We start from the raw sequence: 57,671 nt of genomic DNA on the forward strand, positions 1-57,671 counted from the left end.
CGAACCCGGAAGCTAAGCCCTCCAGCGCCGATGGTACTGCACCCGACAGGGTGTGGGAGAGTAGGACACCGCCGAACACACATTCCAGAACACCCTCGAACCACACGGTTCGGGGGTGTTCTGCATTCCACGCCATCCCAGACTCCCGCCGCAACCACACCACACCCCGGAACCCGCGTGAATGGCCCGTCCACACCATCAGATCGTATGAAAGGACCATTCACGCGATCCAGGTACGACGTCACCCGGACCGGGCCGACGTCGTGACCGCGTGAAAGTGCCGTCCACGCTGACAGACCGTATGAAAGGAGCATTCACGCGATCCAGGTACGACGGCACCCGGACCGGGCCGACGTCGTGACCGCTTGAAAGTGCCCTCCACGCTGACAGATCGTATGAAAGGACCATTCACGCGATCCCGGTCGGCAACCGATCCGCATCCGCACCGTCGGCGACTCCGGCACGATCGGCGACACCGGCACCCACCGTGACCGCGTGAAAGTGCCGTCCACGCTGACAGATCGTATGAAAGAACCATTCACGCGATCCAGGTACGACGGCACGACCGCTTGGATGGCCCGTCCACGCTGTCAGATCGTATGAAAGAACCATTCACGCGATCGGGGCCCCGCGGCGCGACCGCGTGAAAGTGCCGTCCACACCATCAGATCGTATGAAAGGACCATTCAAGCGATCAGGGGGCGTCGTGACGGAGGCGAAGAATTCGTACCCGATGCCCGCGATATCGACGCAACGACGGCGTTATCCGTCGGAGCGTCACCCAGGTTTCGGCGTTTTCAAACTGTGATCTATGACATCTTGCCTACCTGAACTCTGGATTTCCTCTGAGGAAAATTCGTCGAAATTGGAGCCGCAGATTTGTCGCTCGACCCTGGTCGCGGAGTCGGTCCGCGGGGATCGAGGGCGTTCGCGTGTCGGCAACGCCGCTGTCTACCGTCGTCGAATAGCGCTGTGCTGCATATCATCTGACACGCGACCAGGGAATTCAGGATCTCTACGGTGGGAATCCCGGTGCGCTGAGTCGATCTTGGTGTCCCCTCGCCGCTGATGGCGTCGGCGGGGTTTGCCCGGCCGTTACTGGACAGCGCATCACTGGAAGTAAGTCAATGTGTTCTCGGTCACTATTCCTTGAAACTTCTCGACCTGCACCGTTACCTGGTTGTGACCCATTTGCGACGCGTTGGTGACCATAGCGGGAACATGAGCTTCCCCGACCGCACCCGCTTCTCAGTTACAGAAGGCCGATGACCTCGGCTGCAATTTTGGAGCAAGACCTTGCACGTTTCAACATATGCACGTCGGATCGGTTTCGCCGCTGCGACGACCAGCGTCCTCGCCACGAGCGTCGTCGGCGTTACCCACGCCGACCACGCCGTCACCGTCCCCGTTGTCTCGGCGTCGGCAATCACCGAAACTGCCGCGAAGGGGTTCCCTGCCGGCTCAGTGCGGCAGGAAGTGCCTGCGGCGGCGAACGCCAGCGACCCGGTGCAGCAGCCTGAGGAGGCCCAGCCGTCGCAAACTGAGGACGTCACGGCTCAGACGGTATCGACCGACGACGGTGCTGCCGAGGTGCAGGCAGCAGCCGCGGTCCCGCCGCCGCCCCCGACCTTCATCACGGCTGCGCAACTTGCAGCGATCGTGCCGCAGGTTCCGGCGGACAAGCTCGCCACCTACGTCGCCCCGCTGAACGCTGCCATGGTCAGCGGTGGAATCGACAACCCGATCCGGAAGGCCGCCTTCATCGCGCAGTTGCTGGTCGAGTCCGACGGATTCCGCACGTTCGAGGAGTATGCGTCGGGCCGCGCCTACGAAGGACGTTCCGACCTGGGCAACACCCAGCCTGGCGACGGGCAGCGCTACAAGGGGCGCGGGGCCATCCAGGTGACCGGCCGACACAACTACGAGAGCATGAGCCAAGCCACTGGCGTCGACTTCGTCTCGAACCCTGAGCTGGTCTCATCGCCGGAGTACGCCTTCACCACCGCGGTCTGGTACTGGACGTCGCGCCACCTCAACCAGGCGGCTGACATCTCCGGAATCATCAAAGTATCCGAGCTCGTCAACGGCGGACACCACGGACTCGCGGAGCGTCTTGCTGCCTTCCAGCGCGGTCTCGACGCCTTCACCCGGTTGTGACGCTGCAGCTGTGACCGCGCAGAGCCGTCAGGACGTCGGGCTGGCCAGTACGGTTTCGGCCGATCGGCCGCGCAGCGCGACGGTGTCGCCGAACTTCCATCGCTCTGCCTCCGCTGCAGATGCGCCGTCGACCGTTGTCTTCGACGCGAGTATCGCGCCGGGGGAGTTCTTGGCGAGCTCGGACAAGCGTGCCGCTTCGTTGACCGGATCGCCGATGACCGTGTACTCGAACCGGGACTTGGCTCCGACATTGCCCGCGACTGCACGTCCCGACGCGACACCCACTGCTGCGCTGCACTCCGGCACTTCGTCGACGAGTCGGGTGCTGATCCGGCGGGCCGCTGCCAGTGCCGAGCCGCAGTGGTCGTCGATGTCGCCGGGAGCACCGAAGATCGCGAGAGCCGCGTCGCCCTCGAATTTGTTGATGAAGCCGCCGTGCTCGTCTACCTCGTCCACCACGACGTCGAAGAATCGGTTGAGCAGTTCGACGACCTCGGTGGGAGGTCGTGACGCAGCGAGCTCGGTGGACCCGACCAGGTCGATGAAGAAGACTGCGATGTCGCGCTCCTCGCCGCCCAGTTCGGGGTTCTTGGTGAGGGCCGCCTCGGCGACTTCCTGACCTACATGGCGACCGAACAGGTCGCGGATCTTCTCGCGATCACGGACGCCTTCGGCCATCCTGTTGAAACCGCTCTGAAGTTCGCCGAGCTCCGTGCCGTCGTACACGGCGAGTTGGACGTCGAGGTTTCCTCGCTCGACCTCGGCCATGCCGGATCGAACGTTGTTGATGGGGGCCGTCGTCGCGAAGCCGCCGAGCAGAGTCAGCAGCAGCCCGAAAATAAGCGTGATGCCACCGAGGGCCAGGATTGCAACGGCCATCTGCGTCGCGTCGGACGCATAGGGTCTGATGAAGCTGAAGATGGCGATGATCATGAGTCCGGATACCGGGACGCCGGTACCGAGGATCCACGACAGAATGGACCGTCCCATCACGCCGGCGATGCGGATGCGTCGGGGATCGCCCGCCTCGAGTGCGCGAGCTGCAGCAGGTCTCAAGGCGAACTCGCTCAGTAGATAACTGAAAGCACAGACAACCGTGCCGCCCGCGCCGATCGTGAATGCGACCTTCGGAATGGACTGCGGGTCGATGATGCCGTCGATCGTCGTGATGAGCGCCAGACCGCACGTCCACAGCACGATCTGAACTTGGGTCAGCTGCCACGGCATGGACAGCGTCGTGACCTGTTCCTGACGTGTGGGTGTGCGATCCTCGATGGCCCAGCGGAGTGCTCGCAGTGCACGCGTCGTACCCCACAGGACACCGACGGCGAAGGCGCACGCCACGTACACCGGAATCACGATGAAGTTGACCCACCAATACCGGTCCAGCCGAAGGACATCCGGTCCTGGCACGACGACGGACACGAGCACCCCGACGATCACCGCTCCGATGAGATTTGCGCCGAGCAGAAACGTCGTCAGAAGCAATTGGACTCGGACGCGGCGACGGCGAGGGGACTCGGATGTGTCGCCGAGGAGGCGCGATCCTAGTGGCGCGACGGATCTACTCGGTTGCGGCATGGTTGTCCTAGAGTAGCGGGCACTCTGGCTTAGGGTGGGCGAGTGCGTCTCGTAATTGCTCGTTGCCAAGTGGACTACGTCGGCCGCCTCACGGCTCATCTTCCCCCTGCTCGTAGACTTCTTCTGGTCAAGTCCGACGGCTCCGTCAGTGTTCACGCCGACGATCGTGCGTACAAGCCGCTGAACTGGATGAGTCCACCGTGCTGGATGTCGGAGACGGCCGAGGACGGGACCATGACGTGGGTCGTCACGAACAAGGCGGGCGAGGAACTACGCATCACGATCGATGACGTCGAACTGGATTCCAGCCACGAACTCGGGATCGATCCCGGCCTCGTCAAAGATGGCGTCGAGGCGCACCTGCAGGAACTGTTGGCGGAGCACGTCGAGACCCTCGGCGAGGGCTACACACTCGTGCGGCGTGAGTACATGACCGCCATCGGCCCGGTCGATCTGCTGTGCCGCAATGCCGACGGGGCCACCGTCGCCGTGGAGATCAAGAGGCGGGGCGAGATCGACGGCGTCGAACAACTCACTCGGTACCTGGAATTGCTCAATCGCGACCCAGTGCTCGCGCCGGTCAGTGGAGTGTTTGCTGCTCAGGTGATCAAGCCGCAAGCGAAGACTCTCGCAACCGACCGCGGGATCAGGTGCCTGACGCTCGACTACGACGTTCTGCGCGGCACCGACAGCACCGAGTTTCGGCTGTTCTGAACTTCTCTCCTACACTCGATACGTGCCTCGCCGGAACCATGATCGCAAGTCGAACCGGAAAAATGCCGGTTCGCGAGACTCGGCGCCCGATTCGATGATGGGTGGCGCTCGCGTCGAGAGTGGCCCTGCAGGATGGTCGGACGAGGAATTCACGACGCGCACGGTACCGGGCAACCGCGCCACCAAAACGTATCGGTGCCCAGGTTGTGACCATGAAGTTCGCCCCGGGGTGTCTCACATCGTCGCCTGGCCCACCGCAGACCTCGGTGGCCCGGAGAACCGTCGCCACTGGCACACGGGGTGCTGGTCGGGGCGCGGCACTCGCGGACTCACCAGGCGCTGGTCCTAGACCAGCGCCCAGCAGGGGTCACGACGAGGCGTCGGCCTTCTCCTTGTCGAGAACGACAGTGTCTTCCGTCGACGAATCTTCTTTGCCCGCAGCAGAGTTGGACTCGGGTGCGTCGAGCAGTTCACTTTCGCGGTTGACCGACGCGAGCATCGCAGGCACCGAATCGAGCTGGCCTCGGATACCCAGAAGCTGAGCGAGGACGCGGCTACGCAGCACGCGCAGCTCCTCGGCCAGTTCCTTCGAATGTGCGATCCGGCGCTCGGCCTGGTCGGTCGCAGCTTGCAGACGACGCGTGGACTCGGTCGTCGCCTCCTCGATGCGGTGGGCCGCGTCGGCTTTGCTCGACGCTTCGAGATCCTCGAGCGCCGCAAGGATCTTGGTCCGACGCTCGGCCATCGTGATCTCGAAATCCTCCTGGACCTTCGAGCGCTTGGCCTCGGACTCGGCAGCGAGTTGATCGCGCTCGGCCTGTGCGGCCTCGACGATCCGGGCAGCCTCGGTACGGGCCTGAGCCATGGTCTGCTCGTGTTCGGTCTCCAGCGCGGACCGACGATCTTCCAGTTCGACGACCAGCGACTCGTGACGACCGCGCAGCCGAGCGCTCTCCTGCTCCGCGACCGACACCATCTCCTCGGCCTCGGCGTGTGCCTTGGCGCGAACCTCGGATGCCTCGTCCGATGCCAGACGCAGCATGCGCGAGATGCGGTCGCTCATTCCCTCCGCGGTGGTCGGCGGCACCGAGAGTCGGTCGATGTCCTTACGGAGCTCGTCGATCTCGTCCCGTGCATCGTCGAGTTGCTTCGCGAGGTCGCGAGCTTGCGAAGCCGCCGCGTCACGATCCGCGGTGGTCAGCCTGAGCTCGGCATCGAACCGCTCGAAGTAGTTCGTGACCTCGTCACGGTCGAATCCTTTTCGGACGACGGAAAAGGGAAGTTGCACCCCAGTGCGCTCTTGCTCGTTGGCCATGGCGGTCAATTTACCGGTGCGTAGGTTCGAGAGCCATATGACTAATCAGTGAATCGGATTCTTGGCCGGTTCGACGAGTTCGACGAGCACCCCACCTGCATCTTTCGGATGAACGAAGTTGATGCGCGAGTCGGCGGTGCCGCGTCGGGGCGCGTCGTACAGCAGTCGTACGCCGCGGGAGCGCAGTTCGTCGGAGATTTCCTCGATGTCACTCACGCGGTAGGCGAGCTGTTGCAGACCCGGTCCGTTGCGGTCGATGAACTTGGCGATCGTCGAATCTCCGTTCAACGGAGCGAGCAACTGCAGCGCTGCAGAATCGGAGGAAGCGCCGGGGAACGACAGCATGGCCTCGCGCACACCCTGTTCTTCGTTGACCTCTTCGTGCGTCGACACCATACCGAGATGCTCGGAATACCAGGCGATGGCCACGTCCAGGTCGGGTACCGCGATTCCGACGTGATCGATGGCGGTGACGAGGTCGGACCGCAACGAGGGTCCAGCAGTAGCAGGCGTGGTAGAGGTCATACAGTCGACGTTAGCGTCACCTGTATCTCACCGCGCGTCGGGGCCGCCAGGCGAGGTGAGACCAGAGCCACTACAACGCGTCGTAGATCTCGGGCACAATGGTCACTCATGTTGAACTTCTTCGACCTGAGCACGACGGCCAAGCGTTTCCGATTTGTCGCAGTTCTCGAGGCGCTCACCTGGTTGGGACTGCTGATCGGGATGGCCTTCAAGTACATTCCCGCAGACGGCAACGAGATCGGTGTCAAGATCTTCGGACCGATCCACGGCGCGGTATTCGTTCTGTATCTGTTGATCGCGATCGTCACCGCAGTCAAGCTGAAGTGGAACGTCGTCACGACGCTGCTCGCGCTGGTCGCCAGCATCCCGCCGTTCGGCACCGTCGTGTTCGAGGTGTGGGCGGCTCGAGGCGGCAAGCTTGCGGAACTGAGCACGTCGCAGCCGTCGCTCGCGAAGGGCCCCGGAGTCGCGTAGGCGACCTGTCGGTAGTGAGAGAACCGGGTTAGTGACAAACTATAAGGCGTGACTCGACCCGGTTCCCGCTCGTCAGCCCGTCCGCCTGCAGCCGTTCCGGCCTCCATTGCAGGCGCAGTCGATCTCTCCGGACTGAAAGATCGTCCCGCCCCGCCGCCCGCGCCGGACAACGGCGACAGCGGAAGTGGCCTCGCACCGATCGTCGATGTCACGGCCGCGACATTCGAGGCAGAAGTGCTGCAGCGCTCGTCTCAGGTACCCGTCATCGTCGATCTCGGGTCCTCGCGCTCGCCGCAATCGGTGGCCCTGACGCGTCAGCTCGGGCAGTTGGCCGTCGAAGCCGGCGGCACCTGGGTGCATGCCCGTGTCGACGTCGACAGCAACCCGCAGATCGCGCAGGCGTTCGGCGTCCAGGCAATCCCGACGGTCGTCGCAGTGGCAGGAGGGCAGCCACTCGCCGATTTCCAGGGTTCACAGCCCGAGGACCAGCTCCGTAAGTGGCTCGAAGCGATAGAGCAGGCAACTGCAGGCAAGCTCAGCGGGCCTCCCGGGGCGGACCTGCCGGAGGAGGAGCCGGAGGTCGAGGATCCCCGTTTCGTCGCCGCCGAAGAAGCGCTCGACGACGGCGATTTCGACAAGGCCGTCGCCGCCTACCAAGCCATCATCGACGCCGAACCGACCAACACCGAGGCCCAAGCAGCGTTGCGTCAGGTGAAGTTCCTGGCACGCGTCCAGAACGTCGACGCCGATGCAGTCGAGCGGGCCGATGCCAATCCGTCGGATGTCGACGCGCAGATCGCGGCCGCAGACGTCGAATTGTCGGAGCAGAAGCCCGAAGCCGCGTTCGATCGCCTCATCGCTGGAGTCAAGCGCACAGCAGGTGACGACCGAACCCAGTTGCGGACACGCCTCCTCGAACTCTTCGAGCTGTTCGACGCCGGTGACCCCGTCGTCGTGTCGTCGCGTCGTAAGCTGGCCGCCGCGCTGTACTGACGCTCAGCGGTAGCGAACGTTGCACGCGTCGCGTCCGCCGAGGACTCCCGAGCGAAATGCGTCGACTCGGGAGAAACCGCTGGGAAGCGTCACCCCGTTGATGTCGCTGGCGGTCAGACCGTCGCTGAGCAGGCCAGATACGGCTTCGTCGAGGTCGCCGGGCGACAGCCACACTTCGAGGTTCGATGACGCGTCGAGATTCTCCGCGCTCAGGCCTGCGGTGATGACGCCGGACAGGCACGCCGACCTCAGCGCTGTCTGCGGATTGTCCAAGGGCTGACCGGCTTCCTTCTGCACCGCAAGGGTGTAGCGGGATGCGAACAACACGTAGGCGCTGTAGTCGCCGGAGACATTGAGCGGAATGACGTCGCCGCGTCGCGGCCGTTCCGCTGTACCGAGCTCGGCAAGTGCGTCGACGTCGACACCGATCGTGTTGGTCGACGCGCAGTACGACACCGGTTCGGTCGACGTGCCTTCAGGGCAGCCGGTGTCGGTGCCGTCGTAGGTGACCGTCGGTGGATTCTGCAGGGCGAGAAGGCTTTCGAACGATCGGACGAAGGCTTCGAGAGCCTCGACGGTGACGGGCAACTCGCCGTCGTCGTCGGTACTGCTGAACTTCTGAGGTAGATCGGCTCGCCGTGCGTCGATCTCCGCTTCATCGATCGCGGTACAGGCTGCGGCCCCGTCGGTGAATCCGATCTGGACTGCGGTGACGCGTTCGAACGCCGACCCGTGTACCGAATCCGGATCGTTCGGGTCGACGTCACGCACGGCGACTGTTGCAGCAAGGACTCCGTTGAGGCCGTCGGACGTGTTGATCGTGAAGTGCGGCGCATCGCCTTCGGCGACGTGCCGGATGAACGCGCCGGCGAAGCAGTCGGCCTGCTGTTCCGCGACGATGGTCGGGGTGTCGTCGCCGACCAATGCCGACTGATACTGAATTGCGTGGCCGTACTCGTGCGCGATGACCATGACGACCGACATGGGGCCGAACGCATCGATCAGCGCAGGCAGCAGTATGGTCCGATCCCAGCCGATGGTGCGATCACGTGAGCAGTACGCGGCGTTGGGGACTCCACCGGTGCGAGTGCCGCAGAACCGGGGTCCCTCACCCTCGTCCTCGCTCGCATCCCACGAGATCAGCTCCGACACCGGCTGAAATTTCTGGCCTTGGAACAGTTCGGGGTAGGTGTCGGTCCAGTACCGCTGAATGTCGTCGATCGCGTTGGTCGCGATGATGTCCGAGTCGGTGCCCTCCGAGCCCCGAACGTCGAGTGACGAGTTGGGCACTCCCGGACGAGGCCCGCTCGGTCCGTCGGTGACCGGTAGCCCGGCGACGGTGAACGGGTTCTCGTAGATGGACACCGCACGGCCGTCGACCGATTGACTGCACCCGGTCAGCAGTGCGAGTGCCATCAGGGCGGTCGCCCACAGTGTGTGTCGGGTACGACCGCCACTCATCTAACGCTCCAGTTTGATCCAGATCGCTCCGTTGGCGGGAAGCGCGACCTGTGCAGACGACGGTCGGCCGTGCCATGAGTGCGATGTAGCCGTTACCTCTCCGAGATTGCCCACACCCGAACCGCCGTACGAGGATGCATCGGTGTTCAAGATCTCGATCCAACGACCGGGCTCGGGTAATCCGACACGATAGTCGCCGCGTGTGACACCCGAGAAGTTGAAGATACACGCGACGACGGACCCGTCCGATCCGTACCTCAGGAAGCTGAGAACGTTGTTCTCGGTGTCGTTCGCGTCTATCCACGAGTAACCGCTGGGAGATGTGTCGAGAGTCCACAGCGCTGGATGCTCGCGGTAGACGGCGTTGAGGTCGCTGACCAAGGACAGGACGCCCCGGTGCAGGTCGCCCTCGTCCAGTTGATGCCAGTCGAGGCCGCGTTCCTCCGACCACTCGCGTGTCTGGCCGAACTCCTGGCCCATGAACAGCAACTGCTTGCCGGGGTGGGCCCACATGTACGCGAGCAACCCGCGCATACCGGCGGCCTTGGCGTAGTCGTCGCCGGGCATTCGGGTCCACAGTGTGCCCTTGCCGTGGACGACTTCGTCGTGGCTGATCGGCAGGACGTAGTTCTCGCTCCACGCGTACACCAAGGAGAACGTGATCTCGTGGTGGTGGAAGCTTCGGTGGATGGGGTCGCGGCCCAGGAAGCCCAGGGTGTCGTGCATCCACCCCATGTTCCATTTCATGTTGAAGCCGAGTCCGCCGACGCTCGTGGGACGCGTGACGCCGGGCCATGCCGTCGACTCCTCCGCGACGGTCACTACGCCCTGGAACTTCTTGTGCACCGTCGCGTTCATCTCCTGCAGGAACGAGACTGCCTCGAGGTTCTCTCGGCCACCGTAGATGTTCGGAGTCCACCCGCCTTCGGGGCGGGAGTAGTCCAGGTAGAGCATCGAGGCCACTGCGTCGACGCGGAGTCCGTCGATGTGGAACTCGTCGAGCCAGAACAGTGCATTGGCGACGAGGAAGTTGCGGACCTCGCGACGACCGAAGTCGAACACGAGTGTGCCCCAGTCGAGTTGCTCACCGCGTTTGGGATCGCCGTGCTCGTAGAGGGGACCGCCGTCGAACCGGGCGAGGGCCCATTCGTCCTTGGGGAAGTGTGCAGGCACCCAGTCGACGATGACGCCGATGCCCTTGGCGTGCAGGTGGTCGACGAAGAACCGGAAGTCGTCCGGGCTGCCGAACCGCGACGTCGGCGCGTAGTACGACGTGACCTGGTAACCCCACGATCCGCCGAACGGGTGCTCTGCGACGGGCAGCAGCTCGACGTGCGTGAAGCCGGTCTCGAGCACGTAATCGGCCAATTGCTCGGCCAGTTCCCGATATCCGAGGCCGGTGCGCCACGACGCGAGGTGCACCTCGTACACGGACATCGGGGCCTGCGTCGGCTCGATCGCCGCCCGCGCCTCCAGCCAGTCGTCGTCGGCCCACTCGTACGACGTCTCCGTCACGACAGATGCTGTCGCAGGCGGGATTTCGGTGGCGAACGCCATCGGGTCGGCCTTGTCCCGGACAACACCGTCGGACCCGTGGACCCGGTACTTGTAGACAGTGCCCGGCCCGATGTCCGGAACGAACAGCTCCCATACTCCGGTGGACCCGAGCGCGCGCATCGGGAAACTCTGGCCGCTCCACCCGTCGAAATCTCCGACGACGGTCACGCCGGACGCGGCGGGTGCCCACACCGCGAACGACGTGCCACTGACGTCGCCGTCGGGAGTGGTGTAGTTCTGCTGGTGCGCGCCCAGAATGTCCCAGAGTCGTTCGTGGCGACCTTCGCCGAACAGGTGAAGGTCCAACTCGCCCAGCGTCGGAAGGAAGCGGTACCCGTCAGCGGACTCCGATTCGTGACCGCCGGGCCATGTGACGACGAGTCGGTAGTCCATCAGGTCCTCGTACGGAACGAGGACGCTGAAGACACCGTGTGCGACGTGCGTGAGCGGATGGTCCTTGCCCCCGATGCGGGCGACGACGGACTCGGCATTCGGCTTGAGCGCGCGGATCGCAGTGCCGCCCGGCACCGGGTGGGCGCCGAGCACCGAGTGTGGATCGTAGTGTCGCCCTTGGGCTATCAGGTCCAGGTCACCCGTACTCGGGGGTGCGATGTCGACGCCTGTCGGATGTTCCGTCATGTCGGTTCCCACTCACTTCCGGTTGCCGCGGTATGCCAGTTCGAGCCGTGCCGGGTAGGGGACAGGGGGAAGCGACAAGATGTGCGCCACTGCCTTCCACGGCTCCAATCTGACGAAATTGGTTTGCCCCCAGTTGAACTGCTGGCCAGTGACCTCGTCGGTGACCGTCATCGTGTCGTGCCAGTCGTGACCGAGTTGCGGCATGTCCAACCAGATCGTTCCTTCTTCGGGGCCGAACGGGTTCAGATTGACGACTACGAGAACCGAATCACCCGTGGATGGATCGAGTTTCGAGTAGGCGATGAGCGCATCGTTGTCCACCGAGTGAAAGTGTATGTTGCGCAACTGTTGTAGCGCGGGATGCGATCGGCGAATCCGGTTCAGTGCGGCGAGCCACGGCTCCAACGATTCACCGCGTGCCAGTGCGCCCTCGAAGTCACGCGGACGCAGCTGGTACTTCTCCGAATCGAGGTATTCCTCGCTGCCGGGTCGCACGGCTTGGTGCTCGTACAGTTCGTAACCCGAGTACACGCCCCACGTGGGAGACAGCGTCGCCGCCAAGGCCGCTCGCAACGCGAACATGCCGGGACCACCGTGCTGGAGACTCTCGTGCAGAATGTCCGGGGTGTTGACGAAGAGGTTGGGCCTGGCGTCGTCGGCGCGGCGTGCGTGCTCCTCGGCGAACTCCGTCAGTTCCCACTTCGCGACACGCCAGGTGAAGTACGTGTAGGACTGCGTGAATCCGCGCATGGCCAAGCCGTACATGCGAGCCGGCCGCGTGAAGGCCTCCGCGAGGAAGAGGACGTCGGGATCGCTCTTCTTGATCTCGGCGATCAGCCATTCCCAGAAGTCCGGTGGCTTGGTGTGCGGGTTGTCGACGCGAAAGACCTTCACACCCAACGAGATCCAGTGGCGGACGACGCGCAGCACCTCGTTGTAGATGCCGCGCCGATCGTTGTCGAAATTGACCGGATAGATGTCCTGGTACTTCTTCGGTGGATTCTCGGCGTAGGCGATGGTGCCGTCCGGGAGAACCGTGAACCACTCGGGATGCTTGGCGGCCCAAGGATGATCGGGTGCAGCTTGCAATGCGAGGTCGAGCGCCACCTCGAGATCCAGCGCGCGTGCCGCGTCGACGAATGCACGAAAGTCGGACTCGGAGCCCAGCTCCGGATGGATCGCGTCGTGCCCGCCGTCCTTCGAGCCGATTGCCCACGGCGAGCCGACGTCGTCGGGTCCCGGAGTCAGAGTGTTGTTCGGCCCCTTGCGATTAACGCTGCCGATCGGGTGAATCGGTGGAAGATAGACGATGTCGAAGCCCATACGAGCGATGCGGGGGAGCTGCTCGATGGACGTCGCGAACGTGCCGTGACGGGGCGAGCCGTCGTCGTTCCACCCGCCCGTCGAACGCGGGAAGAACTCGTACCAGGCGCCGTTCAGCGCCAGGGAGCGGTCGACCCACACGTTGATCGCGTTCGAACGAGTGATCAACTCGCGCAGAGGATGTTCGCGGAGCAACTCGGCGACACCCGGCGCGAATGCTGGTGCGACGCGCGCGGGCAGTTGACGGTCGGTGTCGCGCAACGCCGCGGCGACCTCGTGCAACACGGACCTGTCCCCGCGCGGAACGCCTTTCGCTGCGCGTTCGAAGATCTGCGCGCCGGTCTCCAGATCGTTTGCGAGGTCGGATGCGCTCTGTCCGACTCCGAGCTTCGCCTCGACGGCGTGCCGCCACGTGGCCACCGGATCGCTCCAGGCCTCGATGCGGCAGATCCAGTACCCAGGCGCGGTGGGCGTGAAGAGGGCGTCGAACGTATCCGGCTCACGTCCGGGTGTCATCGTTATTCGTAAGGGAGTGCGGATACCTGGCCCGCGCACGGCGAGAGTCGCCGCTACTGCGTCGTGACCTTCCCTCCACACGTCCGCCGATACCGGAAATGCCTCGCCTACCACCGCTTTCGCGGGGTACTTTCCGGTAGTCGTGTCTGGAAGGACATTGTCGATACCGAGTCGACCTGTCACTTCACGCTCCGTTCTTGGCTAGAGACTTCAGTCGCATCCGATGCGGCTGAAGGAGTAACTGTGGGTCGGCGTGCTCTCCATGACAACCGTAGTGCAGTGACCTCGCCTCCGCTGTTGTCGGAGAAGATCGATGCACTGTGTGCTTCGGGTGGGTAGGGTTCGTCCCGTGAAAGCTTTGCGTCGGTTCACTGTCCGAGCCCACCTGCCCGAGCGCCTGAATGCCCTGGCCGAGTTGTCGACAAACCTTCGCTGGTCATGGCACCCGCCGACGCAGCGGTTGTTCGAGGACATCGATCCGGTGCTCTGGTCCGAACTCGACCGGGATCCGGTCGGTCTGCTCGGTGCGGTTGCTCCGTCCCGGCTCGAAGAACTCGCATCCGACGCGGAGTTCGTCGAGCGGTTGGGCGCCCTGGCAGCTGATCTGCAGGATTACCTGACGCGGCCTCTCTGGTACCAGAAGCTGCAGGACTCGGACGCGTCCGTGCCGTCGGGAATCGGTTATTTCTCGATGGAGTTCGGCGTCAGTGAGGTGCTGCCGAACTATTCGGGCGGACTCGGAATTCTTGCCGGTGACCACCTGAAGGCGGCCTCCGACCTCGGGCTTCCGCTCGTCGGCGTCGGTCTGCTGTATCGATCGGGCTACTTTCGCCAGTCGTTGACCGCCGACGGGTGGCAGGCCGAACGCTATCCGTCCCTCGACCCACAGGGGTTGCCGCTGCGGCTACTCACCGACTTCTCGGACGCGCCGGTGCTGATCCACGTCTCGATGCCCGGTGGTCGTGTGCTGCGCGCGCGAGTCTGGATAGCGCAGGTGGGGCGTGTTCCTCTCCTGCTGCTCGACTCCGACATCGCGGACAACGACCCAGAACTGCGGGGCGTGACCGACCGTCTCTACGGCGGCGATCAGGACCATCGCATCAAGCAGGAGATCCTCGCGGGCATCGGCGGCGTTCGAGCGATTCGTGCCTACACGCATGCGCACGGACTGCCAGACCCCGAGGTGTTCCACATGAACGAGGGCCACGCTGGCTTCCTCGGCGCCGAGCGTATCCGTGAACTCGTCACCGGGCAGGGGCTCGACTTCGACGCGGCACTCGCGTCGGTCCGAGCAGGCACCGTCTTCACGACGCACACGCCGGTCCCCGCCGGAATCGACCGGTTTCCTGCCGACCTCGTCCGTCACTACTTCGGTAGCGACGACGGCAGTGCCGAGTCGGCTCTGCTGCCCGGGCTACCGATGGATCGCATCCTCGCGCTCGGCGCAGAGCCGGACCGCTCGGTCTTCAACATGGCGCACATGGGGCTTCGGCTCGGCCAGCGCGCCAACGGTGTGTCGAAGCTGCACGGCATCGTCAGCCGCGAGATGTTCAACGACCTGTGGCGCGGATTCGACGTCGCGGAAGTGCCGATCGGATCGGTGACCAATGGCGTGCACGCACCGACGTGGGCGGCACGGGAGTGGTTGGAGCTCGCACAGCAGACGGTCGGAGAACAGGCGCTGCAGGAAGCGCGCGGCTGGGAGCGGTTGGAGGACGTGTCGTCGGCGACGTTGTGGCAGACGCGCAACGAGCTGCGTGCGCAGTTGGTCGACGAGGTCCGTCGTCGGGTTCGCCGATCCTCGCTCGAACGCGGCTCGACCGAAGCCGAAATCAGTTGGACGGCAGGGGTGTTCGACCCGAACGTCCTGACCGTCGGGTTCGCTCGGCGTGTGCCCACCTACAAACGTCTGACGCTGATGCTGCGCGAACCCGAGCGTTTGCGTCGCCTGCTGCTCGACCCCGACCGACCGGTGCAGTTGGTCGTCGCAGGAAAATCGCACCCCGCCGACGACGGGGGCAAGGCTCTCATTCAGCAGATCGTCCGCTTCGCCGATCAGGCCGACGTGCGTCACCGCATCGTGTTCCTCCCGGACTACGACATGTCCATGGCGAAGTTCCTGTACTGGGGCTGCGACGTCTGGCTCAACAATCCACTGCGCCCACTCGAGGCGTGCGGCACGTCGGGCATGAAATCCGCGCTCAACGGTGGCCTCAACCTGTCCATCCGCGACGGGTGGTGGGACGAGATGTACGACGGCGAAAACGGTTGGGCCATACCGACGGCCGACGGCGTCACCGACGAGAACCGACGCGACGACCTCGAAGCCTCCGCGCTGTACGAGTTGCTCGAGCAGTCGGTACTGCCGAAGTTCTACGATCGCACCGACGGTATCCCCACTCGCTGGATCGAGATGGTGCGTCACACCCTCGAACACCTCGGGCCACAAGTGTTGGCGTCGCGCATGGTTCGGGACTACACGCTCGGTTACTACGGTCCCGCTGCACGTGCGGCACGCACGGTCGACGCCGACGGTCACGCGGGAGCGAAGGATGTCGCGGCCTACCGCCGTCGTGTCGAGGCCGAGTGGAATGCGGTCGAGGTCGTGCAGGTGGACAGCGAGGGGCTGCCGGACACACCGGTGATCGGCGCGAAACTCAGTCTGCGAGCGTATGTTCGGCTCGGCGAGCTGGCCCCGACGGACGTCGTGGTTCAGGCAGCCATCGGACGGGTCACCGACGACGACGACCTCACCGACGTCCGCTATGTTCCCATGGCTCACGCCGGGTCCGATTCGTCCGGTGAGATCTTCGAGACCGACACCGCACTCCCGGTGAGCGGCGCAGTCGGATACACGGTCCGAGTGCTGCCGCATCACGAATTGTTGTCCGGCGACTCGGAACTCGGCCTGGTGGAGTCGGCGCGGCCCTAGTTCCCCGCCAGCCGAGCCAACGCTTTGCGCACCACCTCGGGGTCCGACGTCTCCCAGAACGGCGGGAGCGATGCCCTGAGGTAGCCGCCGTAGCGCGCGGTGACGATTCGGGAGTCCAGCATCGCGACCACGCCACGGTCGTCGACGCTACGTAGCAGCCGACCGACTCCCTGTGCGAGCAACAGGGCCGCGTGGTTGGCGGCGACCGCCAGAAAGCCGTTGCCGCCGCGGGATTGGACCGCCTGCTGCCTCGCGACGAGAAGAGGGTCGTCGGGCCGGGGGAACGGAATACGGTCGAGGATGACAAGGCTCAGCGATGGCCCCGGCACGTCGACGCCCTGCCACAGCGACAACGTCCCGAACAGTGACGTGGCTTCGTCGTCCGCGAATTTCTTGACGAGTGCGCCGGTGGAGTCGTCGCCCTGGCACAGCACCGGCGTGTCCAGGCGCTCACGCATCTCCTCTGCGGCAGCCTTCGCGGCGCGCATCGACGAGAACAATCCAAGGGTGCGTCCACCGGCCGCGGTGACGAGTTGCTCGATCTCGTCGAGGTACTGAGGCGACAGTCCGTCGCGTCCGGGCGGTGAAAGGTGCTTGGCCACATAGAGAATGCCGGCCTTGGCGTGATCGAAGGGCGATCCGACGTCGAGCGAATTCCAGTGGATCGACGCCGTGTCCGACGGTGCCTCGCTGCCGGTTGCCGTCGTCGTGTCACTGCGACCGGCATTCTCGGCGGGCAGGCCCCAGTTGACGGCGAGACCGTCGAACGATCCGCCGACGGTGAGAGTCGCGGAGGTGAGGACGACGGTCGACTCGGCGAACAGTCGACTGCGCAACAACCCACCGACCGACAACGGCGCCATCCGCACGGTGCGTTTGACCGACCCTCGGAAATCGTCGACCGCGTGCCAGACGACGTCCTTGCGCTTGGCCGGGTCGGGCTCGTCGAATGCGGTCAGGACCCGCACCGCGCTGTCGTGGACCTCGTCGACGGCGACGAGCGCAGCGTTGCGAGCAGCGGCGGCTTCCGGGTCCATGTTCGCCTGACCGCCTCGCGCAGGTCCGATCGCCGTCCGTACGGCCCACGCCGAGTCGCGGACCGATGCAAGAGCAGCACCGACGCCGTCGGGAAGCGCAGCCCAGCGTCCCGGAGGCATGTCGTCGAGAACAGCGGCCCAGTTCTCGGCCGCGCCCTCGAGCGCATCGACGGTCTCCTCTTCGATGAGCTTGGTGCTGCGTCGGGCCGCGGCCGTGATGGTCGACGCGGACAGCTCGGACGTGGCAACTCCGGTGACACGGTCGACGAGTTCATGCGCCTCGTCGATGACGACGACGTCGTGCTCCGGCAGGATCTGAATGCCGGTGATCGCGTCGATGGCCAGCAGTGCGTGGTTGGTCACGACGACGTCGACCTGCGACGCCTCGGTCTTGGCGCGCTCGGCGAAGCAGTCCTCGCCGACCGGGCACCGCGATTTGCCGAGGCACTCGCGCGCGCTGACACTGACCTGCCGCCATGCCTGATCGCTGACACCGGGGGTCAGGTCGTCGCGATCTCCGGTCTCGGTGTCGGACGACCACTCGGTCAGTCGGACGACCTCGCGCCCGAGCCGGGACACGGCGAACGCGTCGAACAATTCTGCCTCCGGTGCCTCCTCCGAGGCGCCGGTGTGGATCTTGTTCATGCAGAGATAGTTGTTGCGGCCCTTGAGGATCGCGAACCGCGGTCGACGGCCTATCGCGTCCTTCAGTGCATCCGCGAGACGCGGTAGGTCGCGGTCGACGAGCTGACGTTGCAGTGCGATCGTGGCCGTCGACACCACGACGGTGCGACCCGACTCGACGGCGTGCCTGATACTCGGCACCAGGTACGCAAGCGACTTACCGGTGCCGGTGCCCGCCTGCACCGCGAGGTGCTGCCCTGTGTCGATCGAGTGTGCGACCGCCGACGCCATCGTCAGCTGATTGGTCCGCTCCTTGCCCCCGAGCGCGTGCACGGCAGTCTTCAGCAACGCGGGCACGGTGGGGAGTTCGGTCGAAGACGGCACCGGAGCAGACTACTGCCAGCGAAGCCGCCTCACAGAAACCGCGTGGGCAGCGCCGGTTCGCCCTGCGACAACTTCAATCCTTCCCACGGGAGGCTAACGAGTCGCCCGGCGAGGAGTTCGCGGGATTCCTTCAATGTCGGTCGGTCGGGGACCGGCTCACCGCCACGGACGAGCGGGACACTGAGCTCGATCGCGGTCAGTCCGGGGTCGACGGTCGGCGCACTGCCGAGGGGATGCACGATCTCCTCGACGGCTGTACCGGTGTCACGCGTCGTCCGGATCGCGGCCTTCCTGCCGCCGCGGGACTCCTTGTGGCTGCTGCGCTTGGCGACCGGTCGGTCGTCGACGGCGACCAGCTTGTAGACCATGCCCGCGGTCGGCGCACCCGAGCCCGTGACGAGAGACGTCCCGACGCCGTAGGTGTCCACCGGCTCGGCCCGGAGTGCGGCGATCGCGTATTCGTCGAGATCTCCGGACACGACGATCTTGGTCCGGGTGGCACCGAGGTCGTCGAGCTGCTGGCGGACCTGACGGGTGAGAACACCGAGATCACCGGAGTCGATGCGGACGCCGCCGAGTTCGGGCCCGGCGACCTCGATCGCGTTGATGACGCCCTGGGTGATGTCGTAGGTGTCGACCAACAGGGTCGTTCCGACGCCGAGCGTGCGAATCTGAGCTGCGAACGCGGCCTTCTCGTCGGGGCCGTCGGGACCGGTGTGCAACAACGTGAACGCGTGCGCCGACGTGCCCGCGCCCGGAACGCCATGTCGCCGTACGGCTTCGAGATTGGACGTCGCCGCGAAACCGGCGAGATACGCTGCCCTCGACGACGCGACTGCCGCCTCCTCGTGGGTGCGACGTGACCCCATTTCGATGAGCGGCCTACCGGCGGCCGAGCTGACCATCCGGGCGGCTGCGGACACGATCGCACTGTCGTGGTTGAGGATCGACAGTGCGAGAGTTTCGAGGACGACGCACTCGGCAAACGTTCCGCGCACCGACAGCACAGGGGAGCCTGGGAAGTACAGATCGCCTTCGCGGTAGCCGTCGATGTCGCCGGTGAATCGGTAGTTCGACAGCCAGTCGAGGGTGGTGCGGTCGAGGAACGACGAGACCGTCTCCAGTTCCTCTTCGCCGAATCGGAACCGGGCCAGTGCGTCGAGGAAGCGTCCCGTACCGCCCACGACGCCGTAGCGGCGACCGCCGGGCAGCCGCCTCGCGAAGACTTCGAAACTGCACGGTGTATCCGCCGAACCGTCGGCGAGTGCCGCGGACAGCATCGTCAGTTCGTACTGGTCGGTGAACAGGGCGGTACTACGCACCGTGCCCGTTATGTCGGAATCGCTCGTCGAGGGGTGAGACACATCCACAACACTACGAGGCGCGGGGGTGAGGGTGTGGAGTTCGACCGTTGCGTCGTACCCTGTTCTCATGGCTTCATCGACGGCACACGTGACCGTGGACAGGGTGGGCACCTCGCCGACGCTGGCCGCTTCACCCCAGGCGGTCCCCGCCGAGACCGAAGCCGTGGCGCGAGACGAAGCACAGGACGTGCCCTGGGTGACCATCGTCTGGGACGATCCGGTCAACTTGATGCACTACGTCACCTTCATATTCCAGAAGCTGTTCGGCTACAGCAAAGCCAAGGCAACCGAGCTCATGATGCAGGTGCATTCGGAGGGCAAGGCCGTCGTCTCGAGCGGCGAACGGGACAAGATGGAGAACGACGTCCGCAGGCTTCACGCGGCCGGCCTCTGGGCGACGATGCAGCAGGACAAGTAAGGACGAATCCTTCTCGGATTCCTTCGACGTACGAGAGACGGGGTCGTTACAGCTGTGCGCACGTGGAGTAGAAAGAGCTCACTCGGCGGACTCAAGATTCGTTCGGAGATGGACGCGCGTGAGGTGACGGTGTTGCGTTCGCTCGTCGAGTCCGTCCTCGGATTGCTGAGCGAACGGGCGAAGGCCGCACCGACAGACGAGCTCGCTCAGCTCACCGGTCTCCGTACCGGCCACAACACCCCGCCCGACGACGCCGCGCTGGCGCGATTGCTCCCCGACTTCCATCGCGGTGAGGACGGCTCCACCGACACTGCGGACCTCAACGGTGCACTGCGAGGCCTGCACGAGCCGGAGATCATCGACGAGAAGCTCGCCGCGGGAACCGTCATTCTGCGGACGCTGCCCTCCGACGGCGGCAAGATCACGCTGACACCCGAGCAAGCAGATGCCTGGCTGATGGGGTTGAACGACGTACGATTGGCCCTCGGAACGACTCTGGGCATCGACGCCGACACCCCGGAAGTTCTCGACGAGGACGATCCACGAGCTCCACACCTCGACGTGTACCACTGGCTGACCTGGATGCAGGATTCTCTGGTGCAGGTCCTCACTCCGTAGGAGCACCTCTTGGGGGCAGGCCCGAAGGATTCACTCACCGACGTCGCTGGTCTTCTCGTCGGCCATCACCACCAGATCGATCCCGACGCACGGCTCGGTTCCGGCGCGGCAACCGGATGTACCGTCGTGCGGGCTCTGGGCGGTGCAGTGGCAGCTGTCGACGTCCGAGGCGGTGGGCCGGGCACACGGGAAACCGATCTGCTCGACCCGAGTCATTCTGTGCAGCAGGTCAATTCGATACTGTTGACGGGAGGCAGCGCGTACGGTCTCGCCGCGGCCGACGGCGTCATGCGATGGCTCGAAGAGCACGGTCACGGAATCGCGATGGGCAGTCCCGATCAGGTCGTGCCCATCGTTCCCGCCGCCGTCATCTTCGATCTTCCGGTGGGCGACTGGACCGTTCGCCCGACGGCGGAGTTCGGCTATCGGGCTGCGGCCGCTGCGGCAGCCGATTTCGCGACCGGCTCGGTGGGCGCAGGCGTCGGCGCGCGGGCAGGCGTGCTCAAAGGTGGTGTCGGAACGGCCAGTACGGTCATCGACGGCGGGCCGGCAGACGGCGTCACGGTCGGCGCGCTGATCGTGACCAACCCCGTCGGGTCGGTGTTCGATCCGCGTACAGGACTCCCGTGGGGCGTCGGATCTCAGGGGTCGCAGGCATTCGGCATGCGCACACCCGACGTACACGAACTGTGGAATGCGAACGCACTCGCGCCGAAAGGAACCGCACTCAACACGACGATCGGCGTCGTCGCGACCGATGTGGATCTGTCGGCGTCGGCGTGCAAACGGGTTGCGGTCGCGGCGCACGACGGGCTTGCTCGCGCGATCAGGCCCGCCCACTCGCCGCTCGACGGTGACACGATCTTCGCGCTGTCCACCGGGACGAGGTCCGTCGTCACCGAGACCTCGATGCCGAAGGCGTTCATGCAGGACCTGCCGGTTCTCGACGCGGTCACGGCCGTCGCTGCCGACGTCGTCGAACGTGCCATCGTGCGGGCGCTGCTCGATGCGACGACCGTCGCCGGAATCCCGACGTATCGTCAGATCTTCCCGTCGGCGTTCGAGGCCTGACCGGCCGCCGCGCACATCGGTAGTCTGGATTCGGACACCTCGAGGAAGGCTCGTCGATGACCGCGAACCCGTATCTCCCCACCCCGACGCCGAAACGCCCGGTGTGGCAGCAGGCCGCGATGTTCATGGGTGGCTTCGTCGTGCTGCTGTGGGTGATCGAGCTGATCGACGTCGCGTCGGGAAGTCGCGTCGAGGATGCGGGCATCACACCGCGGAGCGTCGACGGGCTCTGGGGGATTCTGTTCGCGCCGGTGTTGCACGACGACTGGGCGCATCTGATCGCGAACACGATTCCCGTCCTGATCCTCGGCTTTCTGGTGTTGCTGTCCGGAATCGGCCGAGGGCTCACGGCCACCGGGATCATCTGGATCCTCGGTGGCATCGGGACGTGGTTGACGGCGGGCGCGGGCACCAACCACATCGGTGCGTCGATCCTCATCTTCGGCTGGATCACCTATCTGCTCACGCGCGGCATTTTCGCCCGTAACGTGGGTCAACTCGCCATCGGTGTAGTGGTTTTCGTCATCTACGGCGGAGCTCTGTGGGGTGTGCTACCGACTGATGCCTTCATCTCCTGGCAAGGACATCTGTTCGGCGCGATCGGCGGAGTGGTCGCGGCCTGGACGTTGTCCGCCGACGCACGTGAGGTACGCAGGCAAAAGGTGCGCTGACGCGCCCGTGTTCGCATCGTCGGCCGCCGCATCGACCACGCACACACGGTCGGCGCAGCAACGAGCAAAACTCGCCGATCGTTTCGACGGCGAGCAAAGTCGTGGCAGCATGACAACCATGCGAATTACCGTCCTGGGATGTTCCGGGAGTGTGTCCGGACCAGACTCTCCGGCGTCGGGCTATCTGCTCGACGAGCCGGGAACGTCACCGGTGGTTCTGGACTTCGGCCCCGGCGTCCTCGGAGCATTGCAGCGGTACGCAGATCCAGGTGACGTCAGCGTTTTCCTGTCGCATCTGCACGCAGATCATTGCCTCGACGTGCCGGGCCTGTTGGTGTGGCGTCGCTATCATCCCAACCCACCCGAGGGCCGCGCCGTGGTCTACGGACCGAAGGACACCGCGTTCCGTCTCGGGGTCGCATCCGCCGAATGCGGCGGTCAGATCGACGACATGTCGGACACTCTGGAACTCCGTCGATGGGCCGACGGTCGCACCATTCAGCACGGGCAGCTCACTGTCCACACGCGGCAGGTGTACCACCCGCCGGAGTCGTACGGCATGCGCATCACGACCGGCGAGGGCAAGATCCTCGCCTACACCGGTGACACCGGGATGTGCCAGGCGGTACGCGATCTCGCGCACGGTGCCGACGTGTTGTTGTCGGAGGCGTCGTGGACGCACGCCGCGGATCGTCCGGTCGGAGTGCATCTCTCGGGCACCGAGGCCGGGCAACTGGCCCGCGAGGCAGGCGTCGGCGAACTGCTGTTGACGCACATTCCGCCGTGGACGTCGCGCGAGGATGTCATCGCGGAGGCGAAGGCCGAGTTCAGCGGGCCGGTCCACGCAGTCCTGCCGGGGGATGTCTTCACGGTCTGATACCGAGATAGGCCGGGAGTGGAGCCTGCGGAATGACCTCGATTAGGGTGGCGGTCGTGTCGAGACGAGAAGACGGAAGAGCGGACGACGAACTCCGCACCATCAAGATCACACGCGGATTCACGAGCAATCCTGCCGGCTCGGTATTGGTCGAGTTCGGCAACACCCGCGTGATGTGCACAGCCAGCGTCGAGGAAGGTGTTCCTCGCTGGCGTAAGGGATCCGGGCTGGGCTGGCTCACCGCCGAGTATGCGATGTTGCCCGCCGCCACGCATACGCGCAGTGGGCGTGAGTCGGTCAAGGGCAAGGTCGGTGGCCGCACCCAGGAGATCTCACGCCTGGTCGGTCGTTCGCTCCGTGCGTGCATCGACCTCGCCGCAATCGGCGAGAACACGATCGCGCTGGACTGCGACGTACTGCAGGCCGACGGCGGAACACGCACCGCGGCGATCACCGGCGCGTTCGTCGCGCTGTCCGATGCTGTGACGTATCTGCGTGCTGCCGGGCGTCTCGCGGACCCGCAGCCCATCTCGTGCGGCATCGCCGCGGTCAGCGTCGGCGTCGTCGACGGCCGTGTGCGTCTCGATCTTCCGTACGAGGAGGACGCGCGTGCCGAGGTCGACATGAACGTCGTCGCAACGGACACGGGAACGCTCGTGGAAATTCAGGGCACCGGAGAGGGCGCGACGTTCCCGCGCACGACATTGGACAAGCTCCTCGATTCCGCACTCGCCGGTATCGAGCAACTCTTCGAGGTCCAGAAGGCCGCGCTGGCCGAGCCGTACCCCGGCGTCCTGCCCGAGATCGTCACCGAGACATCGAAGAAGAAATTCGGTGGCTGATGTGAAGTTGCTCGTCGCAAGTCGAAATGCCAAGAAACTGAACGAGTTACGACGCGTTCTCGACGGCGCGGGAATCTCCGGAATCGAACTCGTCGGGCTGAACGAGGTCCCCGAATTCCCGGAGGCGCCCGAGACCGAGGCCACATTCGAAGGAAATGCTCTCGCCAAAGCGCGCGACGGAGCTGCGGCAACCGGATTAGCCTGTGTAGCAGACGATTCCGGTATCGAGGTAGACGCGTTGAACGGAATGCCGGGTGTGCTCTCTGCACGGTGGTCCGGGACGCACGGCAACGACGATGCGAATACGGCTCTGTTGTTGGCGCAGTTGCAGGACGTTCCCGACGAGCGTAGGGGTGCGGGCTTCGTGTCCGCATGTGCACTGGTCGTCCCGGGCGGCACCGAAAGCGTCGTGCGTGGGGAGTGGCGCGGCGTGATCGCGCGTACTCCCTTGGGAGAGAACGGTTTCGGCTACGACCCCGTATTCGTGCCCGAGGGAGACGGCCGCTCGGCGGCCGAGCTCGCTGCGGAAGAGAAGGATGCAGCGTCGCACCGCGGACGCGCGCTGCGACTGCTGATTCCCGCGCTGCAGGCTCTGGTCTGAGTGGAGCTTTCGTCGCCGACGGCTCCGTGCTGTCGGCGACGAGAAGTCAGACTCCGAAGTCGCGCTTGACCTGGGTGGTTCGCCAGTGCTCGACGAAGAACGACAGGAACGGGATGGTGCCTGCGAGCAGCGTGCCGATGGTGCGCGGTGCCGGCCAGCGGACCTTGATCGCGAGGTCGATCGTCAGGATGAGATAGACCAGATAGACCCAGCCGTGCACGACGGCGATCCAACTCGGCACGTTCTCGACCTTGAAGATGTACTTGGCGACCATTTCACCGGTGAGCACCAGCAGCCAGATGCCGGTGACGTACGCGAGGACGCGGTAGCGCAGCAGAGCCGACGCGATCTTCTTGGTCTTGTCGGTCTGAACCGACCTCTCCGGTGCCGAGCTCACGTGGTACTCCTGTCGGGATGTTCGGAGCGGTCGAGCTCCGCGAGATAGCTGTTGTACTCGAGCAGTTGCCGAGCTTCGGGGTCGTCGAGACTGTCGTCGGCGGCAGCCGTCGGTCGCTGGGGAAGCAGGTCGGCCGGTATTTCGCGGACGACGTCCTCTGCGGGTGCATCCTCGTTCGTGTCGCCGTCGGACTGGTCCTCGAGCCGCACGAACTGGCGGTAGGCGTAGACGACGAATGCCGCGAAGAGCGGCCACTGGAATGCGTAACCGAGGTTCTGGCCGTCACCGCCGACCGATTCGAAGCGCTCCCACTGCCACCATCCGAGCGCGAGGCATCCCAGCGCGGACACGACGACCAGCGCGATCAGCGCGGGCCGGTGATGAGAGCGGGATTTTGCCACACCCCGAAGGTACCCGAGGGGCTACTACATCTGGTAGTTCGGTGTCGAGGACAACATGAGTGCGCGAGGGGGGACTTGAACCCCCACGTCCTGAGACACTGGAACCTAAATCCAGCGCGTCTGCCAATTCCGCCACTCGCGCGAGTGCTCGGCAAGTCTACAACGCCGCATCCACGCAAACGCACATGCGTTTGCGTGGGAGGCGCGGGGGTGAGGGCGTGGGGGACTGCAGCGTACGGCGTACTGTGCAGACGTGGTGAGCAAGAAGGAACCCGCGTTCGATCCGGTGCGTTCGCTCGAACTGTTGTGGCGAGTCGGCGAGAAGCCAAGTCGCGCCGGGTTGACCGTCGATTCGATCGTCGCCGCTGCACTCACGATCGCGGACGCCGACGGTATCGATGCCGTGTCGATGCGCAGGGTCGCCGACGCGCTCGGTGTCGGGACGATGTCGCTGTACACCCATATTCCGGGGCGCGCGGAGCTCGCAGATCTGATGGTGGACAGCGCACTCGGGTCGTTGTACTCCAGTGTCGACGAGCCGAAGAGCGCCACCAGTGGGTGGCGTGACGGTCTTCGATTCGTCGCCGAACGGAATTGGCTTCTCTACCAACGTCATCCGTGGCTACTCGATGCGCAGGGGCCTCGATTGGTGTTGGGGCCCAACACCAACGACAAGTACGAGGCAGAGCTGGGAGTGATCGACGGTGTCGGTCTGTCCGACGTCGAGATGGATTCGGTTCTGACACTCGTGCTCACCCACGTGGCGGGTACTGCTCGGGCGCTCGTTCGATTCGATCGCGTGCGTGAGGAGTCGGGTATGACCGACGCTCAGTGGTGGGACGCCACAGCGCCGGTCCTCGCCCGCGTCATGCAACGCGATCGATACCCGTTGTCGTCGCGGGTCGGGACCGCGTCGTCGACGTCGTACGACGCCGCGAGCGATCCCGTCCACGAGTACGAGTTCGGTGTCGAGAGAATTCTCGACGGTGTGGCGGCCCTGATCGACCGCGGCTAGGCGCTCTTCTTCTTCCGCGGAGGCGGTCTACGAAGCACTCGCCAGAGAGCGTGTTCGACTGTCGCGAGGTCACTGCCCAATTCCCTTGCAGCTGCGTGCATGAGCTCGTGCGTCCCGCATTCGTCGACCTCTTCGCCGATTGCCCCCGACACGAAGGCGACGAGAGGGGACATGTCCTGGTCCCGAATGCCGACCACGAACATCATGCAGCGCCAGGTCTTGGCCCCGATGCCTGCTATCGACGTGAAGGCATCGGCCTGATCCATGAACTGCCGACTACTTGCGTCGGCGAGGTCTGCGGAACGGTCGACGCCGACTTCCATCAACGCAGCGGCTGCCTTTGCTGCGGCCTCTGCCTTTGTCGTCGAGTTGCCTGCGACGCGCTGGCGATTGCCGAGAATGTCTGCCAGGTTGTCCGGATCGTCGACGAACTGTGCGAGAAACGAAAGGTCGTCGAGCAGGTCGGTTGCCCGGTGCTCACGCCACCGGGTGATGACGCGTCGCACTCCGTTGCGTTCGGTGCCGTAGGTCGCGCGCGCCGAGAACACCGAGTCGAGCAATGCCGCCTCGATCTCGCCTTGCCACCCCGGAAACCAGAACGGAGTCGTGTTGCGTTCGACTGTCGCCTCGATGTGTGCGGCGAGAGCGGAAACTTCGTCACGAAACTCGGCGGCGGCCTCTTCTCGTGCGCGCTGCTGTTCACTCGTCTCGTCCACGGCTGCGTGCGAATCGATATGTGTTACTGGTGAATACATGAACCCCCCTGTCGGTTGTGTGGCGGGGAAGCTACAAGGCGGCACCGACAGATTTCGCGCCACGCGTCTCGACCGGTCCGACTGTGGCGAGGTTCACATAACGGAATGATAACGAAAAATGCGAGGGTTTCCTCATGTTTGATCGGCCCGAATCCGCGCCGTGCCTGCGCGGATGGTCGTTACCGACGAGTCGGTTCAACACGGGGTAAAGGCGTCGAGCAGCGCTTACTCGCTGGTAGCACTTGGACGTCAAATGAAACGTGAGGATTTCCTCATGATTCTGTGTCAACCTTGGTGCACGCGGATGGAGCCACCTCGTTGCCAACGGCGGTCTCGCTCGAGAAACATTTCGCTCATTTGTGCGCCGGCCACGGCATCACCCGACGAAGCAATCTCGACTCCCCGAGTTGCTCACGAGAGGAATCGCAGCACCTTGACGATCAACGAGAGCACGCCTTCACACGGACAGGGCGCGGGCAGGTCCCCCAAGAGCGGTGGCACGTCTCGTACCCTCGCGGACCGCTTCGCTGCCGGAGAGCCCTACGCACTGGCATTCGGCGGACAGGGATCGCCGTGGTTGAGCTCCCTCGAGGAACTCGCCCGTGATTCCGCCCTCGAACCCGAACTCACCGACCTCGTCAACGAATCCGCAGCGATTCTGGCCCCCGTCGCTGACGACCTGCTCGTCGTGCGCTCGGTCGGATTCGACCCGATCGGGTGGATGCTGGAGCAGGACCTCGCCGACGACGACGAGGGCGCCGCCGCATTCGGTCCCTCCGAAGCAGCACTGACGTCGGCTGCAGTCTCCCTCCCCGGTGTCTTCCTCACCCAGGTCGCTGCATTGCGCGCACTGAAGCTGCAGGGCCTCGACCCCGCCGCGGCCCCGCCCGTCAGCGTCATCGGCCACTCGCAGGGCCTCATCGCCGCGGAGTCGGTCAAGAGCAACGGTGCAGAGGACGCGCGTCTGCTCGCAGTCGCGCAGCTCATAGGTGCCGCAGCCGGTCTCGTCGCACGGCGTCGCGGCATCATCGGCGCAGCCGACCGTGCACCCATGGTCTCCGTCTCCGGCGTCGAGCCCGAGCGTCTGCAGGCCATCGTCGACGAGCTCGCCATCGACGGCGCACCCGAGCGCTCCGCAGTTCTCGCCATCCGCAACGGCCGCCGACGCGTCGTACTCGCCGGGCCGCCTGCCCAGCTGGCTCGCGTCCAGGAACGCGCCGAGCAGATCGCCGCGCAAGAAGAGCGTGAGCGCGAGTCGAAGAAGCGCGGAGGAGCGACATTCTCGCCCGTCTTCGAACAGCTTCCGGTCGAGGTCGGCTTCCATCACCCCGCGTTGGCCGACGCCGTCGAACTCGTCGCCGCATGGGCGCAGCGCACCGGCCTCGACGTCGAGGTCGCACGCACGCTCGCACAGCGCATCCTCGTCGATCCCGTCGACTGGGTCACCGAAATCGACGGAGTCATCGACGCCGGCGCCGACTGGATCCTCGATCTCGGCCCCGGCGACATCCTCACTCGCATGACGGTGCCTGCTCTGCGTGGACAGGGCGTCGGCATCGTCGCTGCCTCGACCCGCGGTGGCCACCGCAACCTCCTCACCCCGGGTGCAGCTCCCGAGGTCCAGCCTGCATGGTCGGAATTCGCGCCGAAGCCGGTGACGCTTCCGGACGGCCGCGTCGTCGTCGAGACCTCCTTCACGAAGCTGACCGGCCGCTCGCCGATGCTGCTTGCAGGCATGACGCCGACGACCGTGGATCCCGCGATCGTCGCAGCGGCGGCCAACGCCGGCCACTGGGCCGAGCTCGCCGGTGGTGGCCAGGTCACCGAACAGATCTTCGCCGACCACGTCGAGAAGCTGGAAGGCTTGCTCGAGCCGGGTCGCGCCGTGCAGTTCAACTCCATGTTCCTCGATCCGTACCTGTGGAAGCTGCACGTGGGCGGCAAGCGTCTCGTCCCGCGTGCTCGCGCTGCAGGAGCCCCGTTCGACGGCGTCGTCGTCACCGCTGGCATCCCGGAGCTCGAAGAAGCAGTCACGATCATCGACGACCTGCGTGAAGCAGGATTCAGCTACGTCGCGTTCAAGCCGGGAACCGTCGCGCAGATCCGCGCAGTCATCCGCATCGCGAGTGAAGTGCCGTCGTTCCCCGTCATCGCCCACATCGAGGGCGGCCGCGCAGGTGGCCACCACTCGTGGGAGGACCTCGACGATCTGCTTCTGTCCACGTACGCCGAGCTGCGTGCGCGCCCGAACCTCGTCATCTGCGTCGGCGGTGGCATCGGAACGCCCGAGCGTGCAGCCGAATACCTCACCGGCCGTTGGTCGCTCGGCGCCGGCTACCCGAAGATGCCCCTCGACGGCATCCTCGTCGGAACCGCTGCGATGGCCACTCTCGAAGCCACCACCTCTGCCGAGGTCAAGCAATTGCTCGTCGACACACCCGGTACCCCCGACTGGGTCGGTGCAGGCACCGCCGGCGGTGGAATGGCGTCCGGCCGTAGCCAGCTGGGTGCCGACATCCACGAGATCGACAACGCCGCATCGCGTTGCGGTCGCCTCCTCGACGAGGTCGCAGGAGATGCCGACGCGGTTGCGAAGCGTCGCGACGAGATCATCGCCGCGCTCGACGGCACCGCGAAGCCGTACTTCGGCGATGTCGCCGAGATGACCTACGCACAGTGGCTGGATCGGTATCTCGATCTCGCCATCGGTGCCGACGTTCACAAGGAGTTCGACACCGGCGGAGAGTTCGCCGACGCACTCACCGAGGCAACGGAATCGGTGTGGCTCGACGTCACCTGGCGCACCCGCTTCCTCGAGATGCTGCAGCGCGCCGAGGCACGTCTGCACCCGGTCGACCGTGGACCCATCCCGACACTGTTCGCCGACGTGGACACACTCGAGCGTCCACGTGCGGCCCTGCGCTCGCTCCTCGCGCAGTTCCCAGACGCAGGCGACGTCGTTCTCCACCCCGCCGACATCACGTTCTTCACCTCGCTGTGCCGCCTGCCGGGCAAGCCGGTCAACTTCGTTCCCGTCGTCGACGGAGACGTCCGCCGTTGGTGGCGCAGCGACTCGCTGTGGCAGGCACACGATCCGCGCTACTCGGCCGACCAGGTCTGTGTCATTCCTGGCACCGTCGCGGTTGCCGGAATCACCCGCGTCGACGAGCCCGTAGGCGACCTGCTGAACCGCTTCGAGAAGGCCACGTCCGACGAACTCCTCTCGGACGGCGTCGAAGCAGCGCCGATCTCGAGCCGTCGTCATGCAGACCTCGCTCCGGGACTTCTCGGCATCGTCCTCGGTGCACCGGACGTCAACTGGGCCTCGCGCCTGACGCAGAACCCCGTTGCGCGCCTGGGTGATCCGACCGAATGGGTCGTCGATTCCGACACGCTCGCGTCGCACCCCCAGACGGGATCGACGCTGACGGTTCAGGATTCGGACCACGTCGAGCTGAACGTTCCGCTCGCGCCGGGCAAAGAGGTGCGAATCCTCTTCACCGTTCCCGCATCGACGGTCGACGGCGGCGCACCTGTCGTCACGGCCGAGGACGCACAGACCTCGATGTCTGCATTGCTGGGAGTTGCTGCAGGACAGGAACTTCCGAAGGTCAAGAACGGCGTCGCCCGCATCAACCTCGCATGGGTTCCCGACCTCGTCGCCGACCATGCGGGTGTCACCGGATCCGGACTGCCCGAGTCGCTGACCGTCAGCGGCAAGGCTGTTCCCGACGTGCTCGTCGGCGCATGCTGGCCTGCTGTGTTCGCTGTTCTCGGCGCCACCAAGACGGCAAGTGACATCGACGTCATCGAGGGCATGCTCGATCTGGTTCACCTGGACCACAGTGTCAACTTCGTCGGCGAACTGCCTTCCGACACCTCCATTCTGGTCGTCAAGGCCTCGGCGGGAGAGGTGCTCGACACCGATCTCGGTCGCGTCGTGGAGGTCACCGTCGAGATCGGCGCCATGCTCGGTGAGGGTCTCGACGCACCGACCGTCGCAACTCTGGTGGAGCGCTTCGCGATTCGCGGACGTACCGGCAAGGGTGAGCTGTCCGATCCGGCGCCCGCCGGCGGTTCGGTCTCCTCCGAGTCCAAGGACACCCCGCGTCGTCGCCGTCGTCAGACCACGATCCTGGCCCCGCGCAACATGGCTGCGTTCGCACAGGTCTCGGGCGACCACAATCCGATTCACACGTCGGACCCGGCAGCGCTGCTCGCCGGCCTCGGCAGTCCGATCGTGCACGGCATGTGGCTGTCGGCCGCAGCTCAGCAGGTCGTCACGGCAATCGACTACGCGGACACCAAGACTCCGCCTCGTCGACTGACCGCGTGGACCTCCCGCTTCCTCGGCATGGTTCGCCCCGGAGCGGAGATCGATGTGCGCGTCGACCGCACCGGATTCGATCAAGGTGCCGAGCTGATCGAGGTGTCCTGCCGTGTCGCAGGCGATCTCGTCATGGTCGCATCCGGCCGTACCGCTGCACCGAAGACGGTCTACGCGTTCCCCGGCCAGGGCATTCAGCGTCAGGGCATGGGCCTCGACGCACGTGCACGGTCCAAGGCTGCTCGTGAGGTCTGGGAGCGTGCCGACAAGCACACTCGCACGGCGCTCGGATTCTCGATTCTCGCTGTGGTGCGGGACAACCCGACGTCGCTCAAGGCGCGCGGCACCGTGCACAAGCACCCCGACGGCGTTCTGCACCTGACGCAGTTCACCCAGGTCGCCATGGCGGTCCTCGGTGTCGCACAGGTCGCCGAACTCCGTGAATCCGGTGTGTTCGTGGAGAACTCGATCCTCGCCGGACACTCCGTCGGTGAGTACAACGCGCTCGCCGCTGTCGCAGGTGTGTTGCCGCTCGAAGCTGTCCTGGAGGTCGTCTTCCAGCGCGGCTCGGCGATGCACGCTCTCGTCCCGCGCGATGCCGCAGGGCGAAGCAACTACCGCATGGCCGCGATCCGGCCGTCGCAGATCGGTCTTGCCGACGACGACGTGCAAGGATTCGTCGCAGGTGTCGCCGAGGAGACCGGCGAGTTCCTCGAGATCGTCAACCTGAACCTGCGTGGCAGCCAGTACGCCATCGCCGGAACGGTCGACGGACTGAACGCACTCGAGAAGAAGATCGCGATCCGCCGCGCCGAGTTCGGTGGCAAGGCCGCGTACATCATGGTCCCCGGCATCGACGTGCCGTTCCACTCCACCGTGCTGCGCGGGGGAGTCGCGGACTTCCGCACCCGCCTGCAGGCACTGCTGCCCGCGGATCTCGATCCCGAGATTCTCATCGGGCGCTACGTTCCGAACCTGGTCCCCAAGCCGTTCTCCCTCGATCGTGAGTTCATCCAGGAGATCGCGGATCTGGTTCCGTCGGAGCCCCTGAACGACGTTCTCGCGGACTTCGATTCGTGGGCTGCGCGTACCCACGACCTGTGCCGCGTCGTGCTGACCGAACTGCTCGCATGGCAGTTCGCCAGCCCGGTGCGCTGGATCGAAACACAGGATCTGCTGTTCGCCGACGAGTCGGACGGCGGCCTCGGAGTCGAGCGCTTCGTCGAAATCGGCCTCAGCGCAACGCCGACCGTCGCCAACCTCGCGTCGCAGACGCTGAAGTTGCCGGGCCGCTTCGGCTTCCCCGTCGAGGTCCTCAACGTCGAGCGTGAAGCTGCGATCGTCTACGGCACGGACACCGATCCGGCACCTGCCGACGAGGACGAGGCTCCTGTCGCCGAAGCCGCTCCTGCTGCTGTTGCTGCCGCTCCGGCAGCTGCTCCGGCACCCGCCGCGGCTCCGTCGGGCGGACCGCGTCCCGACGACATCGCCTTCAGTGCAGCCGATGCCACCAAGATCCTCATCGGTCTGTGGACCAAGCTGCAGCTCGATCAGATCGGGCCCGCCGACACCATCGAGGCACTGTGCGACGGCGTCTCCTCTCGTCGTAACCAGCTGCTCGTGGACCTCGGCTCCGAGCTCTCGCTCGGCGCGATCGACGGTGCTGCCGACGCCGACATGGGCGCGCTCTCGGGCACGGTCAACAAGCTGGCTCGTACGTACAAGCCGTTCGGCCCCGTGCTGAGCGACTCGATCAACGACCACCTGCGCAAGGTCTTCGGGCCTTCGGGACGTCGCCCGGCCTCCATCGCGGATCGCGTCAAGAAGACCTGGGAACTCGGCGACGGCTGGGCAAGCCACGTCACCGCCGAGGTCGCCCTCGGTACCCGTGACGGCGCTTCGGTGCGCGGCGGTGCTCTCGGCGGTCTCGCCGACGGCGCACTCGCCGACGGCAATGCAGTCGACACCGTGATCGACTCTGCCGTGGCCGCAGTCGCTGCACGACGCGGCGTCGCTGTTTCGCTTCCGGCTGCAGGCGGCGGAGGCGGAGGAACCGTCGACGCAGCTGCGCTCGGTGAGTTCACCGAACACATCACCGGTCGTGACGGTGTGCTGGCTTCGGCTGCACGCCTCGTGCTCGAGCAGCTCGGACTCTCCGAGGCTCCGAACGCGCTCGCCGTCGAGAACCCGGATGCTGCACTGGCCGATCTCGTTGCCGCCGAACTCGGTTCGGACTGGCCGCGACTCGTCGCACCGGCATTCGACGCCCGACGCGCAGTGCTGATCGACGACCGCTGGGCCACCGCCCGTGAGGACCTGGCCCGACTGTGGCTCGGTACCGCAGGCGACCTGGCTGTCGAGAGCTTCGCCGGTGCAGGCAAAGCCGTTGCAGCACAGGCGCAGTGGTGGAAGGCCAAGGCCGACTACGACGGTAAGGCGCTCCTGTCCGAGGTCTACGGACGTATCGCTCAGGCCGCAGTCGTCGCCGACGAGAAGGGCGAATGGTCCGACGAGGTCGCCGTGATCACCGGCGGCAGCAAGGGATCCATCGCAGCCTCGGTGGCAGCCAAGCTGCTGGGCGGGGGAGCGACGGTCTTCGTCACGACCTCGCGTCTCGACGACGAGCGACTCGGCTTCTACCGCAGCCTGTACCGCGAGAATGCTCGCGCCGGAGCGTCGCTGTGGGTCGTTCCCGCGAACATCGCGTCGTACACCGATGTCGATGCGCTGATCGAGTGGATCGGCAGCGATCAGATCGACAGTGCCGGTGGCGCAAAGACTCTCGTCAAGGCAGGCATCACCCCGACGCTGCTGTTCCCGTTCGCCGCACCTCGCGTCGTCGGAGAACTGTCCGACGCAGGTGGCCGCGCCGAGATGGAAATGCGTGTGCTGCTCTGGTCGGTCGAGCGACTGATCGGCGGACTGTCGAAGATCGGTTACGACAACGACATCGACACGAGCCTGCACGTCGTGCTGCCCGGTTCGCCGAACCGCGGAATGTTCGGTGGCGACGGTGCCTACGGCGAGTCCAAAGCTGCTCTCGACGCCATCGCTGCCAAGTGGGGCTCCGAGAAGAACTGGGCCGAGCGGGTTTCCATCGCTCACGCGCACATCGGTTGGGTCCGCGGAACCGGCCTCATGGGCGGCAACGACCCGATCGTCGAGGCGGTGGAAGCCGAAGGTGTGCGTACCTGGTCCACCGACGAGATGGCGACGGAACTGCTGAAGCTCAGCACTGCATCAGCTCGTCGACAGGCAACGGAGGCACCGCTTCTCGCTGATCTGACCGGTGGTTTGGCCAACACCAAGCTCAACTTGGTCGAACTGGCTCGCGAAGCTGCGGCAGCGGCGTCGGAGAAGGTCTCGGAAGAAGCCGACAGCTCGGTCATCGCCGCGCTGCCCGCACCGCCGCGACTCGCTGCGACGACGGCTCCGGCCTGGCCCACGCTCGACGTCGACCCGAAGGATCTGGTCGTCATCGTCGGTGCCGGTGAACTCGGACCGTACGGCTCAGCTCGTACACGCTTCGAGATGGAGGTCGACGAACAGCTGTCGGCCGCAGGTGTTCTCGAACTCGCATGGAATACCGGCCTGATCGCCTGGGAGAACGATCCCAAGCCGGGTTGGTACGACATCGAGTCGGGTGACCTCGTTCCCGAGGAAGACATCGCCGACAAGTACCACGACATCGTCGTCGAGAAGTGCGGTATCCGTACCTACGGTGACGACGGCGCCATGGTCGGCAACACCGCTCCGCTCATGACGTCGATCTTCCTCGACAACGACCTCACGTTCGTCGTCGGAACCGAGCTCGACGCACGGTCGTTCGCGGCAGCCGATCCCGAGCACACGCTGATCACACCGGTCCCGGATTCCGGCGACTGGCAGGTGACGCGCAAGGCGGGCACCGAGATTCGCGTTCCGCGAAAGATGAAGCTCACCCGCACCGTGGGTGGACAGATTCCGACCGGATTCGACCCGACCAAGTGGGGCATCTCGCCCGACATGGCGAGCTCGATCGACCGAGTCGCATTGTGGAACATCGTCTGCACGGTCGACGCCTTCATCTCCTCGGGCTTCAACCCGTCGGAACTGATGCGGTGGACGCACCCCACGCTGGTCGCCAACACGCAGGGCACCGGCATGGGCGGCATGGAGTCGATGCGGTCGCTGTACATCGACACCCTGCTCGGCGACGCTCGGGCGAACGACATCCTGCAGGAAGCTCTGCCGAACGTCGTTGCTGCACACGTGGTTCAGTCGTACGTCGGTAGCTACGGCGCGATGGTTCACCCCGTCGCCGCCTGCGCCACCGCGGCCGTCTCGGTCGAGGAAGGCGTCGACAAGATCAAGCTGGGCAAGGCACAGCTCGTCGTCGCCGGTGGTTTCGACGACCTGAGCACCGAAGGCATCATCGGCTTCGGTGACATGTCGGCCACCGCGGACTCGGCTGCCATGTCCGCCAAGGGAATCAGCGATCGCCGCTTCTCGCGGGCCAACGATCGTCGTCGCGGCGGATTCGTCGAGTCTCAGGGTGGTGGCACCATCCTGCTGGCTCGCGGTGACCTCGCGCTCGAGATGGGCCTGCCGGTCCTCGGTGTGGTTGCGTACGCACAGTCCTTCGGTGACGGTGTGCACACGTCCATCCCGGCTCCGGGACTCGGTGCGCTCAGTGCCGCTCGCGGCGGCAAGGATTCGTCGTTCGCACTGTCCTTGAACGCTCTGGGCGTCAGTGCCGACGACATTGCCGTGATCTCCAAGCACGACACGTCGACGGCAGCCAACGATCCGAACGAGGCCGAGCTCCACACGCGCCTCGCGAAGGCCATCGGCCGCACCGACGGTGCACCGCTGTTCGTCGTCTCGCAGAAGAGCCTCACCGGCCACTCGAAGGGTGGAGCCGCAGCCTTCCAGCTGATCGGTCTCTGCCAGGTGCTGGCGAATGGAGTCATCCCGCCGAACCGCAGCCTCGACTGCGTCGACGACAAGATGACCGAGTTCGAACACCTCGTGTGGGCTCGTGAGCCTCTGAAGTTCGGCGACTCGGTGCCGCTGAAGGCCGGTCTGCTCACCTCGCTCGGCTTCGGACACGTGTCCGGACTGATCGCGGTGGTGCACCCGCAGGCATTCCTCGAATCGGTTCCGGCCGATCGCCGAGATGCATACGTCGCTCGTGCGAACGAGCGTCGCATCGCCGGTCAGCGCAGGCTGATCTCCGCAATGGTGGGAGGCGACGCCCTGTACGAGCGTCCCGACGACCGCAGGCTCGGCCACGACGGGACGCCGGCCAAGGCGACCCGTGAACTCGAAGCGAACGTTCTGCTCACCGAGGCCGCGCGTCTCGGCGACGACGACGTCTACCGCTCGGGTCTGCCGGGGTGCAAGTAATGGCGATTCTCGGAGTGGGTTTCGACCTGGTGACCGTGTCCGATTTCGCCGAGCAGATGGAGAAGGTCGGCACGACGATGATCCGCGACAGCTTCACCGCGGGTGAGCGTCGGCATGCGGCGACGAAGAGTGCCGACCCGGCCCGCCACTACGCAGCGCGGTGGGCTGCCAAGGAAGCTGTGCTGAAGGCGTGGGCGACCTCGCGTTTCGCGCGGCCTCCGCAGATCGGTGACAACCCGTACCCGCTCATCGAGGTCGTCAACGATGCGTGGGGACGGCCGTCGATCAAGCTGCACGGCATGGCACAGGAGTTCTTGCCGACGGTGAAGATCCACCTGTCGCTGACGCACGACGGTGACATCGCCGCCGCCGTCGCGATCCTGGAGGAGTGATTTTCTGAGCCCTGAGCGCCGGCCTACCCTTCGGGGTGGGCCGGCGTTCGGCGTTTGTGGGGTCGGGTGGTTCGGACCGAATGTGACATCCGGTCACTCAGAGTGCGCGAGGGCGTCATTCGGTCACCTGGGGCCTGGTGGCGCTACTGGAGCGAGGGTGACATGCGGTCACTCAGAGTGCGCGAGGGCGTCATTCGGTCACCCGTGGGGAGGCCGGTCAGCATCGGCACATGCCTAGTCGACGACGGATGCACCCGATCGACGGGATTCCTTCTCGGCGACGAGGAGGTAGGCCGCCATGATGCGCTTGAGTTCGGCGACGGCATCCTCGTGGCTCTGGTCGTCCTGGACGGAGAAGTTGAGCATCGAGTAGACGATGTGGACGAGGACCTGTGCCATGAGGTTGCGTCGGGCTCGGGGAGTGCGGGGTGTGAGCGGGCCGAGCATCTTCGCGACCTGGTCGGCGAATTCGCGTTCGTGAATGACTCCGGTCGCCCGTGTCGACGGTGTGGACTGCATCGCGAGCCACACTTCACGACGTGAGGGGTCGGACATCCACAGCCCTGCCATGTGGTCGACGAACTTGTTGAGGAACCGCAGCCAGTCCAGGGAGGGTACTTCGCCGTTGAACTCGGCGAGCTCCTGCTGGACGCCGACGAGGTCCTGTCGGTTCAGCTCGCAGACGATGACGTATTTGTTGGCGAAGAACTGGTAGAGGGTTCCGATGGGGAGTTCCGCCCGGGCTGCGACTTCCTCGCACGTGAACGATTCGAAGCCGACATCGCTGAGCAAGTCGCGCGACGCCGTGAGCAGTGCGTCGAACTTTCGCTTGCTGCGTTCCTGCGTCGGGCGCCGACGCGGCATGAGCTCCTGAGTCTCTGCGGACGATTCGAGCGCGGCGTCGATACGTCTCGCAGACTGGGCGCTAGCAGAGGAATCCACCTGCTCAGGCTAGCCGCCGTGGGTGCATTCGTTCCACAACGCGCGCAAATCGTGGGTCATCGGAACCTCAGGACCGGTGAACGGCTGTCGTCGAACCTACAGACCCGTGACGAGTTCTCGTGACAAGTCATAGGTTGTTTTCTGGTTAAAGAAACAGTCTTTCGGTATGGTTCACAGAACCAGTTACGTAGTCGTGCAGGGTGAGCGTCACCGATTGTCCGTCGGAGGCGTTCATGTCGGGAGCCTCACCCCTCAGGCACAGGAGAATCGCGTGGCAACCATTGGACTGTCCGTCGAGTCCGGGGCGATGTATGCCGTTCTGTTCGACCAAGGGACGGACGCCGTCGTCGCCAACAGAATGACGGCGCTCGACGGTGGCGTTGCAACAGCTCTACCCGCTGCCGTCGACGGGATGCGCGCCGCTGCCCGCCGTCGAAAGCTCGATGTCGACGCAGTCGGTCTCGTGTACTCGTCCGATTCGGAACGCGACGAGCTGAAGAGCATCGTCGACTACGGCAGCATCGCCGACGTGTCGTTGTTCCCGGCATCGTCGGCGTTTCTCGGCTGGCTGGCGAGGTCGTCGGAATTCGCCGACGCGGAACGAGTCCTCCTCTACTACATGGGCGACGCGGGTGTGTCGATCTCGCTGGCCGACGCAGCAACATCGACGGTGTCGACGGCCAAGACGGCTGCACTCGATTCGATGAGCCCGGAGAAGATCGGCAGCACCGTTCCGCTCGCGTGGGAGGTGCTCGACGAGGCAGGCGTCAAAGCGAATTCGGTCGCGCTGTTCGGAGACCGATCGGGCAATCGAGACCTGGTCGATATTCTCGCCCTCGGACTCGGTCTGCCCGTCGTGCGCGTCGCCGACGCGGATCAGGTGGCCGCCCTCGGTGCTGCAGTCCTGGCGGTCGACAAGGTCCCGGCGAAGACCGCGAAGGTCGTCGAGGCGTTACCGCCGGTAGTTTCCGTCGAACCGGTGACCATCGTGCCCACGTCGACCGATCCGGTGCCGCCAGTCGAGGCCCGAGGTGCCCAACCCCGAAAGAAGCTGATTCTCACAGCCGCACTGTTGGCTGCCGTTCTGTCTGGTGGCGTCGCATTGGCGTCGACCCTTCCCGACGACGGTGCGACGACGGCTGCACCGACCGAGACGTCGGCACCCGCGGTCACCGAGGTCGACACGAGTCTCGCTGGGGCGACGTCGTCGGTTGTGATCGCGGCACCGCCAGAGACGCAGCTTCCGCCCGCCCCTGCTCCCGCCGTCGAACAGCCCGTTTTCGTCGAGCCGGAGGTGCCTGTGACGTGGGAGTCCGTGCAGGCGCCTGCGCCGGTTGTTCGGCAGGGGACCGTCGAGACGCTCTCTCCCATTCCTGCCCAGGCTATTCCGCCGAACGCGGCGGTCGTTCCCACGACCGTCGATGCTCCCCAGTTCACGATCCCGCCCGTGATTCCCGAGGCAGGGAAGTCCCAGGAGCAGTTGGAGCAAGAGGCGTGGGACCGGCACTGGCAGCACACCGCGCAATGGTTGGAACAGGAGATCGCCGGAAACTGAGTCGGTATCCGGTGACACAATCGACGACGAGAAGCTCGTCGACGATTGCTGGTCAGGAGAACCGATGTCGGATGTTCGATCGCGCGTTGCCGCTGATATGTCCTGGGCGCGACGCGAACTCGCGGAGCTGGTGGCATTCAGGTCGGTCCATGACGAACGTCAGTTCCCTCGCGAGGAATGCATCGCGGCGGCGGAATGGGTTCGGACGGCATTTCTCGATGCCGGGATTGCGTCCGTCGATCTGATCGAGACCGACGATGGGTCGCTGGCTGTCGTTGGTCGTACGCCGGCTCCTGCCGGTGCGCCGACGGTTCTGCTGTACTCCCACTACGACGTTCAGCCGCCCGGTGATGGAGCCCTGTGGGACAGTGAGCCGTTCGAACTGACCGAGCGCGACGGCCGCTGGTACGGGCGTGGTGCTGCGGATTGCAAGGGCAATCTCGTCATGCATCTGTTGGCGTTGCGCGCTCTGGGAGCCGATCCGGGCGTGGGAATTACCGTCGTGTCCGAAGGTTCCGAGGAGATGGGGACCGGGGGACTGGAGGCGCTTGTTGCGCAGCGGCCGGAGCTGTTCGCGTCGGACGTCATCATCATTGCCGATACCGGCAATGCGGCCGTCGGTCGACCGACCGTGACCACCACGCTGCGCGGAATCGCCAACGTCGTCGTCCGCGTCGACACACTTGCCGGCGAAGTGCATTCGGGTATGTACGGAGGGCCGGCGCCCGACGCGCTCGCCGCTCTCGTTCAGCTGCTGGCTTCGCTGCGAGATCGGAACGGCGACACCGTCGTCGACGGGGTGGAGTCCACGCAGACGTGGGATGGAATCGACTATCCCGCCGACAGCTTTCGCGTCGATGCAGGTGTTCTGGACGGGGTCGGATTGGCAGGCTCGTCGACGGTGGCCGATGCGGTCTGGGCGCGACCAGCTTTGACGATCCTCGGCATCGATTGCCCGCCTGTCGTCGGCTCGGCGGCAGCGATTTCCCCGACGGCGTCCGCCCGGCTGAATCTTCGTGTGCCGCCCGGTATCGACGCGCGGCAGGCTCAGGACGCCTTGGTGACTCATCTCGAGTCCCACGCTCCGTGGGGCGCTCGGGTCACGATCGAACGCGAGGCCATCGGTTCGCCGTTTCGAGCGCGAACCGACGGCCCTGGCTACGCGGCGCTGTCCGGTGCGCTGAGCGAGGCATTCGATATTCCGGTCGCGACGGCCGGGCAGGGCGGCTCGATTCCGCTGTGCAACGTTCTTGCCGAGACGTTCCCGAAAGCCGAGATCGTGCTCATGGGCGTCGAGGAACCGCAGTGCCGCATCCATGCCCCGAACGAGAGCGTCGACCCCAGCGAGATCGAGAACCTCGCCGTCGCCGAAGCTCTGTTCCTGCAGAGGCTGGGTGCGTCAGACCGATAGGTCGCGGCGAAGTTTCGCGACGTGGCCGGTGGCGCGGACGTTGTACTGCGCCACCTCGATCTTGCCTGCTTCGTCGACGAGGAACGTGGACCGAATGACGCCCTCGTAGACCTTGCCGTAGTTCTTCTTCTCGCCGAACGCTGCCCACGCCTTCAATGTCGTCTTCTCGACGTCGGACAGCAGCGGAAAGTTCAAGCCCTCGGCGTCGCGGAACTTCGCGAGCTTCGCTTCTTTGTCGGGGGAGATGCCGATGACCTCGAGGCCCTCGCCGTTGAGCTCTGCCAAACTGTCGCGGAAGTCACACGCCTGCTTGGTGCAGCCGGGGGTGCTCGCGGCCGGGTAGAAGTAGACGATCACTTTCTTTCCTGCGTAATCCGAGAGCGAGACGGTGTTGCCGTCCGCATCGGGCAAGGAGAACGCTGGGGCGGTGTCGCCGGGCTCGAGCTTCTTGGTATCGGTCACCTGACGAGACTATCGAAATCGACCGGTGCTCTAGGCTCGACGGTGACACACAAGGTTTGCGACACGTTGGAGGACATGTGGCCAGGGACACCGACAAGATCGAGCGCGAGATCGAGGCCGCTCGCAACCAGCTCGCCAGCACGCTCGACGAACTGAGCGTCCGCGCCAGCCCCAAGCGAATCGTGGAGAGCACGAAGCAGTCGCTGGTCTCCAAGCTCAACGAGCCCCCGGTCAAGTACACCCTCATCGGTGTCGGTGCAGTCGTCGCCGTCCTGGTCGTCCGGAAGATCTTCAGCTGACGTAATCAGCGGCCTGACCAGGCGATTTCACATCTGGCGGTTTCTCCTGTTAATGTTTCTCCCGCACCGCAGAGAACACGCGGTGCGGATCGGCGCCATTAGCTCAGTTGGTTAGAGCAGCTGACTCTTAATCAGCGGGTCCGGGGTTCGAGTCCCTGATGGCGCACACCAAGTGCCCCTGAACAGCGTTTACGCTGGTCAGGGGCATTTTTTGTCGTTTGACCGCTCCCAGGTATCCGCAGACTTCGCAAATGTGAGCAACCCGCTGACCAGCGGATTCGCAGGCATACTAGGGCGATTCGGGGACTCGACTCTTAATCCCGTTTTTCGGGAACTCAGGTTTGGGTACCAATGCGGGTGACCTGCGAAGACGCGCGTCCGATTCTACGGCCAGGCGGCCGACGGACGACTGTGGACGCTCAACTCATCACTTACTCAACACTTTGCGCTCAAAGAGTCGACCTCGGTGTCAGCGGTCATGTAAAGCCGCAGGTACGAGGGCCATTCGGCACACAGTTCCCCACCGGCTGTCACACAATTCCTCACCCAAGGACATGTCGGTTCGGGGTTCGAGTGCCGCTCAGGTTCGCGGAAGAGTTCCACGAGTCGTTCAACGGCGATTGACTTCCCAGCCACGCCGTTTCCCTCCCCGACGATTGGCTTCACTGCCTCGCCCACCAGATCTGGCGTTCTAGAGTTCCTTCACTATGACCTATGGTGATCCACATCACCGCTACAGGTGTCGTTCAACCGGCAAAATGTGGCTTTGAACTGGTGCTTATGAAGTTTTACTCAGTTGTTGCCATCAAGACCTTTCTTTACGGCCACCCAACTGGCATGCTAGTTGTAGTGATGCCGATCACCAACGGAGGCCGATATGGCCTCAGGTCCATCAAACTGTTCTGAGAAGGTGCCATGACGAATTCGGACTTGCCCGCCCCGGGATTTCTCCCGTTTCTCGACGACGGGAGCGGCTACGACACCGATGTGGTCGTCATCGGGCTCGGGCCGGCAGGCGGCACAGCCGCGCTCGCGCTCGCCACGTACGGAGTGCGAGTGCACGCCGTGTCGATGTTCCCGTGGGTGGCCAACTCACCGCGAGCGCACATCACCAATCAGCGCGCTGCCGAGGTTCTGCGCGACCTGGGTGTGGAAGAAGAAGCGCGCCGTTACGCAACCCCGTGGGAACAGATGGGCGACACCCTTTTCACCACCAGTCTGGCCGGGGAAGAGATCGTGCGCCTGCAGACCTGGGGGACCGGTGATCTGCGGTACGGCGACTACCTGACCGGCAGCCCCTGCACGATGCTCGACATCCCGCAGCCACTGATGGAACCGGTGATGATCAAGAACGCCGCCGAGCGCGGAGCCATCATCAGCTTCCACACCGAATACCTCGACCACACCCAGGACGAGAACGGCGTGACCGTTCGACTCCGAGACGTCCGTTCCGGCCACGTCTTCGAACAACGCACGCGTTACTTGCTCGGTTTCGACGGTGCCCGCTCGAAGATCGCCGACGAGCTCGAGCTGCCTTTCGAAGGTGAACTCGCCCGGGCAGGAACCGCCTACATCCTCTTCAATGCCGACCTGAGCAAGTACGTCGCCCACCGCCCCAGCATTTTGCACTGGATCATGAACTCCAAGGCCGGGTTCGGTGAGATCGGCATGGGTCTGCTGCGCGCGATCAAGCCCTGGAACCAGTGGATCGCCGGTTGGGGATTCGATATGGCAGACGGCCAGCCCGATGTCTCCGACGAGACGGTCATCGAGCAGATCCGGACCCTGGTCGGCGACCCCGAACTCGATATCGACATCGAGTCCCGTTCGTTCTGGTACGTCAACCAGCAGCATGCCAACCACTACCAGTCCGGTCGAGTTTTCTGTGGCGGTGACGCGGTGCACCGTCACCCGCCGAGCAGCGGGCTCGGCTCCAACACATCGGTGCAGGACGCATTCAACATTGCCTGGAAAATCGCTTTCGCCGTCAAGGGCTATGCCGGCCCCGAGCTCCTCGAAACCTACTCGCCCGAGCGGGTGCCGGTGGGCAAGCAGATCGTGGCTCGGGCCAACCAGTCGCGGAAAGACTATGCGGGCCTGCGTGAATGGTTCGACACCGACAGCGAAGACCCCGTGCTCGACGGTCTGGCCAAGCTCAAGGACCCGTCCCCGGAAGGTGTCGCGCGCCGCGAACGCCTGTACGAGGCACTCGAACTCAAGAACACTGAGTTCAACGCGCACGGCGTCGAGTTGAACCAACGTTATGCCTCGACCGCCGTCGTACCCGATCCGGACCTCGCAGACGAACAGTGGGCGCGGCACCGGGAGTTGTACCTGCAGGCGACGACACGCCCGGGCGCCAAACTGCCACACGCATGGTTGGTCGGTAGCGACGGCCGCCGTATCTCCACCCTCGATGTGGTGGGCAAGGGCATGATGACTCTGCTCACCGGCATCGGTGGGCAGGCGTGGAAGCATGCCGCGGCCTCTCTCGACCTTCCGTATCTTCGGACCGTCGTGGTCGGCGAACCCGGCACCATCGACCCGTACGGCTACTGGCGTCAGGTACGCGAAATCCACGAAGCGGGCGCGATCTTGGTCCGCCCGGACGGATACATCGCGTGGCGACACAGCACACCGGTCTGGGACGACGCCGAGGCACTGGCGACTTTGGAGGACGTAATGGGCACGATTCTGGATCGTCCTGCTGCGCGGACCGGCACTGGCGCGGAGACCATCGCTCAGGATTCTGCGCGGTCCACAGCACCGCAGTACAGCACCGCACCGGCGCCCATCACCGTTCCTCAGGCGACGCCAGATGACGCGTTGGCCACGGCCGGACAGGAATAGACATGTCTATCGCACTGCTCGCAATGAGCCACAGCCCGCTTCTCGAACACGCAGAACTACCCGCAGATGTCTCCGTAGAACTGGAAGCGGCGTTCGACACGGCTCGTTCGTTCGTCCACGATTTCGATCCGGATGTCATCGTCAACTTCGCGCCCGATCACTACAACGGCTTCTTCTACACGCTGATGCCCGCGTTCTGCATCGGGTATGCAGCGGAGAGCATCGGCGACTACGGCAGCCAGGCCGGTCGACTGAACGTGCCCGAGGACTTCGCCCGTGACATCGCCGAGCATGTCATCGGTGATGAAATCGACCTCGCCGTGTCACTCGAAATGCAGGTCGACCACGGCGCCGTTCAGCCGATCGAGTTGTTATACAAGGACATTGCGGCCAAGCCCGTCGTTCCGGTGTTCATCAACTCTGTGGCGCCGCCGTTCACCCCGGTCAAGCGAATCCGTCTACTGGGCGAATCGATTGGCCGGTATCTGTCGACGGTGGACAAGAAGGTATTGCTGATCGCATCCGGAGGTCTGTCGCACGATCCGCCGGTTCCCAAGTTGGCAACAGCGACAGTCGAGCAGCGAAAGGCGTTGCTGGGCAAGGGTGGCCCGATCTCGGCCGAAGCTCGCGATGCCCGTCAACAGCGAGTGATCGACGCAGCGCGGGACTTCGCGGCGGGCACTGCCACGATTCAAGATCTTGCGCCCGAATGGGATCGGGAATTGATGAGCATCCTCGCCTCCGGCGATCTGACACCGCTCGACAGCTGGTCACCCGACGAGATGACCAAGATCGCAGGCAACTCCTCGCACGAGGTACGGACGTGGATCGCCGGCTACGCTGCGCTCTCGGCCGCAGGTGGGTACGAAGTCGCGTACAGCTACTACCGGCCGATCAGAGAACTGATCGCGGGATTCGGTTTGACCACCGTCGTCCAACGCTGACCTGACAATTTTTCGATGCCGAGTCCGAACGTGCCGCGCGACTTCGCGACACGTTCGGACTCTTCGAACAGACTGCGGCGTATGGGATCGAACCGGAAGGCGAAGAGGTTGGGAAGAGCGAGCCGACGACACCCGGCCGAACCGGGTAGCGCCGGGGACAAGTCGTCCTCGAACAGTTGAAGAAACGCATCCTCGATGGCAGATGCAAACCCGGCTCACGCATTTCCATCGAAGAGGTGCGTTGGGAGTTCGGCGTCAGCAAGAATCCGGTCATGGATGCCATGCGGCGCTTGGAAACAACGGGTTTCGCGCAGATCGTTCCGCGGAGCGGATGAAGGGTCGAGTCGTGCACGAAGTGTGAAGTCGGGAACTTCTTTCGTTTGTTCGGCAGCCTCGAAAGCGAAATAGCTGCTGTTGCTGCGGTGCGACGCACGTCGGCGCAGATCGATGGACTCGACGAGGCCTGGCGCAGCATCGAGCACGTGCGGCAGTATCCGGACAGTGCATAACGAAGCCGGATCTATCGTCGCCCCAACAGGGAATTCGACCTGGCGATGAACCGCCTGGCGCACTCGCGGGTGATGGCCGAACAGAGCACACGTATGTGGGGCATGTCGGATTTCTTGATTTCCACGGCCAGAAGCCGCTTCTCGACGCCCGGTGTGATCGAACAACGCAATCACGACCACGACGTGATCCGCGGCGCAATCATCCAGCAGCGCGTCGAGGCTGCACGGGCAAACGATGATCGACCACATCCACGCATCGATCGACCCGGACAGAACATCCGCCCCCGGCGATGATCAACTCGAACCACAACCGTGGTCAGCCCGCTAGGTCTCTTTTGTCGGACTCATTTCGGATGACCTCGACCGTGCCCACGATATGGTGCTCCATTGCCTCCCGTGCCCACCGTTCGTTTCCGGCGCGAATCGCCTCAGCAATGCCACGGTGGTCATTCTGGCGTTCGTCCAGCGCGCTCGACAGGGGGTTGTTCACGCCCGAGGTGTTGATGAGGAAGTCGGACAGATCCCACATCCTTTGCGAGGTCTCGGCCATGATCCGCGAGTGCGCCATACGGTGAATGACCGCGTGAAACTCGCGGTTCTGCAGTCGATAGCCATGCGCTCGCACCGCACCGTCCTCGGAGGTGATGAGTCCGTCGACGGTGGCCGACACAGCGTCGAGGTCGCGAAGCTGGGCGTCGGTGCGCCGCAGCGCGGCAACTCCAGCGATCGTTCCTTCGAAACCGCCGAACAGAGTGAAGAAATCCTCGATCTCCTGGCGTGTGTACGACACGACCTGCACACCGACCTGGGGCACGATGTCGACCAATTTGTCGCTGGACAACCGGCGCAGAGCATCCATGACAGGTTGCTTGCTGACCCCGAACTCCTGGCGAATCGACTCCACCACGATCTTCTCGCCGGAGGCGTAGTTGCCTTCGAGCAGGCGAGCTTTGAGCGTGTCATAGAGAACCGCAGAGAGCCTCGCGCCCGTGAGTCGAACGTTCGTCAGCGCGGCCGCAGCCTGCTCGGCTTGCCCCTGCGCTGAATTCTGCCAACTCGACCGACCAACCGACGGCGCGTCGTCAACCATGGTGATGACCTTCCCTCTGCAGACCGCGTGTAAAAGTCGAATTCTAGTTGACGTGATTCGGACCACCGTAAATCAGGACTGCTAAGAGGCTAGCATTTATGTCCGCAACAAACGGGAGCGGCGGCCGAGGTTCACTTGTCGAAATGCACTTGTAGCGCGTGTCACTGCTTTCGATCGTGGCAATGCGCAGCCTGCCGAGTGTCTGCCCTTGTGGTCTGGGTCACCGTCGGTTACTGTAATCTGGAACGCTAGCATTCCAGAGTGTGAGCTTCTTAGCTCAGAGACGCACAGTGAAGCGAGCGTGCCCACCTCGAACACATCGACGATGCAGTCGGGTCGTAAGGAGAGCCACATCATGGAATTCAGCATCGGAACCTGCGCAAAGATCGACCAAGTATCAATGGTCAAGCAGGCCGAAGATCTGGGAGTCACACATTTCGGGGTCGGAGAAGGTCCGCTGCTCTTCAGTGACCCGTACCAGTTCCTCGCCCTGGCGGCTCGCGAGACGAGCACGATCCAACTCGGCACGATGGTCACCAACCCGTTGACACGGATCGCTCCGGTCACCGCGAACTCGATGGCCACCTTGAATGCACTCGCTCCGGGACGTACGTACCTGGGCATCGGAACAGCGAACAACGCTCTACGTTCGATGGGCAATCGCCCCGCCAAGATTTCAGAACTCATGCACGCCATCGAGGTCTCCCGTGACCTGATGGCCGGACGCCGCACTGTGCACAAGTGGCTCGGGCAGGAGCGCGAGGTCGAATTCCTCGACAAGGAAAGCGGCTTCTACAACGTCAAGGACCACATCCCGATCTGGGTCGCCGCCGGCGGACCAAGAGGCCTGGCCGAGGCGGTCAAGTACGCCGACGCCATCGTCTACTGCCTCGGACCCAACCCCGAGATGATCAAACTGGTCCGTAGTCGGCTCGACAAAGCGGTGGCCGACGCCGGTCGCGCGCCAGGGTCGGTGAAACTGGTGTCCCTGTCGTGGTTCTATCAGCTCGAGAACGGCGAGACCTGGGAAGACGGCGTCACCAACGGGTTCGGTTCAGGCCCCATCAGTTCCTGCATCACCAATTCGGGTCTGATGGATCAGCACCGCGACGTACTCGGAGACGCCATCGTCGATGCCTCCATCACTGCCGCACAGCAATACCTCGGCGACCCGACTGCCGCGGATCAGCCACATTATCTCGACACGTGGGCCAAGTACCTACGCGGTCTCGACCCCAAACACCGTCCGATCATCACCCAAGAGCTCGTCGACTACTGGTGCCTCTACGGTTCACCCGCCGAACTGCGTGAGAAGACCGCCTTGATGCTCGAATCGGGTGTCGACATCACCCAGGTGTTCCTGTCCAACCCCTTCACCGCGCAACGCGACATCGACAACATCGGCCACTCGATCCTCGCCCACGCTTGAACCCGGCACTCGCACAGACACTCTCAGGAGAACTCTCATGGAACTCGACCCCCGCAGCACCGCCCTCATCGTCGTCCACACTCAAGGCGACGTCGTCGGACCCGACGGAGCATTCGCTGACTTCTTCTACAGTCAGGTCGTCGAACGGGACGTGATCGCGAAGATCGCCGGCCTCGCCGACGACGTTCGCAGCGCCGGTGGAACGGTCGTCTACACCCGAGTGGCCTGGAAGCCGGATCTGTCCGACCTCGAGGTCAACTCACCCATCCTCGGCATCGTGCAGCAGTCCGGCTGCCTGCAGGAGGGAGCGCCACTCGCCGACATCGTCGAACCTCTCGCCCCGAAGGACGGCGATATCGTCGTCACCCACCAGCGCGTCGGCGGCTTCCAAAACAGCACTCTCGACGAGGTCCTCGAAGCGAACGGGATTACCACTACGGTGTTCGCCGGCGTAGCAACCAACTTCTCGGTCGAGGGAACCGCCCGTACCGCAAGCGATCTCGGCTACCGCACCGTCGTGGTCGAGGACGCATGCTCGGCCGCGACCCCCGAATCGCACACCGCCAGCATCGAATCGCTGGGACTGCTAGCAGAAATCGTCAGCATCGACGACGTGACCGCCGCGCTCCATGCCACAGTCAGCGGCACTGCATGAGCACCGCCATCACCACACCGGACACAACCACCAACACAGGAGAGATCCCCGTGACGACCAACATGCTCGTAGCCCGGCTGCACGAGATCGATCAGCCCATGAAGCTCGAGTACCTGCCGGTCCCCACCCCGCGGCCGACCGATGTCGTCGTCCAGGTCAAGGCATGCAACGTTGTTCCCAACCTCCGTAACGTCCTCGCCACCTACGCCGAGTGGTTCCCCTATCTCCCGTTGCCGCAGCTTCCTGCAGTCTTCGGTCTCGACTCCTCCGGCGTCGTCTCCGCCGTGGGGGAGCACGTGACGGACGTCTCGGTCGGTGACCGCGTGTATGTCAACCCCGGGCTGTCCTGTGGAGCGTGCCGCGCATGCCGCGAAGGCAAAGACCAGAACTGCGACAGCTACACCTTCATGGGGTACTTCGCGTTCGGACCCGAAGGCCAGAAGTGCTTCGACGCCTACCCGTACGGCGGACTGGGGGAGTACCTCACTGCTCCGCAGCGCAACCTCGTCAAGCTCCCTGACTCCGTGACCTTCGAAGAAGGCGCCCGATTCGGCTACCTGGGAACCTCGTATTCCGCACTCCGCAAAGCGAATGCGGGCCCGGGCAAGACCGTTCTGATCGACGGGATCTCCGGAACCCTGGGCCTGGGAGCATGCCTGAACGCCCTCGCACTCGGCGTCACCAAAATCTTCGGCACCGGCCGTAACGCCGAACTCCTCGCCGACGTCAGGGCCATCGCACCCGATCGCATCGAAGTACTCCCGATCGGCGAAGGAGACCTGGGCGCATGGCTCCGTGAGCACAACGACGGTGAAGGCGCCGACATCGTCATCAGCTCGGTCGGGCCAGGTGCGCCGGCCGAGTCGATCACCGACGCACTGGCAAGCCTGCGCCGCGGCGGCATCGCCGTCGACATCGGCGGAATGATGGAAAAGCCTGCGCTGGACCTGTTTTCGATGATGTGCTCGCAGATCTCGGTACTCGGCAGTCTCTGGTTCTCGACCGGTGAAGCGCAGGACATGGCAGATCTCGCCGCAACGGGAATGCTCGACCTGTCGGTACTCGAACACCACGCTTTCCCGCTGGAGAAAATCAACGAAGCCCTCGACAGCCTCCCGGCGCGTCACGGCGGATTCACCAACTTCATCAGCGTGCCCTGACTAGGCACTACCTCCAATTGCAACGGACCACCGCCCCGCCACGCACACTACTGACCGTCTAGAAGGTCAGCCGACACAGCCAGTAGAAACGGAACAATCATGACCACACGGGCGACACCCCCTCCGGCAAAAAAGCCGAAAGCGAGCTCGCCATTGCGTGTTGCGATGGCCAGCTTCATCGGGACCACAGTCGAGTACTACGACTTCTTCATCTACGGCACCGCCGCCGCTCTGGTGTTCCCGAAATTGTTCTTCCCCGACGCTTCCCCTCTCATGGGAGTACTCCTGTCGTTCGCCACCTTCGGTGTGGGCTTCCTCGCCCGTCCCCTCGGTGGGGTGGTGTTCGGCCACTACGGCGACCGTCTCGGGCGCAAGAAAATGCTGGTCCTCTCGCTGGTCGGCATGGGAGCAGCGACATTCCTGATGGGCGTGCTCCCCAGCTACGCGACCATCGGAATCGCCGCACCGATCCTGCTCACACTGCTCAGACTGCTTCAAGGGTTCGCCGTCGGCGGCGAGTGGGGTGGTGCGACGCTGATGGCAGTCGAGCATGCACCGAAAACGAAAAAGGGCTTCTTCGGCTCGTTCTCTCAGATGGGCGCGCCGGCAGGCGTCAGCCTGGCGACTCTGGCCTTCTTCGCAGTCTCACAGTTGCCCGACGATCAGTTCCTCAGCTGGGGCTGGCGCATCCCGTTCCTCGTCAGCTCGATTCTCATCGTGGTCGGGCTCGTCATCCGGCTCACCCTCGAGGAAAGCCCGGATTTCGAAAAAGTCGTCGACACCAACGCCGTCACACGCATGCCGATCGTCGAAGCATTCCGCAAGCACCGCAAGGAAATACTCCTCATCGCCGGCACCTACCTCAGCCAAGGTGTATTCGCCTACATCTGCATGGCGTACCTGGTCTCGTATGGAACAAGCGTCGCCGAGATCACCCGAACGCAAGCACTGGCAGGGGTATTCGTTGCGGGAATCGTTGCAGTAGTGCTGTATCCGGTATTCGGATCCCTGTCCGACACCTTCGGTCGCAAGACCATGTACCTCATCGGTGCCGTGGCCATGGGAGTCGTCATCGGACCGGCGTTCCTGCTCATCAACACCGGAAATCCGTGGCTGTTCATGACCGCACTGGTCCTGGTGTTCGGCATCGCGATGGCTCCTGCAGCCGGCGTCACCGGATCACTGTTTTCGATGATTTTCGACGCAGACGTCCGATACTCCGGCGTCTCCATCGGCTACACCATCTCGCAGGTAGTGGGCTCGGCCTTCGCGCCGACCATTGCCACCGCGCTGTACGCAGCTACAGATTCGAGTGTCTCGATAGTGATCTACCTGGTCGTGGTTTCGACCATCTCGATTGTCTCCGTGATCCTGCTGCCCGGAGGGTGGGGTCGCAACGGCGCCGCGATGCAGCTCGTAGCCGACGGCGGTCACTCGAATGCCGCGACCTCCATCCCCGCCACAGCGCCTGCGGCCAGATCTGCGGAGATGGACGCGGTCTGAAGCCAATGCAGCTGAGGATATCGAGGTGACCGCGCTCGACGGCACAGCCGCGTCGGTGACCGGTGCCAGTAGAGGATTGAGCGCCGCTATCGCCGCCGCGGATGCCGCTGATGGAGCCCTGGTGTTGGTGCACTACGGCTCCGATCGACACGCGGCGTCGAGTCATTCCGGCGCGGCGGCACGCAGCATTGGAGGGCTCGGCGGTACCGACGGACGTCGCTGCGGTGGTGCGGTTCCTCGCTTCACCAGCCTCGCAATGGATTACCGGTCAGACGATCGACGCGACGGGAGGCAATCGTCTGCGATGTCAGCACGCCGAGCGGGGCAATCAATCGCGGGTCATTCCTCAGGATGCCCGGTAGAGGTGCGCGCGAGCATTCGTCCCAGAGCGAGCGCCGCTGTGCGGACTGCAGGGGCGAGCAATTCGGGTGCGAAGCGGTCTGTGGGCACCGACACCGACAGTGCGGCAATGGGTTCACCGGCGAGTAGTACGGGCGAGGCGAGGCAGCATCCACCCATCGCGGCTTCCTCTCGCTCGATCGCGATACCGGTGCGGCGAATCGAATCCAATTCACGAGCCAGCACCTTCGGATCGGTGATCGACCTCGGCGTGTATCGACGCAGTGGACGGGAGAGGACCCCCTCCTGCACCGCCGGGTCTTCTGGAGCCAGCAGCGCCTTCCCGACTGCGGTACAGGTCAGCGGCAACCGCCCACCGATCTGCGAGGGCAAAGGAAACGAGGAGTGGCCATGAATCTTCTCCACGTACACAGCATCGTGACCATCGCGAACCGCGAGATGCACGGTCTGCTCGGTCACCGCGAACAGATCCTGCATGAACGGCACTGCAGCAGTGCGCAATCGGTGTTTGAGTCCCACGCGTTCACCCAATTCGAACAACGCCAACCCGAGCTCGAAAGTGTTGCCCCGGCGCGAAAGCCAACCGAGTTCTGCCAGATCGACGAGCAACCGGTGCGTGGTCGAACGCGGCAACCCGGTGCGAGTGGTCACCTCGGCCAGCGTCAACGCAGTCCCTCCGGGAAACACGTCCAATACCAGTGCCGACCGCTGCAATACCGACAGTGCATCCCGTTTCATGGGACAGATCCTATCCATATCAACAGAGCGGGAATAGCGTGAATTTCATGACCACTGTGGAACAGCACACGATCAGCGAAGCGGCCGACCGTCTGGCCGATGCCGCGAGAACAGCCACACCCTGCGGTCCGGTCCGCGATCTCATCGGACGCGAAGACATCGATGCCGCCTACCGCATCCAGTCACGCAACATCGATGCACTGCTCGCATCCGGCCGCACCGTTGTCGGCCGCAAGATCGGACTGACCTCACCGGCCGTGCAGAAACAACTCGGGGTCGATCAACCGGACTTCGGTGTCCTGCTCGATGACTTCGACGTCTCCGGCGACGACGCAGTGGATTCGACGCGACTGCTGCAGCCCCGCATCGAGGCAGAAATCGCGTTCGTTCTCTCCTCGGACATCGACAAACCGATCACCGCCGAACAGGCACCCTCGTTCGTCGACCAGGTCTTCGCCTCGTTCGAAATCGTCGACAGCCGCATCGCGGGCTGGGACATCAGCCTCGCGGACACCGTCGCCGACAATGCCTCTTCCGGCCTGTATGTCCTGGGCGAGAGCATCTCTCGCGCTGACGCCCCGGATCTCGCCGAGGTCACCATGGCCATGACCGCCGACGGCGAACAGGTCTCCGCAGGCAAGGGCTCGGACTGCCTCGGAAGCCCATGGGAGGCGCTGGTGTGGTTGGCCAACACCAGCCTGTCCTACGGATCACCGCTGCGCGCCCGTGAAGTGATCCTCTCCGGCGCCCTCGGCCCCATGGTCGCCGTCACTCCCGGCTCCACATATGTGGCATCGATCTCCGGAATCGGCAATGTCACAGCAACATTCACGGCTTGACCGACTCCGCACGAACCTCGAACAAGAATCGAAGGACATCATGAGCAAGACCAAAGTAGCGGTGATCGGGTCCGGCAACATCGGCACCGATCTCGTCATCAAACTCGAGCGAGTAGCGAAGAACGTCGAAATCGCAGTCCTCGTCGGCATCGACCCGGCCTCCGACGGGCTCGCCCGGGCACGCCGGCTGGGGATCAGCACCGTGGACTCCGGCGTCCAGGGCCTGATCGAGCACCCCGAGTTCGCCGACATCGACATCATCTTCGACTCGACCTCCGCCAAAGCACACGTCGCCAACGAAGAAGCCTTGCGGCCCTACAACAAGCGGTTGATCGATCTCACTCCCGCAGCTATCGGACCATACGTCGTCCCAGCAGTGAATCTCGACGAGCACCTCGGGGCACCCGATGTGAACATGGTGACCTGCGGCGGACAGGCCACGATCCCGATCGTCGCCGCGATCTCACAGGTGACACCCGTGCATTACGCCGAGATCGTCGCGTCGATCGCATCGAAATCTGCCGGTCCCGGCACGAGGGCGAATATCGACGAGTTCACCGAAACCACTTCCGAGGCAATCGAAAAGGTCGGGGGAGCGGCCCACGGCAAAGCCATCATCGTCCTCAATCCGGCCGAGCCGCCGCTGATCATGCGCGACACCGTTCTCGCGCTCGTGTCGAACCCGGACCAGGGTGCGATCCGTGCGTCCATTCTGGACATGGTCGCCAAAGTGTCGGCCTACGTGCCGGGTTACCGACTCAAGCAGGACGTCCAGTTCACCCAACTCGACGACGCCGAATCCGTCGCCACCTTGACCGGCGGCGTCGACCAGGGGCCCGGGCTGTGGAAGGTGTCGGTGTTCCTCGAAGTCGAAGGCGCTGCGCACTATTTGCCCGCCTATGCCGGCAATCTCGACATCATGACCTCTGCCGCCCTGCAGGTCGCGGAGAAAATTGCAGAGAACGCGTCACTGGAGGCAGCACGATGAGTGAGACCACGACACGACCGACCGCGGTCGACGGCGCCGCCCTCTACATTCAGGACGTGACCCTCCGCGACGGTATGCATGCCATGCGGCATCGCACCAGCCCCGAGAACGTCGCCCGCGTGGCCAGCGCGCTCGACAGCGCCGGAGTCGATGCAATCGAGGTCACGCACGGTGACGGCCTCGCCGGCCACAGCCTGACCTACGGGCCGGGCAGCAACACCGACTGGGACTGGATCGAAGCAGCCGCCGCCGTGGTGCACCGCGCCAAACTCACCACCCTGCTGCTCCCCGGAGTTGGGACCGTGGCTGAGCTCGAGCATGCTTTCAAGCTGGGTGTGACGTCGGTGCGGGTGGCGACGCACTGCACGGAAGCGGATGTTTCCGCGCAGCACATCGGCAAAGCACGTGAGCTCGGAATGGATGTCTCCGGGTTCTTGATGATGTCTCATCTCGCCGAACCGGCTCAGCTCGCCGAGCAAGCAAAATTGATGGAATCGTATGGGGCGCACTGTGTGTACGTCACCGATTCGGGTGGTCGTTTGACGATGAACGGGGTCCGCGACCGGGTGCGCGCGTACCGGGAGGTGCTCGATGCCGAGACGCAGATCGGTATTCACGCGCACCAGAATCTGTCGCTGTCGGTCGCCAATTCTGTTGTGGCAGTCGAAGAAGGCGTCACCCGAGTCGATGCATCGCTTGCCGGTCACGGTGCGGGTGCGGGTAACTGCCCGATCGAGCCGTTCGTTGCCGTCGCCGATCTGCATGGGTGGAAGCACAATTGTGATCTGTTCGGGTTGCAGGACGCGGCCGACGACATCGTTCGACCGTTGCAGGACAGGCCCGTTCAGGTCGACCGCGAAACGCTGACCCTCGGATATGCCGGTGTCTACTCCAGCTTCCTCCGCCACGCCGAGACTGCCGCCAAGCAGTACGGACTCGACACCCGAGCAATCCTGCTCGCCGTCGGAGAACGCGGACTCGTCGGCGGACAGGAAGACCTGATCACCGACATCGCACTCGACCTCGCGGCAGCCAAGAACTGACGTCAAGCGAGTAGACGACATCCATCGCACATCTACAGGAGCATCAATGACAAGCACAGTCCAGACGCCGGATTACACCACGGACAGTTTCTTCGGCCTCGAAGACAAATGGCTCTCGACCGCCGATGGGGAGCTCACCCACTACCACGAGCTCGGCGAAGGCACGCCCATCCTGTTTTTGCACGGCTCGGGTACCGGCGTGACCGCTGCCGCCAACTGGTGGCTGAACTTGCCGGAGCTCAGCCAGTACGGCCGTTGCATCGCAATCGATTCGATCGGGTACGGCCAAAGCGTCGTCGCCGACGGTACGGAATACGGAATCCGCGAATGGGTCCGTCATGCCGTGCGCGTCCTCGACGCATTAGGTATCGAGAAGACCTGGATCGTCGGTAACTCACTGGGCGGATGGCTGGCGTTCCAGTTCGCCATCGATTTCCCGGAGAGGCTGCTCGGTGTCGTATCCATGGGTACCGGTGGCGCGAAGCTGACCAGCGCATTGAAGGGGCACTCGAATCCCACGTTGTCCGAGGAAGGTGTGCGGCGAACACTCGAACAGTTCGTCGTGGACAAGTCCCTCGTCACCGACACCTTGGTGTCCTTGCGTTACCAGTCGGCGCTGAACGACACCGCAACGGACCGATTGGCCGAGGTTGTCGCCGCACGTGACCGCGATCGAACCGAACTGCCGCTCGACTTCGATGTCCTGGCGACACTCGAAATCCCGGTGCTACTCATTCACGGCGTGCAAGACGTCGTCATTCCTGTTTCGCGTACCTGGGAACTGTTGAACATCATCCCCAACGCGGACGCGCACATCTTCAGCCAGTGCGGACACTGGTCGCAGGTGGAGCGTGCCGATGAATTCAACGAAGTGATCGGGCTCTATCTCGGCCGCCAACTCGCTGACGCCCACTGACCTACCAGCAGTTTCCCGCACAAGCGCCGAACAGTATCCACGTTCGGCGCTCGTGCGATGCTCGCTGCACCCAGCAAGGAGTCACTGATCCGATGAGCAAGGTCCGAGCAACGGTCAATTCCAGCGGGGGCGACATCGCACTGATTCGCTTTCTGGTCCTAGTCGGCGGCTACGCGGCTATCAGTCGGTTCGTCTTCGACGCGTTCTGGGACAGGTCGATCTTGGTCGGCATCGCCGTTGCAGCGGTTGTCCACTTGGCCTTGTCTTTTGCTGCTCGCCGCTCAGCGTCGTGATTCAATAATCCTGTGCCGCACTCTATGGGTGGCCTATATCAACACAACTGCGATCGCTGCGCCGACTACCGTCTCGACGGCGCGGGCCCACAGCGTCGCCCCCGGTGCGGGCCCGGTGTCGAAGGGGTACAGGAGCCCGATCGTCGTCGGTGTCGAGCAGCTGTCGAAGGGGGTTAATCTGCCACCGTGGCAACGAGATGTCTTCGTCCCATGTGGGTACAGCGGCTCGGGTGTCCAATTTTGTGGGGGGGCGGCCCTACAGTTGTTTACGCATGACGACGCGCGGAAACCCGCCTGACACCGCGGTCGTGTCTGT

At 64.3% G+C, this 57,671-nt stretch carries 48 protein-coding genes, 2 tRNA genes and 1 rRNA gene (1 of these 51 running past the window's edge); 33 read left to right on the forward strand and 18 right to left on the reverse strand.

The window, feature by feature from the left end:
• Positions 1 to 77, forward strand: a 5S ribosomal RNA gene (gene rrf / locus CHB96_RS30500); the annotation flags it as partial.
• A gap of 331 nt (positions 78 to 408) precedes the next feature.
• Here rrf and CHB96_RS09670 read toward each other — a convergent pair.
• The gene (locus CHB96_RS09670) at positions 409 to 612 is read right to left on the reverse strand and encodes a hypothetical protein (protein WP_089245539.1); all 204 of its coding nucleotides are present in this window, start codon (positions 610 to 612) and stop codon (positions 409 to 411) included.
• 684 nt (positions 613 to 1,296) lie between these two features.
• Here CHB96_RS09670 and CHB96_RS30070 point away from each other — a divergent pair.
• Complete coding sequence (locus CHB96_RS30070; protein ID WP_245865417.1) at positions 1,297 to 2,157, forward strand: glycoside hydrolase family 19 protein; 861 nt, start codon at positions 1,297 to 1,299, stop codon at positions 2,155 to 2,157.
• A 27-nt stretch (positions 2,158 to 2,184) separates the two neighbouring features.
• On the opposite strand, the gene CHB96_RS09680 is transcribed toward CHB96_RS30070, so the two are convergent.
• Positions 2,185 to 3,738: an adenylate/guanylate cyclase domain-containing protein gene (locus CHB96_RS09680; RefSeq protein ID WP_089245541.1), complete on the reverse strand. Its 1,554-nt coding sequence runs from the start codon at positions 3,736 to 3,738 to the stop codon at positions 2,185 to 2,187.
• A 42-nt stretch (positions 3,739 to 3,780) separates the two neighbouring features.
• Here CHB96_RS09680 and nucS point away from each other — a divergent pair, with 42 nt between their 5' ends.
• Positions 3,781 to 4,452, forward strand: coding sequence for an endonuclease NucS (nucS, locus tag CHB96_RS09685; RefSeq protein ID WP_089245543.1), 672 nt, complete (start codon positions 3,781 to 3,783; stop codon positions 4,450 to 4,452).
• A gap of 22 nt (positions 4,453 to 4,474) precedes the next feature.
• Entirely contained in the window at positions 4,475 to 4,801 is a 327-nt protein-coding gene (locus CHB96_RS30075) for an Rv1322 family protein (RefSeq protein WP_089245545.1), read from the forward strand.
• Positions 4,802 to 4,819: 18 nt separating this feature from the next.
• On the opposite strand, the gene CHB96_RS09695 is transcribed toward CHB96_RS30075, so the two are convergent.
• Both CHB96_RS09695 and mce read right to left on the reverse strand, forming a co-directional pair.
• A complete protein-coding gene (locus CHB96_RS09695) occupies positions 4,820 to 5,767 on the reverse strand; it encodes a coiled-coil domain-containing protein (RefSeq protein WP_089245547.1) in 948 nt (315 codons plus the stop codon).
• A gap of 45 nt (positions 5,768 to 5,812) precedes the next feature.
• Positions 5,813 to 6,292 carry a methylmalonyl-CoA epimerase gene (gene mce / locus CHB96_RS09700; RefSeq protein WP_089245549.1) on the reverse strand — a complete coding sequence of 160 codons (480 nt, stop codon included), beginning with the start codon at positions 6,290 to 6,292 and terminating at the stop codon, positions 5,813 to 5,815.
• A gap of 108 nt (positions 6,293 to 6,400) precedes the next feature.
• Here mce and CHB96_RS09705 point away from each other — a divergent pair, with 108 nt between their 5' ends.
• Positions 6,401 to 6,766 carry a DUF3817 domain-containing protein gene (locus CHB96_RS09705; protein WP_089245551.1) on the forward strand — a complete coding sequence of 122 codons (366 nt, stop codon included), beginning with the start codon at positions 6,401 to 6,403 and terminating at the stop codon, positions 6,764 to 6,766.
• A 105-nt stretch (positions 6,767 to 6,871) separates the two neighbouring features.
• Positions 6,872 to 7,759 carry a tetratricopeptide repeat protein gene (locus CHB96_RS09710; protein WP_089246117.1) on the forward strand — a complete coding sequence of 296 codons (888 nt, stop codon included), beginning with the start codon at positions 6,872 to 6,874 and terminating at the stop codon, positions 7,757 to 7,759.
• A 3-nt stretch (positions 7,760 to 7,762) separates the two neighbouring features.
• Here CHB96_RS09710 and CHB96_RS09715 read toward each other — a convergent pair whose 3' ends face one another.
• The 3 genes from CHB96_RS09715 to CHB96_RS09725 are packed head-to-tail and all read right to left on the reverse strand — an operon-like array spanning position 7,763 to position 13,438.
• Positions 7,763 to 9,220 carry a metallopeptidase gene (locus tag CHB96_RS09715; RefSeq protein WP_089245553.1) on the reverse strand — a complete coding sequence of 486 codons (1,458 nt, stop codon included), beginning with the start codon at positions 9,218 to 9,220 and terminating at the stop codon, positions 7,763 to 7,765.
• On the reverse strand, positions 9,221 to 11,416 hold the full coding sequence (glgB, locus tag CHB96_RS09720) for a 1,4-alpha-glucan branching protein GlgB (protein ID WP_089246119.1): 2,196 nt from the start codon (positions 11,414 to 11,416) through the stop codon (positions 9,221 to 9,223). It lies immediately after the preceding gene.
• A gap of 12 nt (positions 11,417 to 11,428) precedes the next feature.
• On the reverse strand, positions 11,429 to 13,438 hold the full coding sequence (locus CHB96_RS09725) for a maltotransferase domain-containing protein (RefSeq protein WP_089245555.1): 2,010 nt from the start codon (positions 13,436 to 13,438) through the stop codon (positions 11,429 to 11,431).
• A 166-nt stretch (positions 13,439 to 13,604) separates the two neighbouring features.
• Here CHB96_RS09725 and glgP point away from each other — a divergent pair, with 166 nt between their 5' ends.
• Entirely contained in the window at positions 13,605 to 16,187 is a 2,583-nt protein-coding gene (gene glgP, locus CHB96_RS09730; protein WP_089245557.1) for an alpha-glucan family phosphorylase, read from the forward strand.
• On the opposite strand, the gene CHB96_RS09735 is transcribed toward glgP, so the two are convergent.
• Both CHB96_RS09735 and CHB96_RS09740 read right to left on the reverse strand, forming a co-directional pair.
• Positions 16,184 to 18,232 (reverse strand): ATP-dependent DNA helicase, encoded by a 2,049-nt coding sequence (locus CHB96_RS09735; protein WP_089245559.1) that lies wholly within the window; start codon positions 18,230 to 18,232, stop codon positions 16,184 to 16,186. The genes glgP and CHB96_RS09735 overlap by 4 nt on opposite strands.
• 29 nt (positions 18,233 to 18,261) lie before the next feature.
• On the reverse strand, positions 18,262 to 19,596 hold the full coding sequence (locus CHB96_RS09740) for a nicotinate phosphoribosyltransferase (protein ID WP_371829001.1): 1,335 nt from the start codon (positions 19,594 to 19,596) through the stop codon (positions 18,262 to 18,264).
• Positions 19,597 to 19,663: 67 nt separating this feature from the next.
• On the opposite strand from CHB96_RS09740, the gene clpS reads away from it, so the two are divergent.
• The 7 genes from clpS (at position 19,664) to rdgB (ending at position 24,694) form a co-directional block, all read left to right on the forward strand.
• Positions 19,664 to 20,014: an ATP-dependent Clp protease adapter ClpS gene (gene clpS / locus CHB96_RS09745; protein ID WP_089245563.1), complete on the forward strand. Its 351-nt coding sequence runs from the start codon at positions 19,664 to 19,666 to the stop codon at positions 20,012 to 20,014.
• Positions 20,015 to 20,068: 54 nt separating this feature from the next.
• A complete protein-coding gene (aosR, locus tag CHB96_RS09750) occupies positions 20,069 to 20,632 on the forward strand; it encodes an oxidative stress transcriptional regulator AosR (RefSeq protein WP_089245565.1) in 564 nt (187 codons plus the stop codon).
• A 9-nt stretch (positions 20,633 to 20,641) separates the two neighbouring features.
• Positions 20,642 to 21,703: a P1 family peptidase gene (locus tag CHB96_RS09755; RefSeq protein WP_089245567.1), complete on the forward strand. Its 1,062-nt coding sequence runs from the start codon at positions 20,642 to 20,644 to the stop codon at positions 21,701 to 21,703.
• Positions 21,704 to 21,759: 56 nt separating this feature from the next.
• Complete coding sequence (locus CHB96_RS09760; RefSeq protein WP_089245569.1) at positions 21,760 to 22,374, forward strand: rhomboid family intramembrane serine protease; 615 nt, start codon at positions 21,760 to 21,762, stop codon at positions 22,372 to 22,374.
• A gap of 118 nt (positions 22,375 to 22,492) precedes the next feature.
• A complete protein-coding gene (locus CHB96_RS09765; protein WP_176444228.1) occupies positions 22,493 to 23,251 on the forward strand; it encodes a cyclic nucleotide-degrading phosphodiesterase in 759 nt (252 codons plus the stop codon).
• A 56-nt stretch (positions 23,252 to 23,307) separates the two neighbouring features.
• The gene (gene rph, locus CHB96_RS09770) at positions 23,308 to 24,093 is read left to right on the forward strand and encodes a ribonuclease PH (RefSeq protein WP_089246123.1); all 786 of its coding nucleotides are present in this window, start codon (positions 23,308 to 23,310) and stop codon (positions 24,091 to 24,093) included.
• Positions 24,086 to 24,694 (forward strand): RdgB/HAM1 family non-canonical purine NTP pyrophosphatase, encoded by a 609-nt coding sequence (rdgB, locus tag CHB96_RS09775; RefSeq protein WP_089245571.1) that lies wholly within the window; start codon positions 24,086 to 24,088, stop codon positions 24,692 to 24,694. The genes rph and rdgB overlap by 8 nt, the downstream gene beginning before the upstream one ends.
• Positions 24,695 to 24,740: 46 nt before the next feature.
• On the opposite strand, the gene CHB96_RS09780 is transcribed toward rdgB, so the two are convergent.
• The 3 genes from CHB96_RS09780 to CHB96_RS09790 all read right to left on the reverse strand — a co-directional run bounded on the left by CHB96_RS09780 (position 24,741) and on the right by CHB96_RS09790 (position 25,634).
• A complete protein-coding gene (locus tag CHB96_RS09780) occupies positions 24,741 to 25,091 on the reverse strand; it encodes a DUF3817 domain-containing protein (RefSeq protein WP_089245573.1) in 351 nt (116 codons plus the stop codon).
• Positions 25,088 to 25,492 (reverse strand): transcriptional regulator, encoded by a 405-nt coding sequence (locus tag CHB96_RS09785; protein ID WP_176444229.1) that lies wholly within the window; start codon positions 25,490 to 25,492, stop codon positions 25,088 to 25,090. The genes CHB96_RS09780 and CHB96_RS09785 overlap by 4 nt, the downstream gene beginning before the upstream one ends.
• 60 nt (positions 25,493 to 25,552) lie before the next feature.
• A tRNA-Leu gene (locus CHB96_RS09790) sits at positions 25,553 to 25,634 on the reverse strand.
• A gap of 111 nt (positions 25,635 to 25,745) precedes the next feature.
• On the opposite strand from CHB96_RS09790, the gene CHB96_RS09795 reads away from it, so the two are divergent.
• A complete protein-coding gene (locus CHB96_RS09795; RefSeq protein WP_089245575.1) occupies positions 25,746 to 26,507 on the forward strand; it encodes a TetR/AcrR family transcriptional regulator in 762 nt (253 codons plus the stop codon).
• Here the strand turns inward: CHB96_RS09795 and CHB96_RS09800 are convergent.
• The gene (locus CHB96_RS09800; RefSeq protein WP_089245577.1) at positions 26,504 to 27,262 is read right to left on the reverse strand and encodes a DUF8548 family protein; all 759 of its coding nucleotides are present in this window, start codon (positions 27,260 to 27,262) and stop codon (positions 26,504 to 26,506) included. The genes CHB96_RS09795 and CHB96_RS09800 overlap by 4 nt on opposite strands.
• Before the next feature lie 433 nt (positions 27,263 to 27,695).
• On the opposite strand from CHB96_RS09800, the gene CHB96_RS09805 reads away from it, so the two are divergent.
• Both CHB96_RS09805 and acpS read left to right on the forward strand, forming a co-directional pair.
• The gene (locus CHB96_RS09805) at positions 27,696 to 36,977 is read left to right on the forward strand and encodes a type I polyketide synthase (protein ID WP_089245579.1); all 9,282 of its coding nucleotides are present in this window, start codon (positions 27,696 to 27,698) and stop codon (positions 36,975 to 36,977) included.
• On the forward strand, positions 36,977 to 37,369 hold the full coding sequence (gene acpS / locus CHB96_RS09810; RefSeq protein ID WP_089245581.1) for a holo-ACP synthase AcpS: 393 nt from the start codon (positions 36,977 to 36,979) through the stop codon (positions 37,367 to 37,369). Before CHB96_RS09805 ends, acpS begins: the two co-directional genes overlap by 1 nt.
• A gap of 234 nt (positions 37,370 to 37,603) precedes the next feature.
• Here the strand turns inward: acpS and CHB96_RS09815 are convergent, their stop codons facing one another.
• Positions 37,604 to 38,233, reverse strand: a complete 630-nt coding sequence (locus tag CHB96_RS09815) for a TetR/AcrR family transcriptional regulator (protein ID WP_089246127.1) — start codon at positions 38,231 to 38,233, stop codon at positions 37,604 to 37,606.
• A 349-nt stretch (positions 38,234 to 38,582) separates the two neighbouring features.
• Between CHB96_RS09815 and CHB96_RS09820 the strand changes: the two genes are divergently transcribed.
• Together CHB96_RS09820 and CHB96_RS09825 are read left to right on the forward strand one after the other, a co-directional pair.
• Positions 38,583 to 39,866 carry an FGGY-family carbohydrate kinase gene (locus CHB96_RS09820; protein WP_245865419.1) on the forward strand — a complete coding sequence of 428 codons (1,284 nt, stop codon included), beginning with the start codon at positions 38,583 to 38,585 and terminating at the stop codon, positions 39,864 to 39,866.
• Between the two features lie 64 nt (positions 39,867 to 39,930).
• Positions 39,931 to 41,277, forward strand: a complete 1,347-nt coding sequence (locus CHB96_RS09825; protein ID WP_089245583.1) for a dipeptidase — start codon at positions 39,931 to 39,933, stop codon at positions 41,275 to 41,277.
• On the opposite strand, the gene bcp is transcribed toward CHB96_RS09825, so the two are convergent.
• The gene (gene bcp / locus CHB96_RS09830) at positions 41,266 to 41,739 is read right to left on the reverse strand and encodes a thioredoxin-dependent thiol peroxidase (RefSeq protein ID WP_089245585.1); all 474 of its coding nucleotides are present in this window, start codon (positions 41,737 to 41,739) and stop codon (positions 41,266 to 41,268) included. The two genes, CHB96_RS09825 and bcp, sit on opposite strands and share 12 nt — an antisense overlap.
• 77 nt (positions 41,740 to 41,816) lie before the next feature.
• On the opposite strand from bcp, the gene CHB96_RS09835 reads away from it, so the two are divergent.
• The 5 genes from CHB96_RS09835 to CHB96_RS30385 all read left to right on the forward strand — a co-directional run bounded on the left by CHB96_RS09835 (position 41,817) and on the right by CHB96_RS30385 (position 46,167).
• Entirely contained in the window at positions 41,817 to 42,038 is a 222-nt protein-coding gene (locus CHB96_RS09835) for a DUF3618 domain-containing protein (protein WP_089245587.1), read from the forward strand.
• Between the two features lie 92 nt (positions 42,039 to 42,130).
• A tRNA-Lys gene (locus CHB96_RS09840) sits at positions 42,131 to 42,204 on the forward strand.
• 749 nt (positions 42,205 to 42,953) lie between these two features.
• Positions 42,954 to 44,888: an FAD-dependent monooxygenase gene (locus CHB96_RS09845; protein ID WP_089245589.1), complete on the forward strand. Its 1,935-nt coding sequence runs from the start codon at positions 42,954 to 42,956 to the stop codon at positions 44,886 to 44,888.
• Positions 44,889 to 44,890: 2 nt separating this feature from the next.
• The gene (locus CHB96_RS09850; protein ID WP_089245591.1) at positions 44,891 to 45,832 is read left to right on the forward strand and encodes a 3-carboxyethylcatechol 2,3-dioxygenase; all 942 of its coding nucleotides are present in this window, start codon (positions 44,891 to 44,893) and stop codon (positions 45,830 to 45,832) included.
• 176 nt (positions 45,833 to 46,008) lie between these two features.
• Positions 46,009 to 46,167, forward strand: a complete 159-nt coding sequence (locus CHB96_RS30385) for a GntR family transcriptional regulator (protein ID WP_089245593.1) — start codon at positions 46,009 to 46,011, stop codon at positions 46,165 to 46,167.
• A 490-nt stretch (positions 46,168 to 46,657) separates the two neighbouring features.
• On the opposite strand, the gene CHB96_RS09865 is transcribed toward CHB96_RS30385, so the two are convergent.
• Positions 46,658 to 47,431, reverse strand: coding sequence for a GntR family transcriptional regulator (locus tag CHB96_RS09865; RefSeq protein WP_089245597.1), 774 nt, complete (start codon positions 47,429 to 47,431; stop codon positions 46,658 to 46,660).
• Between the two features lie 355 nt (positions 47,432 to 47,786).
• Here CHB96_RS09865 and CHB96_RS09870 point away from each other — a divergent pair, with 355 nt between their 5' ends.
• The 4 genes from CHB96_RS09870 (at position 47,787) to CHB96_RS09885 (ending at position 52,178) form a co-directional block, all read left to right on the forward strand.
• Positions 47,787 to 48,860 (forward strand): LLM class flavin-dependent oxidoreductase, encoded by a 1,074-nt coding sequence (locus tag CHB96_RS09870; protein WP_089245599.1) that lies wholly within the window; start codon positions 47,787 to 47,789, stop codon positions 48,858 to 48,860.
• Between the two features lie 37 nt (positions 48,861 to 48,897).
• On the forward strand, positions 48,898 to 49,515 hold the full coding sequence (locus CHB96_RS09875) for a cysteine hydrolase family protein (RefSeq protein WP_089245601.1): 618 nt from the start codon (positions 48,898 to 48,900) through the stop codon (positions 49,513 to 49,515).
• A 62-nt stretch (positions 49,516 to 49,577) separates the two neighbouring features.
• Positions 49,578 to 50,675, forward strand: coding sequence for an alcohol dehydrogenase catalytic domain-containing protein (locus CHB96_RS09880; protein ID WP_371829004.1), 1,098 nt, complete (start codon positions 49,578 to 49,580; stop codon positions 50,673 to 50,675).
• Positions 50,676 to 50,774: 99 nt separating this feature from the next.
• Positions 50,775 to 52,178: an MFS transporter gene (locus CHB96_RS09885; RefSeq protein WP_371829002.1), complete on the forward strand. Its 1,404-nt coding sequence runs from the start codon at positions 50,775 to 50,777 to the stop codon at positions 52,176 to 52,178.
• 339 nt (positions 52,179 to 52,517) lie between these two features.
• Here the strand turns inward: CHB96_RS09885 and CHB96_RS09890 are convergent, their stop codons facing one another.
• Positions 52,518 to 53,276 carry an IclR family transcriptional regulator gene (locus tag CHB96_RS09890; RefSeq protein WP_089245605.1) on the reverse strand — a complete coding sequence of 253 codons (759 nt, stop codon included), beginning with the start codon at positions 53,274 to 53,276 and terminating at the stop codon, positions 52,518 to 52,520.
• 47 nt (positions 53,277 to 53,323) lie between these two features.
• Between CHB96_RS09890 and CHB96_RS09895 the strand changes: the two genes are divergently transcribed.
• The 5 genes from CHB96_RS09895 to CHB96_RS09915 all read left to right on the forward strand — a co-directional run bounded on the left by CHB96_RS09895 (position 53,324) and on the right by CHB96_RS09915 (position 57,355).
• Positions 53,324 to 54,115 carry a 2-keto-4-pentenoate hydratase gene (locus tag CHB96_RS09895; RefSeq protein WP_089246133.1) on the forward strand — a complete coding sequence of 264 codons (792 nt, stop codon included), beginning with the start codon at positions 53,324 to 53,326 and terminating at the stop codon, positions 54,113 to 54,115.
• A gap of 40 nt (positions 54,116 to 54,155) precedes the next feature.
• Positions 54,156 to 55,103, forward strand: coding sequence for an acetaldehyde dehydrogenase (acetylating) (locus CHB96_RS09900; protein WP_089246135.1), 948 nt, complete (start codon positions 54,156 to 54,158; stop codon positions 55,101 to 55,103).
• Complete coding sequence (gene dmpG / locus CHB96_RS09905; RefSeq protein WP_089245607.1) at positions 55,100 to 56,146, forward strand: 4-hydroxy-2-oxovalerate aldolase; 1,047 nt, start codon at positions 55,100 to 55,102, stop codon at positions 56,144 to 56,146. The genes CHB96_RS09900 and dmpG overlap by 4 nt, the downstream gene beginning before the upstream one ends.
• A gap of 46 nt (positions 56,147 to 56,192) precedes the next feature.
• Positions 56,193 to 57,062, forward strand: a complete 870-nt coding sequence (locus tag CHB96_RS09910) for an alpha/beta fold hydrolase (protein ID WP_089245609.1) — start codon at positions 56,193 to 56,195, stop codon at positions 57,060 to 57,062.
• 92 nt (positions 57,063 to 57,154) lie between these two features.
• Positions 57,155 to 57,355 (forward strand): hypothetical protein, encoded by a 201-nt coding sequence (locus tag CHB96_RS09915; protein ID WP_089245611.1) that lies wholly within the window; start codon positions 57,155 to 57,157, stop codon positions 57,353 to 57,355.
• 256 nt (positions 57,356 to 57,611) lie between these two features.
• Here the strand turns inward: CHB96_RS09915 and CHB96_RS09920 are convergent, their stop codons facing one another.
• A protein-coding gene (locus tag CHB96_RS09920; RefSeq protein WP_089245613.1) for a GNAT family N-acetyltransferase crosses the window boundary here: on the reverse strand, positions 57,612 to 57,671 show its end. Its footprint extends 510 nt past the window's final position; 60 of the gene's 570 nt are visible here — the last part of the coding sequence; its start codon lies off the right edge, out of view; the stop codon is at positions 57,612 to 57,614.

Source organism: Rhodococcoides kyotonense (assembly GCF_900188125.1).
In the GTDB taxonomy this organism is placed as follows: Bacteria; Actinomycetota; Actinomycetes; order Mycobacteriales; family Mycobacteriaceae; genus Rhodococcoides; species Rhodococcoides kyotonense.

Coding starts and splice junctions, on each gene's coding strand:
- CHB96_RS09670 (WP_089245539.1), bottom strand. CDS start 612: ATGGTTCTTTCATACGATCTGACAGCGTGGACGGGCCATCCAAGCGGT.
- CHB96_RS09680 (WP_089245541.1), bottom strand. CDS start 3,738: ATGCCGCAACCGAGTAGATCCGTCGCGCCACTAGGATCGCGCCTCCTC.
- CHB96_RS09695 (WP_089245547.1), bottom strand. CDS start 5,767: ATGGCCAACGAGCAAGAGCGCACTGGGGTGCAACTTCCCTTTTCCGTC.
- mce (WP_089245549.1), bottom strand. CDS start 6,292: ATGACCTCTACCACGCCTGCTACTGCTGGACCCTCGTTGCGGTCCGAC.
- CHB96_RS09705 (WP_089245551.1), top strand. CDS start 6,401: ATGTTGAACTTCTTCGACCTGAGCACGACGGCCAAGCGTTTCCGATTT.
- CHB96_RS09715 (WP_089245553.1), bottom strand. CDS start 9,220: ATGAGTGGCGGTCGTACCCGACACACACTGTGGGCGACCGCCCTGATG.
- glgB (WP_089246119.1), bottom strand. CDS start 11,416: ATGACGGAACATCCGACAGGCGTCGACATCGCACCCCCGAGTACGGGT.
- clpS (WP_089245563.1), top strand. CDS start 19,664: ATGGCTTCATCGACGGCACACGTGACCGTGGACAGGGTGGGCACCTCG.
- CHB96_RS09760 (WP_089245569.1), top strand. CDS start 21,760: ATGACCGCGAACCCGTATCTCCCCACCCCGACGCCGAAACGCCCGGTG.
- CHB96_RS09765 (WP_176444228.1), top strand. CDS start 22,493: ATGCGAATTACCGTCCTGGGATGTTCCGGGAGTGTGTCCGGACCAGAC.
- CHB96_RS09800 (WP_089245577.1), bottom strand. CDS start 27,262: ATGTATTCACCAGTAACACATATCGATTCGCACGCAGCCGTGGACGAG.
- acpS (WP_089245581.1), top strand. CDS start 36,977: ATGGCGATTCTCGGAGTGGGTTTCGACCTGGTGACCGTGTCCGATTTC.
- CHB96_RS09815 (WP_089246127.1), bottom strand. CDS start 38,233: ATGCCGCGTCGGCGCCCGACGCAGGAACGCAGCAAGCGAAAGTTCGAC.
- CHB96_RS09825 (WP_089245583.1), top strand. CDS start 39,931: ATGTCGGATGTTCGATCGCGCGTTGCCGCTGATATGTCCTGGGCGCGA.
- CHB96_RS09845 (WP_089245589.1), top strand. CDS start 42,954: ATGACGAATTCGGACTTGCCCGCCCCGGGATTTCTCCCGTTTCTCGAC.
- CHB96_RS09850 (WP_089245591.1), top strand. CDS start 44,891: ATGTCTATCGCACTGCTCGCAATGAGCCACAGCCCGCTTCTCGAACAC.
- CHB96_RS09865 (WP_089245597.1), bottom strand. CDS start 47,431: ATGGTTGACGACGCGCCGTCGGTTGGTCGGTCGAGTTGGCAGAATTCA.
- CHB96_RS09870 (WP_089245599.1), top strand. CDS start 47,787: ATGGAATTCAGCATCGGAACCTGCGCAAAGATCGACCAAGTATCAATG.
- CHB96_RS09875 (WP_089245601.1), top strand. CDS start 48,898: ATGGAACTCGACCCCCGCAGCACCGCCCTCATCGTCGTCCACACTCAA.
- CHB96_RS09880 (WP_371829004.1), top strand. CDS start 49,578: ATGCTCGTAGCCCGGCTGCACGAGATCGATCAGCCCATGAAGCTCGAG.
- CHB96_RS09885 (WP_371829002.1), top strand. CDS start 50,775: ATGACCACACGGGCGACACCCCCTCCGGCAAAAAAGCCGAAAGCGAGC.
- CHB96_RS09890 (WP_089245605.1), bottom strand. CDS start 53,276: ATGAAACGGGATGCACTGTCGGTATTGCAGCGGTCGGCACTGGTATTG.
- CHB96_RS09895 (WP_089246133.1), top strand. CDS start 53,324: ATGACCACTGTGGAACAGCACACGATCAGCGAAGCGGCCGACCGTCTG.
- CHB96_RS09900 (WP_089246135.1), top strand. CDS start 54,156: ATGAGCAAGACCAAAGTAGCGGTGATCGGGTCCGGCAACATCGGCACC.
- dmpG (WP_089245607.1), top strand. CDS start 55,100: ATGAGTGAGACCACGACACGACCGACCGCGGTCGACGGCGCCGCCCTC.
- CHB96_RS09910 (WP_089245609.1), top strand. CDS start 56,193: ATGACAAGCACAGTCCAGACGCCGGATTACACCACGGACAGTTTCTTC.
- CHB96_RS09915 (WP_089245611.1), top strand. CDS start 57,155: ATGAGCAAGGTCCGAGCAACGGTCAATTCCAGCGGGGGCGACATCGCA.